This is a genomic window from Xenorhabdus khoisanae (assembly GCF_001037465.1).
Taxonomy (GTDB): Bacteria; Pseudomonadota; Gammaproteobacteria; order Enterobacterales; family Enterobacteriaceae; genus Xenorhabdus; species Xenorhabdus khoisanae.
In genome coordinates this window covers 1-57,671 of the sequence record NZ_LFCV01000018.1, presented here as the reverse complement: position 1 = coordinate 57,671, position 57,671 = coordinate 1, and the positions used below count along the sequence as shown (strand labels likewise).

Sequence of the window (57,671 nt, the reverse complement as noted above, 5' to 3'; positions counted from 1 at the left end):
TTGCTTCTGTAATGAGATGCTTGAATAGATCGCGATTAGATTGAGTGACGCGGATGGCTTCCAGTGTGATACGGTTTTCACGCAACGCAGCTTCCATATCCTGAAACGCTTTTCTGACGCCACTGTTTTCCGGCAATAAATAATCACGCAATGAACGTGTAATGGCGCTGGAAATACCACCATACAGTGATGCTTCTATCAGGCGATAAAACTTGCTGCGATCACTCGCCGAGCGCAGGCGTTTTGGGATTACCCCCAAATCAAACATCAGGGAATGGTAATCCGTAATCGAATTAAACTGTTTGAATTGAACGCCTTCCATCTCATCAAGGCGCTCTTTCAATTCATTTAATGGCAAAACTCTTGCCTGACGTTCGTTAATATTTTCAGTCAAAAGTTGGGTTGGCTGAATAGATGCAGGAACGCCCTGAATCATAAATGGCTTGATATCCACTTTACGATCACGTCCGGCAATTTGCTGTAGACGAACCCCGGTAATGATCCTTTGATGACGGGAGTTAACAACATCCAGCATGGAATAACAGACACCAGCGCGCAGTTTACCGTGCAAGCCTTTGTCACGTGAACCACTGGTTGCCCCTGCCTCAGTGGTATTGCGGAAGTGAAGTAACGTTAAATCCGGGATCAAAGCGGTTACAAATGCCGCCATCGTCGTGGATTTACCCGCTCCATTACCACCGGATAAAGTCGTCACAAGCTCGTCAAGATCAAACGTTCTGGCAAAAAAGCCGTTCCAGTTAACTAACGTCAGTGAGCGAAATTTACCGCGTTCAATCATGACTGTTCATCCTCCGCACCTTCTGCTGAATGCTCTGATGCTTCTTCATGTTCATTATCTTCCTGCGATGATTCCCTTTCTATCGGCATAGCTTCTATCGGCATAGATTCTATCGGCATAGATTCTACCGGCATAGATTCTACCGGCATAGCTTCACCATCACGGATCATCCGCAATTGAGCCTCGCGTGGGTCATCACCGCTGCGTACATCTGCACCGAAGCGGAATACTGCTTCGGTAATCGTAAATTTATTGCTGTCATTTTGCAGGAAATAAACCATTCCCAGACGGCGTAGGCGGTTTAGGGAAGTGCGTACTTTTTCCTGTAATTTCTGCTTATCCAGATCGGAACCTGTCGAACGTTGGTTCACTAATTTAATCAGCTTATTTTCATCAGCCAGTGACAGCAGCTCGTCATACAATTCTTGAGAAGTAAATATCCCCTGATTGGACAGGCGCTCCGGGCTGAGATAGAGATAACACAGGATCTTACCTACCATCATGTCCAATTCAGACAAGACAGATCGCGGGATCAACGTTGTTGAACGGGGACGCAGGTAAAAAAAACCTTCTGGTGCACGGATTAACTCGACGTTATAACGCGCATAAAACATTTCCAACTCTTCCTGAAAATCCATCAGAAAAGCATGATTATCAAGATTATCCATACTGATATGACGACCAGAACGAAGCTGGCTGTCTAATTCCGGGAAAAGTACGTTGGATAATGCCTGAACCAGTTTAACTGGCATAAATTGTTCAATATGTGTCGATGACATGTGCCTGCACCTTGGCTCCGTAATCATTAATCGCTAACCATTCCGCTGGCAACCCAGAGAAATCTGCTTCTGCAACGCCCAATCTTACTGCCTGATCCACCAGAATACGTGCCACATCAAAGTGGCGTTTACGTGGATATTGAGCAAGGTAGTCGCGCAGGATGGCTCCTAAATCCAGAGGGAGTTTTGCCTGTTGGTAGACCGCCAGCGCCTGTTCAACCATTTCAGCCAATTGTTCGTTGATTTCATTGAACTCTTCGTATTCCATTTCTGGCGGTAATTCTCCCATTACCTCTTCATTGCGCAGAGTCAGTTCTTCATCACGCATATCCAGAAAACGCTCTGCGTTGGCGATGGTCAACGTCCATGGGCTGTCAAAATAGTGTTGTATGGATTGACGGAGGCGCTGGGCAAAAATGCGGTTTTTATCCATATCAATGGCGGTTCGGATAAATTTATGAACATGGCGATCATAACCTATCCACAAGTCGATGGCCTGCTGCCCCCAACTGATAATACGATCCAGCTTGCTTTGGAGATCAAAAACCAGTCTATCAACCAGATCAGAGCCATCACTATCCATATTAGCCGCCTGAACGCGCAATAGATTCGCCTGCAATTTGTCACCCGCTGCTTCTAATGTGTCCTGAAGCTCCCGCAATGTGCCGGAAGTTTCAGACAGCAACTGTTCACAGTTGGCAATGGCGGCCTGCCAATCCTGATTAAGTAACGCGGCAATATCAGTTTTTACGCTATCCTGCTGTTCATCCATCAAGCGCTGGGACATATCAATGCTGTCAAAAATTTCAGCCACAGAATATTTGAGAGGTGCGAAGACATTGCGATGCCAATGGAATTCATCACCACCTTCTTCGGCTGCCTCAGCCGCCCGATGCAATTCGTTGGCAACGATGGATAGCTGCATGGAAAGGCGCAACGTGGAAAATTCACGCTGGCGAATATAGTAATCACTAATGCCTATCCCCAACGGGGTTAAACGATAGATAGCATTGCCATCAGCCAGTTCACTGGTAAAACGGTTAAGTAGCTTCTGACGAACCATATCGTTAATGGCATTGTTCGCCCTGACGGATACTGCCTCAGAAGTCTGCTCAAAACCTTTACATACTTCACGGAAAGCATCCACCAGCTCTCCTTCACTCATTTCACCATCGAGCCGTTCGCTGTTCAATACGGCAATGGCCAGTAAAAAAGCCAATCGTTCTGGTGGCAACGAAATTGAAAAGTCATTTTTTCTGGCCCAGGACACAAGTTCAGGAACAGTCTGGGAATATTCACTCATAATTCGCTCTTTAAGGTAGGCTTGCGTGCCATCACATGAATGTAACGCCCCAGGCTGATATAGGGCTCTTGTCTGCAATAACGTTGTTCAAGTTCAAGCAACGCCGGAAAATCCGCATTTTGTAATTGGCGGTTTTGCAGGTAATCATGAAAAACCCTTACGCCTGTTTTACCGGTTATTTCCATCTTAAGTTCAGACAACCATTGATATACCTGTTCCGGTACTAATGGATTCTGCGGAGATAGAGAACGTTTTCGACGACGCTGAATATTAGGTGTTGCCAAATGGAAATTACCCAAGATGGCATTACGCATGACCAAACCATTAGCATTATAAAACATTAATGAGAGAGCACCACCGGGCGTTATTATATCTCCCAACGTTTCTATTGCATCTTTTTGGTCAGTAATCCACTCCAATACAGCATGAAATAGAATCAGATCAACCGGCTGTTCAATATGTTGGTGAATTTCCTGTACTGGGCTTTGGATAAATTGCATTTGATGGAGAACACCCCGCTCTTCCGCGTTGTGTTTCGCGCGCTGGATCATCTCTTCGGATAAGTCACAAAGTATGACCTGATGACCTAATTCAGCCAATTGACAAGCCATATTGCCTTCACCGCCCCCTGCATCCAGGATGCGTAAAGAGCGTTGAGGTAGATGGTTCAGCAATTCGTTAATATCCTGCCAGACAACGGCCTGCCTGATTTTACCTTTGGTTGTGCCGTAAATATTACGCGAAAATTTGTCTGCAATATCATCGAAATTGCGATCCCGCATGAAAAACTGCCCCACTTATAAGCTGAGTTTAATTTATCTATTGAGTAGTTATGCTATCTACTGCTATTTTTGCTACTGTTATTTTGGCACAGTAATCATTTAATTAACTACTTTTAGCCTTAAATTCGCCCCTGCACGGCTGTAATTTAACCAAACAAAGGCCTATCAATGCTATTCCTGCTAAAAAAATATATCGGCTCGCTGCTAATGCCTTTGCCGCTGATTATTATCGCCTCTTTCATTGCGTTGCTATTACTGTGGTTCACCCGCTGGCAAAAAACGGGAAAAACTATTTTATCACTGAGTTGGCTTGCATTACTTTTATTTAGTTTACAGCCTATTGCCGACAAGCTCTTACTTCCTATTGAAGGGAAATATGTTCAACGCTATGAGCCTAAAACCACATCTGACACTATAGCTGATACTACCTCCATCGCCCCCGTAAAATATATTGTCGTTCTCGGCGGAGGCTTTACTTATAACCCTAAGTGGGCACCCAGTGCTAACCTTACCAGTAACAGCTTACCCAGAGTTACTGAAGGCATTCGGTTATATCATCTTAATCCTGGCGCTAAAATGATTTTCACAGGCGGTAAGGGCGTAAATTCAATTAGCAATGCAGAAGTTGCTGCTATGGTAGCACAATCTATGGGTATTCCTGTAGAAGACACCATAGCATTGAAAAAACCTTTGGATACAGAAGAAGAAGCTGCTGAGGTAGAAAAAGTCGTCGGGAAGCAATCTTTTATTCTTGTCACATCTGCCAACCATATGGAAAGGTCAATGAGATTCTTTGAACAACGCGGCCTACACCCCATCGCAGCCCCGGCCAACCAATTGGCTGTCACAACACCGCTCTATCCATGGGAAAAATATATCCCTTCTTCCTATTATTTCTCACACACAGAACGAGCTTGGTATGAGACATTAGGGCGTATCTGGCAAGCTATTAAACCGATTAGTAAAGACATAGACACTGAAAAGCCAGCAGAGCCTCAGCCTAAAAATAGTGAGAAAAATATCGCCAAATAGAAAAGAACAAAACTGAAAAAAGAGAATGCCGCTATACGGCATTCTCTTTTAAAGCACATTCAATTAATGCTCATGCCAATAGAGATCAGAGAGCTGCAAAAACTTTTCTAACTGTTTCCAGATCTTCTGGAGTATCCACACCTGCACCCGGCGCTTGCAATGCTTTTGCTACATGGATTTTTTCACCGTACCAAAGCACCCGTAATTGTTCGAGCATCTCAATATTTTCCAACGGACTTGGAGTCCATTGAACATAACGCCGGATAAACCCTGCCCGATACGCATAAATTCCGATATGGCGCAGGAAATTATCTCCGATAGTCTCTTTTGACTGCATAAAACGGTCACGTTCCCATGGAATGGTAGCGCGGGAAAAGTAGAGCGCATAACCTTTAGCATCCATAACAACTTTAACAGCATTGGGATTGAATGCTTCTTCTGCATCTTTAATTTGCACAGCAAGTGTTGCCATTCCAGCATCACTGCCAGCCAGATTATCAGCTACTTGCTTGATGATTTGTTCTGGAATAAGAGGTTCATCACCCTGAACATTCACAATGATTTCATCATCGGCAAATTGATATTTATCGATAACTTCAGCCAAGCGTTCTGTACCTGAATGATGGTTTTCGCTTGTCATACAGGCTTCACCGCCTGCGGCAATCACCGCATCAAAAACGTCTTGATTATCTGTTGCCACAATAACCCGGGCAGCACCAGAACGGGCTGCCCGTTCCATAACACGTACAATCATCGGCTTGCCGTGAATATCGGCCAGTGGTTTTCCGGGCAAGCGCGTTGAAGAAAAACGAGCTGGAATGATAACGGTAAACATAGGTTACTTGTTTTCCTCTGTAGGCAAAACGCGTGCTTCATGCTCTAACAACACAGGAATACCATCACGGACAGGAAATGCGAGGCGGTTAAATTTGCAAATCAGTTCAAAGTTTTCTTTATCATAACTGAGCTTGCCATGACATACCGGGCAAGCAATGATTTCGAGTAAACGGTGATCCATATATCCCCCAAATGACGGGCCTTCAATTTAATGCGGCTCAGAATACCACAAGCGATGTCTCACCGTTAACTCTGTTATTTTGTTAGATATTGTTTTGCTGTTTGTGTCGTTGCCTTGCCATGGTTTCCCGATACTCTGAATGAATGGTTCACTTTGGGATCAAGGCTCGAATCTCATTCAGTACTTTTTGCCCTTCCTCTTCTGGCAAAACAGCATTGACGGGTAAATACCACCAGTTAGGCTGAGCGAATTGGATACATTTTACCGCATCTTTTTCTGTCATCAGCAGATTTTGATCACTGTTCGTTAAAGCCAGTAACTGAGATTTTTCATAAGGTTGATGGTCAGCAAAAGCATGGGTTTCCTGTAGATTTGCACCTAATTGTTGCAAGGTCGCAAAAAAACGCGGAGGATGACCAATCCCTGCCATTGCAATTGCATTTGGAATATCAGTGACGTTTCGCATCTCTCCCGTTAACAGGTTAACGGCTAATTCCCCTTTCAGAGTCATCGGCAATTCCCCTGCCTGAGCCGTTCCACCATTAACAATAATGGTATTGACGGTATTCAAGCGCCCGGCCAGTTCCCGCATCGGCCCTGCGGGTAGCCAACAACCATTACCAAAACGACGAACACCATCAATCACCACAATCTCATAATCACGCTGTAAAGCGTAATGTTGGAGACCGTCATCCGTAACTACAATATCAATAGGGACATGAGCCAATAATGCTTCAATAGCATCAGCACGTTTTGGAGCAACTGCAACAGGCGCACCAGTACGACGACGAATCAAAACAGGCTCATCTCCCGCCTGTGCTGTAGTCACGTCATCTGTCACCAGCAGAGGATAATGTTCCGATTTCCCTCCATAGCCACGGGAAACAACACCAACTCGATAGCCTTTTTGTTGCAACTGCTCTACCAGCCAAATAACAACAGGGGTTTTGCCATTTCCCCCTGCCGTCAAGTTACCGACTACAATGACAGGTACAGGCGCTTTCCAAGAGCGACTCAACCCCATTTTATAGCTTAAACGACGTAAACCGCTTACCAGCCCATAAAGGGCTGATAAGGGTAATAGTGCAATATAAAGCCATGAACGGCCTGACCATATCTTTTCAATCATTGACCAAACTGCATCCGATGTAATTGAGCATATGCGCCTTCGTGCTCCAATAGAGCGACATGGTTGCCTCGTTCTAGGATATTACCATCTTCAATGACGATAATTTCATCAGCATTTTCAATAGTGGAAAGACGGTGAGCAATCACCAATGAGGTTCTGTTTTTCTGCAATTCATCCAATGCGGCTTGAATCGCACGTTCAGATTCAGTATCCAATGCTGAAGTTGCCTCATCCAGAATCAGAATTGGCGAATCACGCAATAAAGCACGGGCAATAGCGATACGCTGACGTTGACCACCGGAAAGCAAAACACCATTTTCACCTATCATGGTATCAAGGCCGTTATCCAGTTTTTTGATAAAGTCCATTGCGTAGGCCATTTCCGCTGCACGTTCGATCTCTTCACGGCTGAATTGTCCTTCGCTGGCGTAAGCAATGTTATTAGCGACAGTATCGTTGAACAGGTGCACATTTTGCGATACCAACGCAATTTGATTACGCAGTGAAGCCAACGTATATTCGCGCAGATCATGACCATCCAATATAATTTCCCCGTCATTCACGTCATAAAAACGGGTGAGGAGATTAGCGATTGTCGATTTACCTGATCCAGAACGACCAACCAATGCGACTGCTTTGCCTGCTGGTATCGTCATTGAAATCTTTTTCAAGGCTGGATGATCTTTGGTTGGATAGCAGAAAGTCACATCACGGAATTCGATATTGCCTTTTGCTTTTTTGATTTCCAGTTTGCCATTATCCTTTTCCTGTTCCATATCCAGAATGGCAAACAAAGTCTGGCAAGCCGCCATACCGCGTTGAAATTGTGCATTAACGTTAGTCAGTGACTTCAATGGACGCATCAAGGCAATCATGGATGAAAACACAACAGTAATTTTTCCTGCTGTCAAAGCCCCCATAATTTCAGGGAAGCTGGCCGCATACAGGATAAACGCCAATGCAAATGAAGCAATAAGCTGAATAATCGGGTCTGAAATAGAATCAGCAGAAACCATTTTCATGCCTTGCTGGCGCATATGGTTGCTGACCTTGTTAAAACGCTCCGTTTCAACTTTTTGACCACCAAATATTAAAACCTCTTTATGCCCTTTCAACATCTGTTCGGCACTGGTCGTCACCATTCCCATGCTATTCTGCATATTTTTACTGATATTACGAAAACGCACGGAAACAAGGCGAATAACACCTGCAACGATCGGCGCAATCACAATCAAAATGAGGGAAAGCTCCCAGCTGTAATAGAACATCAGGATAAACAGGCCAATAATTGATGCCCCTTCCCTAACGACTGTCACCAATGCGCCAGAAGAGGAAGAAGCAACCTGTTCTGAATCATATGTGATGCGTGAAAGTAATGTTCCCGTAGATTGCTGGTCAAAAAAGGAAACTGGCATGCCCATCATATGGTTGAACAGGCGCCGACGCATCTGCATAACCACTTTGCCAGATACCCAAGAGATGCAATAACTTGATATAAAACCAGATATGCCACGTAACAGCATCAATCCGATAACAACCAGTGGCATCCACTTCAATACGCTAATGTCTGCCTTACCAAAACCCTCATCCAACAAAGGCTTTAACAAGGAAAGCATTAATGTATCACCGGCAGCATTGATAATTAGTGCAACCGCCGCAACTGACAGCCCGACCTTAAATGGTGTGATGATCGGCCACAATCGGCGAAAGGTCTGCCAGGTAGAAAGGTCTTTATCATTCATTATTGAGTTACCAAAACCAAAAGAAATAGCGGCTCATTCTACTCATGATCACCGCGAATACCAAACCACTGATGATACCATCGTGATACTATTTGTTGTCGATAACCTTCTAATTTAATGTGATCAAAATAAAAATAGCCGGTTATTTGACCAGAAACTGCGGTGCTACTCCATTGAATACCCGCATTTTTATAACGTTGTTTTACTTTAGCGGAAGGTAATCTCCACGGGCTATAGCGTGCAACTGAAGTCAACGCATATTCAGGCATGACTTTACGTATAAATATCGCAGTAGAGGAAGTATTACTCCCATGATGGGGAACTTGTAATATTGTGGCATTCAGTTCGCCCTTCTCAAGTTCCAATAAGCGATATTCTCCCTGTTTCTCCAAATCACCTGTTAATAACAGACTGTATTTACCATCATCAATGCGAATCACGCAAGATTGATTATTTCCAACGACAGTTGCTTTTTCTGGCGGCCAGAGAACTTTAAAATTCAGCCCTTGCCATATCCACTGTTTACCACGAACACAAGGTAAATGAGATTGATTCAGCAAAGGACTTCTAATTTGAATATCAGGATAGTTGTCCCTGAGGTGCTCTACTCCTCCGGTATGATCCAAATGATCATGACTCAGGATTATTTGCTCTGGCGTTAATCGATGCCAACGCAAATAAGGCACGATAATTTTCTCTGCCATGCTACCTGTTTCCCAACGATTTCCTGTATCGAAAATAATCGCTTTCCCGCCCTTATCAATAACTACCGCCAGTCCGTGACCAATATCCAGCATGGAAAAACGCCATTGATGCTCATCAGAGCGTATTGAATAACTAGCAATAATGCCAATTGAAACTCCCAATAACCCTTTATAAGACTTCCACCAACCAAGACGCCAAATGACAACAAAAAACCAGCCGGCAAGCGTAATAACGATAGGGTAATGCCCTGTTTCAACCCATGATTGCGTTAAAATGGATAAAGGAGCCAAAGCAAAAGAAACACTGTAATCAACAAGTTGCCATAAGAACGGTTGGATAATGGGAATAAAAACACAAACTAATCCTGACATCACTAATGGCACAGATAAGAAAGAAATAATTGGAACAGCCCATAGATTAGCAACCAATGATGAAATATTAACGCCCTGAAATAATAGAAGCTGCAACGGCAACAACATTAACATCATTCCCAATTGCATATGCAATCCACGCAGCCAAACCCATTTCCAACCATAACGAATTCTTTCTGGCAAGGGCATCCAGTGAAACCAAAATAGCAGTGCCATCACTGCGGTAAACGAAAGCCAAAAGCTATCGGAAAGTATTGCTAAAGGATCAAAAAATAAAATAAGCGCGGCACTCCATAAAGCCCATTGCCATGAAAAACAAAGCCTATTTTTACATCTCAGATAAACCCACAGTGTTAGCCCCAATATTGCCCGAATAGCCGGAATACCCCATCCAGATAACCACCCATACAGCACGGCAGTTAACCAGCCCATAATTAATGGGAAGCGAAATCCAATCCATTTTGCAGGAAAGAAAAATTGTGCCATTCTTGCAAAACTCCAACCAAATAAGCTGGCCATTGCAATATGCAGCCCTGAAATTGCCATTAAATGTGCAATACCTGTCTGCTGTAATAGCAAACGAGTGGGTTTATCCAACCAAGCTCTTTCGCCGAACGAAAGCGCCAACGCGATCCCTGCATGTTTTAATGACTGAATTTCTGGCAGAAGCTCACTAATGAAGTCTTGTCGAAGGCTACAATTTCTATTGAGTAATTTCGCCTTAATAATTTTTCCATTTAACGGCTGGCGAATAGAAAGTGAATATCGCTGGTTATCATAACTACCATGATTTAATTGAGCATGAACAGGTCTGAGTTTCATTGTAACCTGCCATTTTTGGCCGGCGCATAGCTGCTCTTGTGAATTCCATAATACCGATGCGTATAAAGCGGGGAAAATATATTTTCCATCACTTTCAATCAACCGAATGCGATAACGTGCCTTTTGCTCATTCTCTTTCGTTTTATTTTCTAGAGATACGCTATCAATCATGACTGTTGCAGTGCGGACAGTTTCACTGAAATAAGTGATTTTCGCTAATATCTGGTGACCATGCCAGCAACCGAAAATAAATGCCCATAATCCTATGGTCATCACTCGAATGAACTTATAAGGCAAAAAGAAAGATAAAATTGCAATAAAAATCAGGAAATTTATGATCTTTTGTTGAGGGAGTTCAGAAAGGAATAATAAAGGAAAAATTCCCAATACAACGGCTAGCGCAACCAAATTCAAACTGATAATGGGTGTTTTTTTTCGCCAAGTACTGTATAAAAAATTAAAGATATAAAAAATTATAGGCTGCATCCATTTATGCCTCTGCGTTGATATTCCATTCACGCAAGAAAGCCTATTGCATAATCAATATCACCACCAGCCGGATGAATGTCATTATGGAATCGCTTCGCAAATTAATTTTCAGGCAGCAGAAACAACTCTCAAGGTAATGCGATTCTCTTCGCAAAAATCAGATACACAAAAAAACGGCACCCTAAGGTACCGTTAATTTAATTAAGTAATAACTGATATCTTAGCTATCGCTATAGATATTCACGCGGTCACGTAACTCTTTACCCGGTTTAAAGTGGGGAACGTATTTGCCGTCCAATTCCACTTTATCACCCGTTTTAGGGTTACGACCCACACGCGGAGCGCGGTAGTGAAGAGAAAAGCTGCCGAATCCGCGAACCTCAATACGTTCACCTGCGGCTAATGTTTCAGCCATATGATCAAGCATTTCTTTCACTGCATCTTCAACGGCTTTGGCCGGCATGTGAGATTGTTGCTCTGCAAGTCTTTCGATTAATTCAGACTTGGTCATAGTACCTCCCTAAACTACCGTATTCGGGTAATATTATCGTTTAAGAGAATATTACCCGCCGTTATTGACTTAGATTATTCGCCTTTAGCTGCTTTGAAAGCTTCAGCCATTGCGTTGTTAGCAAAGTTCGTATCTTCTTGTTTGTTCACAGAAGCGATAGCGTCTTTTTCATCAGCTTCGTCTTTCGCACGAACAGACAGGTTGATTACGCGATTCTTGCGGTCAACGCCAACATATTTAGCTTCAACTTCATCGCCAACGTTCAGAACTTGAGTTGCATCTTCAACGCGGTCACGAGAAGCTTCTGATGCACGCAGGTAACCTTCAACGCCGTCAGCTAATTCAACTGTAGCACCTTTTGCGTCAACTGCAGTTACTTTACCAGTAACAATTACACCTTTCTTGTTTACAGACAGGTAATTGTTGAATGGATCTTCTGCCAGTTGTTTGATGCCCAGAGAGATACGCTCACGCTCTGCATCAACTTGCAGAACTACAGCAGCAATTTCGTCGCCTTTCTTGTATTCACGAACTGCTTCTTCGCCTGCAACGTTCCAGGAGATGTCAGACAGGTGAACCAGACCGTCGATGCCGCCGTCCAGACCGATGAAGATACCGAAGTCAGTGATAGACTTGATCTTACCTTCAACGCGGTCGTTTTTGTTGTGAGTCTCAGCAAAATGCTGCCAAGGGTTAGATTTACACTGCTTCAGGCCCAGGGAGATACGACGACGTTCTTCATCGATATCCAGAACCATAACTTCCACAACATCACCAACGTTAACAACTTTGGATGGGTGGATGTTTTTGTTGGTCCAATCCATTTCTGAAACGTGTACCAGACCTTCAACGCCTTCTTCGATTTCAACGAAGCAGCCGTAGTCAGTCAGGTTAGTTACGCGACCAGTCAGTTTAGTACTTTCTGGATAACGTTTAGCGATTGCTACCCATGGATCTTCACCCAATTGCTTCAGACCCAGAGATACGCGAGTACGCTCACGGTCGAACTTCAGTACTTTAACTGTGATTTCATCGCCCACATTGACGATTTCGCTTGGATGTTTAACACGTTTCCAAGCCATATCAGTAATGTGCAGCAGGCCATCAACGCCGCCCAGATCAACGAATGCGCCGTAGTCAGTCAGGTTCTTAACGATACCTTTAACTTCCATGCCTTCTTGCAGATTTTCCAGCAGCTGATCGCGCTCTGCACTGTTTTCAGATTCGATAACAGCACGACGAGAAACAACTACGTTGTTGCGTTTCTGATCCAGCTTGATGACTTTGAACTCAAGCTCTTTGCCTTCAAGGTGAGCAGTGTCACGAACTGGGCGAACGTCAACCAGTGAACCTGGCAGGAACGCACGGATACCGTTCAGTTCTACAGTAAAGCCGCCTTTAACTTTGCCATTGATAACACCAGTGACAGTTTCAGCTTCTTCGTATGCTTTTTCCAGCATCAGCCATGCTTCGTGACGTTTTGCTTTTTCACGGGACAGGATAGTTTCACCGAAACCATCTTCTACCGCATCCAGAGCTACGTCGATTTCATCGCCAACTTGGATTTCCAGCTCGCCTTGAGCGTTTTTGAATTGTTCTACAGGAATTGCAGATTCAGATTTCAGACCTGCGTCAACCAATACAATGTCTTTATCGATAGCAACTACAACACCACGTACGATTGCACCTGGACGAGTTTCAATAGCCTGTAGGGATTCTTCAAAGAGTTGAGCAAAAGATTCTGTCATGTTAATGATCTTCAAGGTTTTTAATTAACGTCCATTTAGCATCCGGCCGAATGGGGTTGTTTTACATACCTCGCAACGTCTCCCTGTTACAAGGTGTTTTGGTATGCCAGCATATTTCACTACCCACACACCAGAATTCTATATACATCTTCTTGATATGCTACTGCAATAGCATATTCGCGAAAATTAATGCTTATGCTGGTATTTCCAGCGCATTTTTCGCATAAGTCAGTGCTTTATCAATCACTTCTTCGATAGACATGCTGGTCGAATCTAAGATCAATGCATCTTGTGCAGGCACTAATGGCGCAGCTGCCCGATTGCGGTCACGGAAATCTCGTTCCTGTATTTCGGACAAAAGGCGTTCAAAGTTAACACTAAAACCTTTCTCCTGCAACTGTAACATGCGTCTACGGGCGCGTTCTTCCGCACTTGCATCAAGAAATATCTTCACTGGCGCATCAGGAAACACAACCGTTCCCATGTCACGACCGTCCGCAATCAGACCAGGAGAGATGCGGAAAGCCCGTTGACGACGCAAGAGCGCTTCACGGACACGCGGAAATGTTGCTGCCTGCGAAGCCGTATTCCCGACAGTTTCAGTACGGATTTCATTGCTGACATCTTCGCCTTCCAAAATGACCCGAAGCTTGCCATTTGCAGGCACAAAACGAACATCCAGATTGGCAGCCAGAGGAACCAGGGCGTCTTCAGACTGGATATCTACCTGATGGTGGATAGCAGCCAGTGCCAGCACACGATAAATGGCACCTGAATCAAGTAATTGCCAATTTAACGCTTCTGCCAATGCCTGGCACAGTGTTCCCTTGCCAGCACCACTTGGCCCATCAACGGTTATTACAGGGGCTATCGCCGCCATCATTCTCCTCCTTTTCGCATAACATTCGCACAACAGACAGGTCATCTACCGAATGCGGGAATTGCTCAATTAACAAGCAATAAAAAGTCTGTCTTATTATACGCACTCAGCAGATGAGCGAAACACTATTCCTGTCTATGAAACACTATTCCTGTCTATTTTGTATTTTGACTGAGCTTTTCAAGTTGATTGAAATAATCAGGGAATGTTTTTGCCGTACAACCTGGATCAAGAATGGTGATTGGAATATCCGACAAGGCCACCAGCGAAAAACACATCGCAATTCGGTGATCATTATAGGTTTCAATTTCAGCATGGTTGAGTTTTTTGGGTGGAATTATGCGGATATAGTCATGCCCTTCTTCTACTTCTGCACCTATTTTGCGTAATTCAGTCGCCATTGCATTGAGTCGATCCGTTTCTTTTACCCGCCAGTTATAGATATTGCGGATAACCGTTTCTCCCTGAGCGAACAGAGCCGTTGTTGCAATAGTCATGGCGGCATCAGGAATAGCATTCATGTCCATATCAATGCCAGTTAATGTACCATGCTCGCATTCAACAAAATCATCACCCCAACGAATAATTGCGCCCATCTTCTCCAGTACATTGGCAAATTTGGTATCCCCTTGCAGGCTATTTCTGCCAATACCTGTAACACGCACCGTTCCGCCTTTAATCGCCGCCGCTGCCAGAAAATAAGATGCGGATGAAGCATCTCCTTCTACTAAATACTGCCCCGGAGACAAATATTGTTGCTGCCCTTTAATGTAAAAAGTCTGATATTGGTGATTACTTACCGTCACGCCAAAGCTTTTCATCAGCGCCAACGTAATATCAATATAAGGTTTAGAAACCAAATCACCTTGGATATGGATTTCTGTATCGTTATCTGCCAGTGGTGCAGACATTAGCAAGGCTGTCAGGAATTGACTCGAAACACTGCCGTCTACGGTAACTTTTCCTCCAGAAAATCCGCCCTTGATATGCAATGGCGGATAATTTTCCTGTTCAAGATAGACAATTTCTGCCCCACCTTGACGCAGTGCATCCACCAAGTGACCAATTGGGCGCTCTTTCATTCGTGGTTCACCGGTCAACACTACATTATTGCCGCCCAAGCATAGTGCCGCTGCCAATGGGCGCATTGCTGTACCAGCATTACCCAAAAACAGTTCTAGCCCACTTTTACCCGTAATACGCTCTCCAATACCATCGACTTCACAAATGGTGCGATCAGTGGACAGGCGATAGGAAATATCTAATGCAGTCAAAGCATTAAGCATGTGGCGAATATCGTCACTATCCAATAAATTAGTGAGCCGGGTCGTTCCCTTAGCAAAAGCAGCGAGTAGCAGAGCACGATTGGAAACACTCTTAGAGCCGGGCAGGTTAATTGTTCCACTAATACGGGAAATAGGTTGTAACGTCAGGGATTGCATAATAGAGAGGTGTCTCCGGTTTTTAACACACTATATTTTTAATTTGGTTTGTGGGATAAATCGAGAAAATTAATATCGGGAGATTCTATCCTCCCGATGAAGAAAAACATTATGCGTTATGACGTTCAAAATCAGCCATAAACTCAACCAACGCTTTTACACCTTCATAAGGCATAGCGTTATAAATGGAAGCACGAGCACCACCCGCAACTTTGTGTCCTTTCAATGCATGTAGTCCACTTGCGTACGCTTCTTCCAAAAACTTGCCATCCAGCGCCGGATTAGCCAGTTGGAATGGAACATTCATGATAGAACGGTTTTGAGGTGCAACCCGGTTGATATACAAATTACTATTATCAATGGCACGATAGAGATATTCTGCTTTTGCATGATTGCGTTTTTTGATTTCTTGCAGCCCTCCCTGCTCTTTCAGCCACTTGAATACCATGCCAGACAGATACCATGCAAATGTGGGTGGTGTGTTGTACATAGAGTTGCATTGAGCTTGCACGGTATAATCCAAAATGGATGGAGTATGTTTGTGTGCTTTACCCAATAGGTCTTCACGGATAATGACCACGGTAATTCCTGCTGGCCCAATATTTTTTTGTGCACCGGCATAAATGACGCCATAACGACTAACATCAATGGGTGCAGAAAGAATGGTTGAAGAATAATCGGCAATCACAATTTTATCATCACCAAAATCAGGTTCTTCAAAAATTGCAACGCCTTCAATCGTTTCATTAGGGCAATAATGGATATAAGCGGCATCACTGCTCAAAGCCCATTCATTCATCGGCTTCACACTGGCTATGCCATCTGTTTCTACCCTGATATCAATGACGTTTGGTGTGCAATATTTTTCTGCTTCTTTCGCTGCACATTCAGACCAATAGCCACTAACAATATAATCTGCTGTTGTTTTGTCACCCAGTAAATTCAGTGGCAATGCTGAGAATTGCCCACGAGCCCCGCCATGGCAAAAAAGCACTTTATAATTCTCAGGTATCGCTAATAAATCTCGAAGATCTTTTTCTGCTTCTGCCGCAACCGCTATGAATTCTTTGCTGCGGTGGCTAATTTCCATCACCGATGTTCCTAGACCGTGCCAGCTACAAAGCTCCTGTTCTGCACGGCGCAATACTTCTGCTGGTAACATAGCTGGACCAGCGCTGAAATTATATACCTGACTCATTAACCTCAACCTCACCCTATCAATGGATACAAATAAAATCGGACATATTGGTTTTATCACTCCCGCTCTGCTGCTGCAATGGTTATTAGAAAATTGTTGCAATTTATTGTAAAATAGGTCAATTAGCTATCTTATTAATAGTCGGAATATTAAAAATAGTTCATGTCAATTAATATGTAAAAATTGATAAATAAAATCTTTTAGTTAAAACCAAGATCAATACTTAATCATTTGAATAAAGACAACGTATTCGTTAAGTAAATAATTTTTAAAATAATATTTTTTAGTAGGTTAATAAAATAAGATTGTCTGTAGATAATATGGCATCAGAAATAGACAATATCCATTATGTCCAATTACAGAACTATCCAACTTATTGGGTTACATTAGATCATTATGCTGCATCAATAATATATAAAAACATCAATGGAGTGGTTAAAGAGCGATTTGGAAAAAGCCTATTCCAGAGGAAAAGTAAGTATTCTTAATTTTCATGATGGCGCTGAACACTTCACTCAAAAAAATACTGATGAACAGAAAAGAGAATTCAAGATTTTCAAAATAGTTGTGGGAAATAAATTTTCTAACTTAGTCAGTAGAATTAAAAATTAGAATATAAAAAGGCGCATTAAATGCGCCTTTTTATATAATTAAATCAGGAATTAATACTTACTGAACATTTCCTGAATTTTTGTCACATCAGTAGTCTGAGTCAGCGCCAATTGCAGAAGAACACGCGCTTTCTGTGGGTTCAGACGCTCAGACGCTACAAATCCATATTTGCTGTCGTTAACTTCAGCATTCTGGGTCGTGTAACCAAAAGGAATACGGCTGGAGCGAACAACAACAACACCTTCTTTAGCTGCTTTAGTCAACGTATCGAAAATAGATTTATAGATGTTACCGTTACCTACACCCGCACTAATGACGCCCTGATAACCATTTTCAACGAAAGCTTTCGCTGGCAGATCAGATGCGTTGGAGTAGTTATAAACAATGCCAACTTTTGGCAGTTCTTCCAATTTGCTAACATCAAAAGCCGCTTTGTTAGTTTTTACTGGCGCTGCGGAATAGTAGTTAACTTTGCCGTTATGAACAAAACCCTGTGCACCGGAATTTACAGCCTGAAATGCCTGAACTTCCGTTGTGCTCAATTTACCGATGTCACGACCATGAATTACGGAATCATTCATCGCCAGCAAAACGCCACGGTTTGCAGAGTTTTTATCCGCAGCAACAACAACCGCGTTGTACAAGTTCAATGGGCCATCAGCACCCAAAGCGGTGGATGGACGCATAGCACCAACCATCACGATAGGTTTTTGGCATTGAGTCGTTAAATCAAGGAAGTAAGCCGTTTCTTCCATGGTATCAGTACCATGGGTGATAACGAAACCATCGGTTTTATCACAATCAGCATTGATTTTTTTCGCCAGAGCCAACCAAACCTGATCGTTCATGTCTTGCGAACCAATACTGACAACTTGCTCGCCTTTCAAATCAGCAATATTTCTGATTGCCGGAACTGCGTTCAGCAATGAATCAACACCGACTTTACCTGCAGTATAGCTAGATTGAGTTGCAGATTCACCACCCCCGGCAATCGTGCCGCCAGTTGCCAAAACAGTAATATTTGGCAAAGCAAAAGCAGAACCGCTAACTAAAGCCAGAAAACCGGCTATTGCTGTTATTTTAGTCTTTTTCATTATTCAACCTCTTGTAAAAAAAGCTATTTTATTATGTAAACTAAGAATAAATAAACTCTAATTAACAATAATTTTTGTGAATTGATAGAGCGGATGAAAAAAACACAGTATGATATGCGGCCTTTAGCATAAATTGAAGTGAATCACGATGACGCAAACCTATATCCCAGGCAAAGATGCCGCGTTGGAAGACTCCATTAATCGTTTCCAGCATAAGCTGGAATCTCTCGGTTTTAATATTGAAGAAGCCTCGTGGCTGAATCCTGTACCAAATGTCTGGTCAGTGCATATCCGCGATCGTGACTGCCCTCTGTGCTTTACCAATGGTAAGGGAGCCAGCAAAAAAGCTGCATTGGCTTCAGCATTGGGAGAATATTTTGAGCGTCTATCGACAAACTATTTCTTTGCTGATTTTTACCTTGGCGATACTGTTGCCAAAGGCGAATTTGTTCATTATCCGAATGAAAAATGGTTCCCTCTGCCAGAAGATGATTCTCTGCCAGAAGGGATTTTAGATGAGCGCCTGCATCGTTTTTACAATCCAGATAATGCGCTCTGTGCCAGCCAATTGATTGACCTGCAATCGGGTAATGAGAAGCGTGGTATCTGTGCCCTACCATTCACGCGCCAATCAGATAACCAAGCTATTTATATTCCGATGAACATTGTCGGAAATCTGTATGTTTCAAACGGAATGTCAGCCGGAAATACCATGAACGAAGCCCGCGTTCAGGGGTTGTCTGAAGTGTTCGAACGTTATGTGAAAAACCGCATTATCGCAGAACGCATCAGCTTGCCTGAAATTCCACAAGATGTTATGAACCGCTATCCTGCCGTAGTTGAAGCAGTCAACAGATTGCAGGAAGAAGGCTTCCCGCTTTATTGCTACGATGCCTCACTCGGTGGTCAATTCCCTGTAATTTGTGTTGTATTGTTCAATCCGAATAATGGTACTTGCTTCGCATCTTTTGGTGCTCATCCTGATTTTGGCGTTGCGCTGGAACGCACTGTTACAGAGCTGCTGCAAGGGCGTAGTCTGAAAGATCTGGATGTCTTTACCCCACCAAGTTTTGATGATGAGGAAGTCTCTGAGCATACTAATCTGGAAACTCACTTTATTGATTCGAGCGGTGCAATCAGTTGGGATCTTTTCAAGCAGGATGCCGATTATGAATTCGCTGACTGGAGTTTCAGTGGCACGACAGAGGAAGAGTTTGCCACTCTGATGGGAGTCTTCAATACGCTGGATGCTGAAGTCTACATTGCAGATTATGAACATCTTGGCGTTTACGCATGCCGTATTCTGGTTCCTGGCATGTCAGATATTTATCCGGTTGAAGATTTACACATCGCCAATAACACGATGGGCACGCATCTGCGTGACACGATCCTGACGTTACCGGAAAGTCAATGGCAGCCAGAAGAATATCTTGCCTTCCTCGAACTATTGGACGATGAAGGGCTGGATGATTTCACCCGCGTTCGTGAATTATTAGGCATTGCTGCGGGTAAAGATAACGGCTGGAGCAACCTGCGTATCGGTGAATTGAAATCTATGCTGGCACTGGCTGGTAACGATCTGGAACAAGCCCTGATCTGGGTTGAATGGACACAAGATTTCAATGCCTCTGTCTTTACTGCTGAGAGAGCTAATTACTATCGCTGCCTGCAAACACTGCTGCTATTGACTCAAGAAGAAGATCGCGAACCAGCACAGTATTATCAAGCATTCGTTAAAATGTATGGGCAAGATACTGTTGATGCTGCTTCCGCTGCTATTGCTGGAGAGAACTGTTTCCACGGTTTATGGTCTGTTGATTCAGAATTAAAAGTATTACCAGCGCATCAGGCATTGTTGAATGCTTATGAAAAACTGCAAAAAGCCAAGCGTGATTTTTGGGCGAAATAATTAAACTGTTACATTAAAGTTTATTAACCATAAAAAGTAAAATTCAGGTTAAATATAATTTATTTTAAAACAACAAATAAATGACAATTTAACCTGTTATTTTACTTTCCCATCTGAAATCTCCAAAATTCTCAATATAAAATATTTTTACAAATTTTAAAAAATATTTTTTCCTTATAAATCATTATATTAAAATGATATTTTCGCATTTTGCCGGACATAGTTCACCAAACTTTCAGGCAATATGATCCATATCAAATTCAGGTCAATGTCCATTTGTTACTATCATTGCGTGCTACAATTAATTAAGGATAAAGAGAGTGTTAGGATGAAAACTGACAACCCTTTTAATTTATTTCCACCTGCTGTAATGGCACAAATCGCTGATGATAGTGGTGTATATAAAGTCAATAAACACCCCGCATTGACGTACTTATCGGCAATCATGGCAGGTGTGTTTATCTCCATTGCGTTTGTTTTTTATATTACGGCAACAACAGGGACCTCATCCATTCCTTATGGATTGGCAAAATTGACGGGTGGGATCTGCTTTTCCCTTGGTTTGATGCTGGTGGTTATATGTGGTGTTGATCTTTTCACTTCCACGGTACTGACGATCATTTCAAAAGCAACAGGACGCATTACGTGGTCACAGATGTTCAAGAACTGGATTAATGTTTATATCGGTAATCTGATTGGCGCGTTATTTTTTGTGGCCCTAATTTGGTTTTCAGGCCAGTATGCCGTTGCTCATGGCGCCTGGGGGCTGAATGTATTACAGACAGCGGATCATAAAATGCACCATACCTTTATTGAAGCAGTATGTTTGGGTATTTTAGCCAATTTGATGGTCTGCCTTGCGATTTGGATAAGCTATGCCGGACGCAGTTTGATCGATAAATTATTCGCGTTGATACTCCCGATTGGTATGTTTGTTGCCAGCGGCTTTGAACACAGTATCGCTAATATGTTTTTAATTCCGTTCGGGATCGTCATCAGAAACTTTGCGCCAGATGAATTCTGGGTGAAAGTGGGAGCAAACCCCGAACAGTTTCCTCAACTCACCATTTCGAACTTTATTACCGATAACCTGATCCCTGTAACGATAGGTAACATTATTGGTGGCGCTGTATTGGTTGGGTTGACTTATTGGTTTATTTATTTACGTGACGGCAAAAAGCATTAGCTGCGCCTCCACGCCAGATTTATTAAAATTTCCACTGTTAAAAGGTAGAAGTATCATGTCCGAGTTAAATGAAAAATTTTCTGTAGCATGGCAAGGCTTTAACGAGGGTAGCTGGCAAAATGAAGTCAACGTTCGTGACTTTATCCAGAAAAACTATACTCCGTATGAAGGTGATGAATCATTCCTTGCAGGCGCCACAAAAGAGACAGATATTTTGTGGGAAAAAGTCATGGAAGGTATCAAAATCGAAAACCGGACTCATGCACCGGTAGATTTTGATACTAACGTTGCGTCTACAATTACCTCTCATGATGCTGGTTATATTGAAAAAGATCTGGAACAAATCGTTGGGCTGCAAACTGAAGCGCCTCTGAAACGTGCCATTATTCCATTTGGCGGCATTAAAATGGTTGAAAGTTCTTGCAAAGCCTATAACCGCGAGCTGGATCCAAAACTGAAACAGATTTTCACTGAATATCGTAAAACCCACAATCAGGGGGTATTCGATGTTTATACACCTGATATCCTGAAATGCCGTAAATCTGGTGTATTGACTGGCCTGCCTGATGCTTATGGCCGTGGACGCATCATCGGTGATTATCGTCGTGTTGCGCTATACGGTATTGACTTCCTGCGTGATGAAAAATATGCCCAGTTCACTTCCCTACAGGAAAAACTGGAAAACGGCGAAGATCTGGAACCGACTATCCGCTTGCGCGAAGAAATTTCTGAACAGCACCGTGCTCTTGGTCAAATGAAAGAGATGGCGGCTAAATATGGCTATGATATTTCCAACCCAGCTACCAACGCCAAAGAAGCGGTACAATGGACTTATTTCGCCTATCTGGCAGCAGTTAAATCTCAGAACGGCGCAGCAATGTCCTTCGGTCGTGTTTCCAGCTTCTTGGATGTCTACATCGAACGCGATATTAAATCGGGTAAACTGACAGAAGAGCAAGCCCAAGAGCTGATCGATCATCTGGTCATGAAACTGCGTATGGTGCGTTTCCTGCGTACTCCAGAATATGATGAGCTGTTCTCCGGTGACCCAATCTGGGCAACTGAATCACTGGCAGGCATGGGTTTAGACGGTCGTACTCTTGTCACCAAAAACAGCTTCCGTTTCCTGAACACACTGTACACCATGGGGCCATCCCCAGAACCTAACATGACCATTTTGTGGTCTGAAAAACTGCCAATTAGCTTCAAGAAATTCGCAGCAAAAGTTTCTATCGATACTTCATCTCTGCAATATGAAAACGATGATTTAATGCGTCCTGACTTCAACAGCGATGACTATGCTATCGCATGCTGCGTCAGCCCAATGATCGTTGGTAAACAAATGCAGTTCTTCGGTGCCCGTGCAAACCTTGCAAAAACCATGTTGTATGCCATCAACGGCGGCGTGGATGAAAAACTGAAAATGCAGGTTGGCCCGAAAGAAGAGCCAATGAGAGACGCAGTGCTTGATTATGACAAAGTCATGGATCGCATGGATCACTTCATGGATTGGTTGGCAAAACAGTATGTCACTGCCCTGAATATCATCCACTATATGCACGACAAATACAGCTATGAAGCTTCATTAATGGCACTGCATGATCGTGATGTGTTCCGTACCATGGCATGCGGTATCGCGGGTCTGTCCGTGGCGGCTGATTCACTGTCTGCAATTAAGTATGCGAAAGTTTCCCCAGTCCGTGATGAAGATGGCTTGGCAACTGATTTCAACATCGAAGGTGAATACCCACAATTCGGTAACAATGACCCTCGTGTCGATGATATCGCTTGTGATCTGGTTGAACGCTTCATGAAGAAAATCCAGAAACTGCAAACATACCGCAATGCAACTCCAACACAGTCTGTACTGACCATTACTTCAAACGTCGTTTATGGCAAGAAAACAGGTAATACCCCTGATGGACGTCGTGCCGGTGCACCATTTGGTCCAGGCGCTAACCCAATGCACGGGCGTGACCAAAAAGGCGCGGTTGCTTCACTGACCTCCGTTGCTAAACTACCATTTGCCTATGCTAAAGATGGTATTTCATATACCTTCTCCATCGTACCGAATGCATTGGGCAAAGATGATGATGTACGCAAAGCAAATCTGGCGGGCTTGATGGATGGCTATTTCCATCACGAAGCAGATATCGAAGGCGGTCAACACCTGAATGTCAACGTGATGAATCGTGAGATGTTATTGGATGCAATGGAAGATCCTGAAAAATATCCTCAGTTGACTATTCGCGTATCCGGTTATGCAGTACGTTTCAATTCGCTGACTAAAGAACAGCAACGAGATGTGATTACTCGTACATTTACTCAATCAATGTAAATAACCAGAATAGCAGCATCGAAAGTGTCATTATTTTCTGATGAAATAAAATGACATACACTAAAAGGCCCCTCCACAATCGGGGCCTTTATCAGCTTGTCAGTATTTGGAGAAATCCTTTCATGTCCGTACTTGGTCGTATCCACTCTTTTGAATCTTGCGGAACCGTTGATGGCCCCGGTATCCGTTTTATCGCGTTTTTCCAAGGCTGCCTGATGCGCTGCCTCTATTGCCACAACCGCGATACTTGGGATACCCATGGCGGAAAAACCGTGACAGTTGAAGAATTAATAAAAGAAGCAACGACTTACCGTCATTTTATGAATGCTTCTGGTGGTGGAGTTACAGCTTCTGGTGGTGAAGCTATTCTTCAGGCTGAGTTTGTCCGCGATTGGTTCAGGGCTTGCCATGCAGAAGGCATTCATACCTGCCTGGACACCAATGGTTTTGTTCGCCGTTATGATCCTGTGATCGATGAATTACTGGACGATACCGATCTGGTTATGCTGGATTTAAAACAGCTTGACGATAGCATTCACCAAAAATTAGTCGGAGTTTCTAATCATCGGACTCTCGAATTTGCCCGTTATCTGGCAAAACGTAATCAAAAAGTTTGGATTCGTTATGTCGTCGTCCCCGGTTGGTCGGATGACGATCAATCGGTTCATCTGCTTGGTGAATTCACCAAGCAGATGAAAAATATTGAGAAGATTGAATTATTACCTTATCACGAACTTGGTAAACACAAATGGATTGCAATGGGTGAAGAATATAAATTAGAAGGTGTCAAGCCTCCATCAAAAGAGACAATGGATAGGGTAAAAGAAATTTTGAGTCATTATGGGCATCATGTGATCTACTAGATTTATTCCTCATCTAATCAAAAACTGGTATCAAATAATTGCTGCCAGTTTTATTCTAAATAATTATCTTAACTCCTCAAGTCTGACCTCATATTTTCTACCAATAATATTGAATAATTATTTAATTTCAGCAATATTATCACAACATTCCGTTGTCACTCCGAGGATATTATGATGAAAAACTTCATTTTTTCTTTATTTAGCGCATGTATATTATTAACTTCGTTAAATATTCAAGCTAATGAGACAGAATCAAAACCCAATAAACAGGCATACGAAAACAATGATAATACATTGATAAACCTTGATGAAAAACCCAAAAACAATAATATTAAAATGTATAGCAATGGTAAAAACAATAAAATCACATTAAAAGTTTTCACGTTAAATATTTGGCAAGAGGGTGTTATAGTAAAAGGCGGTTATGGAGGCATCATAAATGCTATCGTTTCTACTAACGCTGATCTTATAGCGCTTAGTGAAGTGAAAAATCATAATAATATTGATTTTACTAAACGCTTAGTTAAGACACTTAATGACAAAGGAATAAAATATTATTCTTACAAATCAAAAAATGATGCCAGTATCCTTTCTCGTTACCCGATAATCGCACATAGTAGCTTTGACAGGTTTACTAAAGCATTAATTAAAATAAATAACACTTATATAGATTTTTACTCCGGCCATTTAGATTATAAAAACGCTGCCTATTACCTTCCCAAAGGCTATGATGGTAATACTTGGAAAGAGTTAGCCAATGGTCCAGATACTAATATTAATGATATATTGAAAGAAAACAATCAATCCCGACGTCCAAACTCTATTAAATTATTAATAAATGATGCTCAAAATGAAATCAACAATAATCATTTGATTATATTGGCTGGTGATTTTAATGAACCTTCTTGGATGGATTGGTCTGAGGAAACGAAAAACCTTTTCGATCATAACGGAACTGTGGTTCCTTGGACGAGTAGTAAATTATTAACTGATTCAGGTTATCTTGATACTTATCGAATAAAATATCCCGATCCAGTAGCTTATCCGGGCTTTACTTGGCCAGCAAATAATTTATATGTTGATATCAAAAAGCTTATATGGGCCGCAAAAGCAGATGAACGCGAGCGGATTGATTTCATTTTTTTCCACAATAACCCACGATTAGCAGTTCAAGATGCAGTTATCATTGGCCCTTCCAGTAGTATTGTTAAAAGCAAACGTGTCCAAGAAACCTCCCAAGATAAGTTTAAACAACCTAAAGGTGTTTGGCCTACTGACCACAAAGGGGTATTAGTGACTTTTGATTTAAGATCCTAACTGTTTGATATAAATTACTTATCCAAAAACATAAAGGCTGAATAATGATAAATTCATCCCATTTATTAATTCTGACTAGTTATAGTAATATCAGGCTGTACTCAGCCTGATATTATCCAAATAAAAACCAGATTGCGCTTTCATGTTTCTTTTTTAATTACATCAATTAACTATAACTAATTAATATTTAATAAAATTCATAGAAAAACACCATTCAAATAATGGTTAAATATTAACCACAGGATATGAATAATAACGGTCTTAAACCAGAACAAATTTCTGGCATTGAGTAGAAGTTTTAATTTAAATAAATTCAATTTTTGATATTAAAGATAAGTTTATTTGCTTTACATCCATATGAATAAGTTGATTTATCTAAAATCATATTGTTATAAGCGACAAAAAAAATACTTCAATTTACTCATTAACACTGATAAAACCACCATTAATCTACTGATAAGAATGACAATTAATACTTGTTGATTAATAATTTTTATATGATAATTCTGCTGTTTTCTCTAACAATTTGTGTTAACGGAATGGAAATAGAGAAAAACTAATTCGACAATAGCCATTCAATAAGATAAATCGGAAAAAAAATGGATAATCAAGAGATTAATTTGAATTCAGGAGAAAACAACATTTCCCTGAGCAAAGAAAAAAGCACATTCATTCCTGGTGGTCGAGCAGTAGGAGCTGGAGCAGCAACAGAGTGGATCAGTGACGCATGGAATATGTTTAAAGCAAATCCAGGGCAATGGATATTGTTTGCTTTAGTTTATATAGTTATCCTCGTAATTTTGAATTTCATTCCAGTAATAAACCTTATCTCAGGTATATTTAGTTCAGTATTTGTTGCTGGTTTCATCGCAGCAGCTGAAAAACAGAGAACCACAGGTAATTTTGAAATAGACTTTCTGTTTCATGGGTTTAAGAACAAATTAGGCTCATTGATTGCCGTCAGTGTACTTTATTTAGCAATATATATGCTTGGCCTCTTTGCTGCACTGCTTGCCATAGGCGTCGGTGCTCTGGAATTGTTTTCCACCTCTCAATATAGTGATCCAGGACTGTTAATGAGTCACTCTCCTTCTCTCATATTAGCAATCCTTGTCTTCTTCATCTTCGGTATGGTTGCTCTTGCATTTGCTTGGTTTGCCCCCGCCCTCATTATCATTAATAATCTAAAATTCGGTGAAGCAGTATCAATGAGCCTAAATGCTGTAAGAAAAAATCTGCTCGGTGGTTTTCTCTTTTTCTTACTGATGGGCGTACTACTCATTGTATCCATGATCCCATTTTTCCTGGGATTGATTGTTACTATGCCTATGACACTAATAGTTTATTACACAACCTATCGTAGTATCTTTTATACTCCAGAAGAAAAAGAAACAAAATCGAGTTTAATCGTTTAAATTTTTACTGACAGATATCCATATGTAAAAGGCGCTAAAAAAATAGCGCTTTTTTTATTATCACTTAGCACATGGTGTTCCCAGATAAAAAACATTAATAATCAGGAGATTAAAAAATAATGGATAACCCCAATATTGATCAAAATTTGGAAAACACATCTAATAACGCGACTAATGGCAACAGTATATTTATTCCCAATGGCCAGACAATTAATGTAAGCGCAACCATCGGTTGGATAGGTGATGCGTGGGATTTTATAACACCTAAACTTGGTATGTGGATAATAATGGGAATTATCTATGGAATCATCCAATTAAGCATGATATTTATCCCTCTTTTTGGTTTTATTCTTCCTAATTTATTGGACCCTTTATTTGTCGCTGGCATTATAGCTATTTGTGAAAGACAAAGAACTAGCGGCAAATTTGAGTTAGGTCGTTTTTTTGATGGATTTAAATATAAATGTGGTGACCTGCTTGTCGTTGGTTTAATCGTTTGTGGAATACAAATGATAAGTTCCCTGCTTATCGCACTCATCGATGGTAACGATCTCTATCAAGCAGTTTTTGGTGATTTCTATTCATACATAAATTATGACTCAATCATAGCCTATAATGATTCAGAATTATCATTTTTATCCCTGATGATTACCCTAATTTCCCTGTTTTTATCCACTGCATGTTCTTGGTTTGCTCCTGCATTAATTATCCTTAAAAATTTCAACGTAGGAAAAGCCCTTTCAATCAGTCTTAATGCTATATCGAAAAATATTTTAGGCGTAATATTATTTTTCATTTTTATGTATCTTTTGATATTCATTTCTACAATTCCTCTATTCTTGGGGATCTTGATAACAGCACCGTTGTATATGGCAACCTCTTATTCCTCTTATTGTCGTGTTTTTTACAAAAAATCGGAATCCCTCGAACAAGCTGTAAAATAATTAAACCTGATGAGAAATAAAAAAAGCGCCGAATATTGGCGCTTTTTTATTAAAGAATACACGTTATTAACCAATGTATTCCAGTCCGTTCATATAAGGACGCAATACTTCTGGAATTTCGATACGGCCATCTGCCTGCTGATAGTTTTCCATCACCGCAACCAGTGTACGGCCTACCGCCAGACCAGAACCATTCAGTGTATGCACCAACTGGGTTTTCTTGTCATCTTTACCGCGGAAACGCGCCTGCAAACGACGAGCCTGAAAATCCCACGTATTAGAGCAAGATGAGATTTCGCGGTAAGTATTTTGCGCAGGCAGCCAAACTTCCAGATCGTAAGTTTTTCTTGCGCTCGCTCCCATATCCCCCGTACACAGCAACATCTTGCGGTAAGGCAAGTTCAGCAACTGCAATACTTTTTCGGCATGCCCTGTCAATTCTTCCAGTGCATCCATGGATTTTTCAGGATGAACAATCTGAACCAATTCAACTTTATCAAATTGGTGCATACGAATAAGACCACGGGTATCACGACCATAAGAACCCGCTTCAGAACGGAAGCAAGGTGTATGTGCTGTCATTTTCAGTGGTAATTCGCTTTCATCCAGAATTTCATCACGAACCAAATTCGTAACAGGGACTTCAGCCGTTGGGATCAACGCATAATTACTGCCAGATTCTTCTTCCAGCGGTCTGGTGTGGAACAAATCTTCGCCGAACTTAGGCAATTGCCCCGTACCATATAGGGAGTCATGGTTAACTAAGTAAGGAACATAAGTTTCCAGATAACCGTGCTGCTCAGTATGCAGATCCAGCATGAACTGTGCGATAGCACGATGCAGACGGGCAAGCTGGCCTTTCATTACGACAAAGCGTGAACCCGTTAATTTTACCGCAGCAGCAAAATCAAGACCGCCAGTCAATTCACCCAGTGATACATGATCTTTGATTTCAAAGTCATACTGACGAGGCTCACCCCAACGACTCATTTCCAGATTGTCACTGTCATCTTTTCCATCAGGAGAAGAATCATCCGGGATATTCGGCATGCTTAATGCAAGAGTACGGATCTCAGCCTGCAACGCTTCCAGTTCAGCTTTTGCTGAATCCAGTTTTTCTCCCAATTGATTCACTTCCTGGCGCAGTGGTTCAATATCTTCACCACGGGCTTTCGCTGCACCAATAGACTTCGATCGGGAATTACGTTCTGCTTGCAGGGTTTCAGTTTCAACTTGTAAAACTTTGCGGCGCTCTTCTAATTTGCGCAGCATCTCCACATCAAGGGTATAACCCCTGCGAGCCAGTTTTTCGGCGACTGCGTCTAGCTCATTACGCAGTATATTTGGATCGAGCATGCTAGTCCTGTGCTTGTTGTTATTGAGAAAATTGTTATTGAAAAAATTGTTATTGAGAAAACGTGATAAAATCTGTTGGATATAAACCTTACCGTATCAAAGAGATTAACGATAGCGTTTTATCAGGCTATTTTTATCCTGTTCCATTAACCAGTTTAACTTCTCTCCAATCTTACCTTCCAACCCTCTGCTTGTCGGGTAATAGTAGCGTATTTGCTGCATTTCTGGTGGGAAATAAACTTCACCGGCAGCATAAGCATTCGTTTCATCATGGGCATAGCGGTATGCTTCGCCAAACCCCATCTCTTTCATTAATTTAGTCGGCGCATTACGCAAATGGGCCGGTACATCATAATCAGGCTTGTCTTGCGCATCCGCCATTGCTGCCTTGAATGCTGTATAAACCGCATTACTTTTTGGGGCACACGCGAGATAAACAATTGCCTGTGCAATCGCTCGTTCTCCTTCTGCCGCCCCCACACGAGTGAAGCAATCCCATGCGGCAATGGCGACCTGCATTCCGCGGGGATCAGCATTCCCTACATCTTCAGAAGCAATCGCCAATAATCGACGGGCAACATAAAGTGGATCACCACCTGCGGTAATAATTCGGGCATACCAATAAAGCGCAGCATCAGGCGCTGAACCACGGACTGACTTATGCAAGGCAGAAATTAAATCGTAAAATCGATCACCTTTATTATCAAAGCGTGCACTCCGCTCTCCACTGACCTCTTTCAGCAATTCCGGTGCCAGAATTCTCTGCCCCTGCGAATTTGCTTCTGCCATATCTGACATCATTTCCAGTAAGTTCAGTGAACGGCGAGCATCTCCTGCAACAAGCTCTGCTATCATCTGGCGGGTATTATCCGGCAATATGATATTTTGCCCGCCAATGCCACGCTCTTTGTCGTTCATCGCCTGTATAAGTACTTGCTCAATTTCTGCCGTCGAGAGTGACTTCAATAAGTAAACACGAGCCCGTGACAACAAAGCTGAATTTAATTCGAATGAAGGGTTTTCAGTTGTAGCGCCAATAAATGTGATCGTGCCATCTTCAATATGCGGCAAGAACGCATCCTGTTGGCTTTTATTAAATCGGTGAACTTCATCAACGAATAAGATAGTTCTGCGCCCTGCATTACGATTTTGACGTGCTTTTTCTATAGATTCACGAATTTCTTTAATGCCGGAGGTCACTGCTGAAATGCGTTCAATATCGGCTTGCGCATAGTGCCCGATAATTTCAGCCAGCGTTGTTTTTCCTGTTCCTGGCGGGCCCCATAAAATCATAGAATGAAGATGACCAGCCCGAATTGCCCTTGGCAAAGGTTTCCCTTCTGCCAACAAATGTTGCTGACCAATATAATGATCTAATGTGCCTGGCCGCATTCTTGCGGCCAGTGGCTGAAATTCATTTTGTGAAAAGTCGAGTGAAAAATTGTTCACTTAAACCTCACTGGCGTTGATCATCCAGCGTGACACCTTCTGGTACGGTAAATTTGAATTTCGCCGCATCTACATTGGTGTTTTGCTGCCCTTTCAATTGATAAGCGCTTTTTTGACCGTCCTGTTCAACCGCGGTGAACTTCTGAATTGTCCCCTCTGGGGTCACGGTAATCGAAAAATGTTTTAGATTGCCATTGGTGTTAGTGGGAGTCAGTTCAAAATTATTATTGCTTTGCACAACTTTGTACCGTTTCCAATCAGCAGGGTCATTACGCGCAATTAACATAAACGGTGTATTTCCCGTTGCATCTTTTAACCAGTTCGCTGTCACCTGTTCAACAAAGGGATTATAAAACCACAAAGTATTGCCATCAGAAACCAAAACGCTTTCATCAGGTGACGTCATATGCCAGTTAAACAAATTAGGGCGTTTGATCCAAAGTTCACCTTCTCCTTTTTGGATCGTTGAACCATCATTACTCGTAACTGTTTGAGTAAAGCTGGCATGAAAACTATTTACCTTTCCCAAACGCCCTTGCAGATCCTGAGTCGCATCAGCCCATGCAGAACCCACGCTCACACCCATCATTAGACAACCAATTAACATCAGTTTTTTCATGTGCGAGATACCTTCAATTCGTCTTTATTCCCGGCCCTAATTGGCCGATACCACGTTGTATTTTACAATTGTGATTAATGTTCGTGCGGCGGAGGCGCCAAAACTTCACGATTGCCATTATGACCAGGCGAACTAACAATCTGTTGTGCTTCCATTTGTTCAACAATCCGGGCTGCCCGGTTATACCCAATACGGAATTGGCGTTGCACACCCGAAATGGAAACCCGACGTTTTTCAATCACAAATTCAACTGCCTGATCAAATAAGGGATCGAGTTCTTCATCGCTATCAAACCCTAAACCACCTTCACCGTCTTCTCCCCCTTTGATAATACTATCAATGTATTGAGGGCGACCACGGGCTTTCCAGTCATTAACCACTTCGTGAACTTCTTGATCGCGTACAAATGCACCATGAACACGCACAGGAATGGAAGAGTTTGGTGCCAGATAAAGCATATCCCCCATGCCAAGCAATGATTCTGCACCACCTTGATCAAGGATGGTACGGGAATCAATTTTACTGGACACAGTAAATGCAATGCGCGTCGGAATATTTGCCTTAATCAATCCAGTGATAATATCAACAGAGGGACGTTGTGTTGCCAATACTAAGTGGATACCTGCTGCGCGTGCTTTCTGAGCCAAACGCGCAATCAATTCTTCCACCTTTTTCCCTACCGTCATCATTAAATCGGCAAATTCATCAACCATCACAACAATGTAAGGCTCTTTTTTCAGTACAGGATGTGTAACATCCATACTATCGCCCGGTTTCCAGAATGGATCAGGGATTGGACGCCCCATATTTTCCGCTTGTTTGATTTTGTCGTTGTAACCGGCGAGATTACGTACACCCAAAGCTGACATCAGTTTGTAGCGTCTTTCCATCTCATTCACACACCAACGCAATGCATTGGCGGCATCTTTCATATCGGTGACAACTTCGGTCAACAAGTGTGGAATACCTTCATAAACCGATAACTCAAGCATTTTAGGGTCGATCATGATAAAGCGAACATCTTCTGGTTTCGCTTTATACAGGATACTGAGGATCATAGCGTTGACCCCTACCGATTTACCGGAACCAGTTGTCCCTGCAACCAAGAGGTGAGGCATTTTGCCCAAATCAGCCACAACCGGCTGCCCTGCAATATCTTTCCCAAGAACGATAGTCAATGGAGATGGATTATCACGGAATTTCTCGCAATCCAATACTTCCCGCAGGTAAACTGTTTGCCGTTTCTTATTGGGTAGTTCCAAACCAACATAAGGTCTTCCCGGAATCACTTCAACAATACGAACGGCTACCGCTGAAAGTGAACGAGCAAGGTCACGCGATAAGTTGGAAATACGGGAAGCTTTAACTCCGGGTGCCAGATCCAATTCAAATCGTGTAATAACAGGGCCGGGAGAAAACCCAACAACATCTGCTTTGACGCGATAATCATTCAAACGCGCTTCAATCAAACGAGAGGTTTGTTCAAGAGCAAACATATCAACCGGCTCTTCTTCCGCTGGCGGTTTTGCCAGAAGATCCAGAGAAGGCATCGGTGTCGTCGGTTTTGGCAATGGCTGATCATTACGTATCAAAAACGGATGGAACAGGCTATCTTGCTGCGGTTGCTGCGCAAGAGCATGTTCAGTTTTCAACTCATGAGAAGCAAGAACCGGAGCTATTTTTTTCTCCTGAACCTGATGAGTTGGGGCTTCTGTTGGCATAAATGCAGATTCAGCTGGCTGGCTCATTTGATAACGCTCATGTTGCTGCTGCTCAAATGCTATCCGCAACGCTTCTTCCTGTGCTTCTTCCTGTGCTTCTTCCTGCGCATCCTCTTCATCTATTATGCTATTTTCCGGGTTATTTTCCGTAAATGCAGCAACCTTGGGCTGTTCATATATTGATGCAGATTGTTGCGAGTCTTTGCTTTCCGCTTCAAAATCTGAACCATAGCGTTCACGTTGTTGTTCAAGGAATTGCTGACGCAGCGTGTTTTGCTGTTGCTCATCCATTTGCTGCTCATCAGCTTCCGCAATCAGTTCATTTTGCCTTTCTTTTTCTTCTTTTTGCAGATGTTCTGCCAAACGATAAGAAGGCACTTTAATGCCATACAATTCCCGGCGTGTAGGTATTCTGACCGGATTAGGACGAGGCATTTCAGGGCCAATTCCCTGTTTGACCTGCGGATTTCTCGTTACAACCGCAGAACTTGTTATATCTGCCGCCGTATTTTTCAGATTGATATTTTCATTGTGAGTCTGCGAAAGAGGGACAGATTCTGATTCTGATTCTGCATCTAATTGATAATCTGTTCGCAATTCAAATGAATAACGGACAGGTTCCTGTTCTTCTGCTGCCTTCTGTCGCAATTCATCTGGTGCAAATTCTGGCAAAGTCTCTGCTGACTGCATAACTGGTTGTGAAAAGTGCTCACTGTTAAGTGAATCTTTAGGCGTTTCTGGCGACGTTTCTGACAATGTTTTTGGCAATAACGTCTCTTTTGCTGAAATGATTTCCGCAGATTCTGCATAAATAGGTTCAGGTGAGCTATTTTCCCGAGGTTTTTCGATGTCTTCCTCAACAGAAGGCGTTGAAGCAGCCGGCGATGCTAAATCTGTATTAGCCAATTCAACGACTGTTGGAGCTGTCAGCAGTACATCATCTTCATCCACTGTTTCAGTCGTAACGGCTGTCTTAATTATGTCATTTTTATCAACGTACTCAGCTCTTTCTTGTTCACTGGCGGAACGTTCAGAAACTATTTTATCTTCCAATACATCATCGTAATATTCCGCGTCATTACGGCCACGGTTTACCACAAAACTAATTGAATTCAGAATGACTTCACCAATTTTTTCTGCAATCGTGAGCCATGACCAACCGGTAAACAATGTAAATCCAACAACCCAAATGCCAAGCAAGGCCAACGTTGCTCCAAGAACATTGAACCAAGGCAGAATTGCATTGCTAAATAAGTTACCGATGACTCCACCAGCGGCAAAATCATTTAAATCGTCAATATTGAGTGCGGCCAAGCCACATGAAGTCAATATCAGAGCCAAAGCACCAATAACGCGTAGTGCGAGTGTGAAGAAATCTACGTACTCTTGCCTATCTTTCTGACGGAAAGCATTCCAACACCCTAAAAACATTAACGATGGGACTGCATAGGCAAGAATACCAAATGCCGAGAATAATATGTCTGATAACCAGGCACCAACGCTACCACCCCAATTATGAACGGGTTCATGCCATGACGTTTGTGACCAGCTAGGATCGGATGGGTTGAAGCTGACAAGCGCTATCATTAAGTACACAGCACAAATGGCAATAACCAGCAGGACAGCTTCTAAAAGCCGACGGCCACTGCTTATTTTTTTTAACTTAACACGTTTGTCTTCTGTATATTCCTGGTTCAAGAAAGACTCTCCAGGTTTTCATGTTGATTAAACGGAACAACGCTGAGGATAGCTCAGCGTTGAAACTGTATACATAAACAGGAGTGTACCTAAGTTTTTCCTGTTTTGCATCTGTACCTCATTAAATTAGGCAAAAGCTTAACGAGTCTTAATCACCAGACGGTTACTCTGTTTCACTTCTTCCATAACAACATAAGTACGGGTATCGTTAACACCAGGAAGACGCAACAGAGTTTCGCCGAGTAATTTACGATATGCGGACATATCTGGCACACGTGTTTTCAGCAAGTAGTCAAAATCACCAGAAACTAAATGACATTCTTGGATTTCTTCCAGTTTCTGAACAGCAGTATTGAATTGTTCAAATACATCTGCCGCACCACGGTTAAGGGTAATTTCAACGAATACCAGCAATGATGCATCCAGATAATGAGGATTCAGCAAAGCTGTGTAGCCAGAGATAAAGCCCTGACGCTCCAAGCGACGTACACGCTCCAGACAAGGCGTTGGTGATAAACCAACGCGTTTGGATAACTCCACGTTAGAAATACGGCCGTCTTTTTGCAACTCGTTAAGGATATTACGATCTATACGATCAAGATCTTTTCCCGGACGCTTCTTATTATCAATCATCTTATTGCTCTCTCTTTATATTCCTACACCCATAACTTTTCCCTATCTCTTTCAAGCAACTGAGCTGGAAAAGATGTCTTCAAAGGCTAAAGCTCAATCTATAACCAAGGTTTAAGGCCTACTGCAATATCCCGAAATACGATTTTCCATCATCGTCTGACTCATACACGACTACCAAAACACCCTTTCTCAGAATATTATCTCCTAAAACATTGTGTCTTTTAGAAAGCAGCTTAACGGCAATTTTTATATTCTATGAGAAAATCACCCACACCAATTTGTCTATTCTATAGAAACAATTGATTAGCGAGGTAGATAATTATCTCTTACGCAGATGTTTTCGCAAATGCACAGCCGATTGTCAAAGTAAATGAGCAAAAATCAGAACAACCTGCCATACAAATTTTCAGTAAATCCTTTTAATAGCTCATTTCAAGCCTTAAACGTATAAATGATGTTCAATTCAGAAGGATAAATAATCTCTTCTTACATTTCACTCACATCATAGTTACTATCTATCGGTAAAATCGTTAATAACATGAATATTTTATCTGATAATTGCTTTTTTTAACTTATTATTTCTCCTACAATCCCTAAATCCGCAACATGCGATAATGGAAATGAGGTATTCATGAGCACAGCCAAACACAGTAAACTTATCATTCTTGGCTCAGGTCCTGCTGGTTATACCGCTGCTGTTTACGCAGCCCGCGCTAATTTAAGCCCTGTTCTCATTACTGGGGTCGAAAAAGGCGGCCAATTGACCACCACGACTGAGGTTGAAAACTGGCCCGGTGATCCTGAAGGGCTGACTGGCCCAGGCCTGATGGAGCGTATGTTCCAACATGCTGAAAAATTTCAAACTGAAATCATTTCTGACCATATTCAGAAAGTAGATTTCTCAAACAGGCCATTCCGTTTGTATGGAGATGATCAGGAATATACCTGTGACGCTTTGATCATCGCGACAGGTGCTTCTGCCCGTTACCTCGGATTGCCTTCCGAAGAAAATTTCAAAGGTCGTGGCGTATCTGCTTGTGCAACATGCGATGGTTTTTTCTATCGTAAACAGAAGGTTGCTGTAGTTGGTGGTGGTAATACCGCTGTTGAAGAAGCTCTGTATTTAGCAAACATTGCTTCTGAAGTTCATCTGATTCACCGCCGTGACACTTTCCGTTCAGAGAAAATCCTGATTGACCGCCTGATGGAAAAAGTCAAGAACGGCAATATCATCCTGCATACCGATCGAACTCTGGACGAAGTTCTGGGCGACAACATGGGTGTGGCAAGTATCCGCATTCGTGATACGAAAAATGACAATACCGAAGAACTGGATGTAACCGGTGTTTTCATTGCTATCGGCCATAGCCCGAATACAGGCATCTTTGACGGTCAGCTTGATCTTGAGAATGGGTACATCAAAGTGCAATCCGGATTGCATGGAAATGCTACCCAAACCTCTATTCCCGGAATTTTTGCCGCCGGAGACGTTATGGATCACGTGTATCGTCAGGCCATTACTTCAGCAGGTACTGGTTGTATGGCGGCATTGGATGCTGAACGTTTCCTTGATGGATTGGCAACCAAATAATCCATTTTTCCTTAGAAGCGCTATTTCGGTAGCGCTTTTTAACAGGTAACATAAAGCTTGTTTTGATATTCCGTATCATTACCTGCTAATCAAAAGTTTTTCTTATGGACAAAACAAGACAATCTGAACTTGTTCGATGGCTAAGACAACAGAGTGCCCCTGCCCGTCGGTGGCTTCGTCTATCCATGCTACTCGGTCTAATCAGTGGATTATTGATCATCTCTCAAGCCTGGCTCCTGGCTTCCATCCTCCAAGCCCTGATTATGGACAATGTTCCCCGCGAAAATCTCACTAACCAGTTTCTGATGCTAGCAGCCACTTTCACATTGCGGGCAATCGTCAATGCTCTTCGGGAACGTGTCGGGTTTATTTGCGGTAAAGTTGTGCGCCAACAAATCCGAAATATGGTGTTGGATAAACTGGAGCAGTTAGGGCCTGTATGGGTTAAAGGAAAGCCAGCGGGAAGCTGGGCAACGATTATCCTGGAACAAATCGAAGATATGCAGGATTTTTATTCCCGCTACCTGCCTCAGATGGTTCTTGCTACCATAATCCCCATTTTAATTCTGGTTACCCTATTTCCGATTAATTGGGCCGCAGGGTTAATCTTGCTGGTCACTGCCCCCTTAATTCCTCTGTTTATGGCGTTGGTAGGGTTAGGTGCCGCAGATGCCAACCGACGTAATTTTGTCGCCCTTAACCGATTAAGTGGTAATTTCCTCGATCGTTTACGGGGTCTGGATACGTTGCGCCTGTTCCATCGAGGGAAAGCCGAAGTTAAGCAGATCGCAGAGTCAACCGAGAATTTCCGTCACAGAACGATGGAAGTACTGCGCATGGCATTCCTGTCTTCGGCTGTATTGGAGTTTTTTGCCGCAGTTTCCATTGCCGTTGTTGCCGTCTATTTTGGTTTTTCCTATTTGGGAGAATTACACTTTGGCAGCTACGGAATGGGAGTTACGTTGTTTGCCGGCTTCCTCGCTTTAATCCTTGCCCCCGAATTTTTCCAACCACTACGTGACTTAGGCACGTTTTATCATGCAAAAGCGCAGGCAGTCGGAGCAGCAGAATCGCTTTTCACTCTGCTCAGCAGTGATGGGGAACAAGCAGCAACCAGCGGCGAAGAAACACTAACAGATAAAGACCCCGTCGCTATTGAAGCCTGCGAGCTGGAGATACTGTCCCACGATGGTCATCACCTTGCCGGCCCGTTGAATTTTACGATTAATAAACACCAGCGAATTACTTTGGTCGGAAAAAGTGGTGCAGGTAAAAGCTCATTGATCAATGTACTTCTGGGTTTTCTACCTTATCGTGGCTCCCTCAAAATCAATGGCATTGAGCTACGTGAACTCAATCTCACTGAATGGCGCGAATGTCTGAGTTGGGTTGGGCAAAATCCACATTTACCAGAACAAACTGTGCTCGATAATATTCGTCTTGGTCAATATGATGCCACACAGGAACAAATCCATGATGTGATGGAAAAAGCTTATGTCAATGAATTTGTACGCAATCTGCCAGACGGAATCAATACGGTAATTGGGGATAATGCTGCTCGTCTGTCTGTCGGGCAGGCGCAGCGTATCGCCGTAGCACGAGCGTTATTAAATTCCTGCCAATTATTGTTATTAGATGAACCCGCCGCCAGTCTTGATGCCCATAGCGAACAACGTGTGATGATGGCTTTAAATCAAGCTTCTTATCGGCAAACTACATTGCTGGTTACTCACTTACTAGAAGAAACGCTGACATATGATCAGATTTGGGTAATGGAAAATGGGTTATTGATTGAGAAAGGTGAATATCAGAGTCTAAGTCAGTCTCAAGGTGCATTTTCTCGTCTGCTGTCTCATCGTAGTGTGGAGCTCTAATCATGCGCGTATTATTCCCATTTCTCGCATTATACCGCCGCCACTGGTTTCTCATTAGCTTAGGTATGATATTGGCGATCGTGACTCTGCTCGCCAGCATTGGGCTGCTGACGCTTTCAGGTTGGTTTCTTGCCGGCACTGCCTTAGCCGGATTCGCAGGGTTATATACGTTTAACTATATGCTGCCTGCCGCGGGTGTGCGTGGTGCGGCCATTTTCCGCACTGCGGGTCGTTATGCTGAACGGCTTGTCAGTCACGATGCAACATTCCGTGTATTAGCTCATTTACGTGTTTTTGCTTTTCAGAAAATTTTGCCGCTTTCTCCGGGAGGCATTGCCCGCTTCCGTCAAGGTGAGTTGTTAAACAGACTCGTTGCCGATGTTGAAACGTTGGATCACCTCTATCTGCGGGTTATTTCCCCTGTTCTTGCCGCATTTGTTGTGATTGTAGTACTAACGTTTGGCTTAGGGTTCCTTGATATTACCCTTGCCTATACTCTCGGTGGCATTATGTTGGGGCTGCTATTGATCTTGCCTTTCTTGTTTTTCCATGCAGGGAAACCCTACGGCAGAAACATTACTCTACAACGCGCTCAATATCGTACATTACTCACCAGCGCTTTGCAGGGACAAGCTGAATTAACTGTATTTGGTGCACTTAAGCGTTTTCGTCAATCCATGACGGCGATTGAAGGCGATTGGCTAAAAAACCAACAAAAACAGGCTAATTTGACAGGGCTTTCACAAGCCATCATGATTTTTTCTACAGGCATAACTGTAACACTGATACTTTGGCTCGCCGCAGCAGGTGTTGGAGAAAATAGCCAACCGGGTGCGTTGATAGCGCTATTTACCTTCTGTTCCCTTGCTGCTTTTGAAGCGCTTGGGCCAGTCACTATAGCATTCCAGCACATGGGACAGGTTATTGCGTCTGCAACTCGTGTTTCTCAATTGATGCACCAAGAACCTGAAGTGGCTTTTCCTGATCACGGACCACAGGCAAATAGCTCTCTCAGCCTTGAGATAAAAAATATTGATTTCACCTACCCGGGCCAACCTCAGCCTGTATTAAAAGATATTTCTTTATCTCTGACATCAGGCGAGCATATTGCTTTATTAGGAAAGACCGGATGTGGTAAATCGACGCTTTTACAGTTAATAACTCGCGCATGGGACGTTAATAATGGTGAAATTCAACTCAACCAGCATCCCATTTCCGGCTATGATGAAGCAACATTTCGCTCAATGATGTCCATCGTTCCCCAACGTATACATGTGTTCAGCCACACTTTACGTGAGAATCTTTTATTAGCAAAACCCGATGCCAGCGATGATGAATTAGAAACCGTATTGCAACAAGTGGGTTTGGAGAACTTGCTAGGCAATGATAAGAAGCTAAACTGTTGGATGGGTGAAGGCGGTCGCCAACTTTCCGGCGGAGAACAGCGCCGTTTAGGTATTGCCAGGGCATTACTGCACAATGCTCCTTTGATGCTTCTGGATGAACCAACCGAAGGACTCGATTCTGATACTGAACAACAGATTTTGTCATTGTTACACCGTAGTTGCCAGCATAAGACACTGATTATCGTGACTCACCGGCTGACAGGCTTGCAGCGTATGGATCGGATCTGTGTTATGGATGGAGGACGTATTATTGAGCAAGGCAAACATGATGTGTTACTTGCCCAACAGGGACGGTATTATCAGTTTTATCAGCGTCAGAGCTATCCTACGCAGGAGTGATTCATTTTATGTCGATAGCTCAACTCGATAATTCATATGAATTTCCCCATCCAACCAATGCGATGACTGAACCTAATGGTTTGCTGGCATTTGGAGGAGATCTTAGTGCAGAACGCTTAAGAGTGGCGTATCATGAAGGCATTTTCCCGTGGTATTCGCCCAATGAGCCACCTTTGTGGTGGTCTCCCAACCCCCGGGCAGTATTAATTCCCGGGGAATTGCATACGGGCCGAACACTTCTTCGGTTTATTCGCAAACATACTTACCAAATTACGGTAAACTATGCTTTCGATGAAGTGATATATCATTGTGCACAACGACAAGAAGGCACTTGGATAGGGCCGGATGTTCTGCGAGGTTATCAAGCATTGCATCATGAAGGTTTGGCTCATTCAATTGAAGTTTGGCATGATCGCCAACTTGTAGGTGGTTTATACGGTGTTTGTATAGGGACACTATTTTGTGGTGAATCTATGTTTAGCAGAATGGAGAATGCATCTAAGTGTGCGTTTGTCGCATTCTATCACCACTTTCTACATCATGGTGGCCGATTGTTTGACTGTCAGGTGTTAAATCACCATACAGAATCATTGGGCGCCAAAAATATTCCAAGGGAAGAATTTCTTCAGCATCTTTATCAATTGAGAGCACAGCCATTACAATCGGGCTGCTGGTCTAAACAAGAGCTGGATTTATAATCATCGCTTAGGGGTTTATGCTGTTCACGGCGGGAATGTCATTATCATCATATATGAAATGATGGTTTAAAATACGACATTCCTTTACATAATGATGGTTTTTCGGCATTATCGTGCCGATTAAAAACTATGGTTGTTACTTAGAGGATTAGATGGCCAAAGAAGACACTAATTTTGAAATGCAAGGTACTGTATTAGAAACACTGCCGAATACTGTGTTTCGTGTTGAATTAGACAACGGGCATGTTGTTACTGCCCACATTTCAGGAAAAATGCGTAAGAACTATATCCGCATCCTGACTGGAGACAAGGTCACAGTCGAGCTAACTACATATGACCCTGAAAAAGGCCGTATTACTTTCCGTAGTCGCTGATTAAGATACCTTTTAACACCACAGGGGATAGTATTTTCAGCATCCACCTGTGGTGTGGCTTTCGGTTTTTATCACCAGCCTTTATCACTAACTTACGGTAATCACTAACTTACGGTAATCACTAACTTACAATACAGCATCTTCTGATTTCTTATTATTCGATTTATTCGACCTTTTGGCATCCTTAAAATCATATATTAATACTTGTTTAGCCTTATCAAGCTTAATACTGACCGAGCCTCCATGCACCAAAGAACCAAATAATAATTCATTCGCCAATGGTTTTTTGAGGTTGTCCTGAATCACTCGAGCCATAGGGCGTGCTCCCATAGCTTTATCGTAACCTTTGTTACATAGCCACTGACGGGCGTCTGCACTGATTTCCAGAGAAACACCTTTTTCATCCAGTTGGGCTTGTAATTCGACGATAAATTTATCAACGACTTGTTGAATAACCTCAGAAGAGAGTGCATCAAACCAAATGATGCCATCAAGACGATTGCGGAATTCAGGTGTGAAAATCCGTTTAATCTCTTCCATTCCATCTGTGCTGTTATCTTGTTCAGTGAAACCAATGGATTTACGCTGTGTCTCACGTACCCCAGCATTAGTTGTCATCACCAAAATAACATTGCGAAAATCAGCTTTGCGGCCATTATTGTCGGTCAATGTCCCATTATCCATAACCTGTAACAATAAGTTAAAGACATCGGGATGGGCTTTTTCAATCTCATCCAGAAGTAATACAGAATGAGGATGTTTGATAATAGCATCGGTTAATAATCCTCCCTGATCATACCCCACATAACCCGGTGGTGCGCCAATTAAACGGCTAACAGTATGACGCTCCATATATTCCGACATATCAAACCGCAGTAATTTGACATTCAATACCTTAGCAAGCTGGACTGTCACTTCCGTTTTACCAACACCCGTCGGCCCCGCAAATAGGAAAGACCCGACTGGTTTATACTCCTGCCCCAAGCCAGCACGACTCATTTTAATGGCTTCCGTCAAAGCCCCAATGGCGCGATCCTGGCCGAAGACCAACATTTTCAACCGATCATCCATTGTTCTCAGCACATCCTTATCACTCGCCGACACCGTTTTTTCCGGGATACGGGCTATGCGAGCAACAACGGATTCAATATCTGAAACATTGATCGTTTTCTTACGACGGCTGGACGGAACTAACCTTGTTCTGGCACCTGCTTCATCAATCACATCAATGGCCTTGTCCGGCAAATGGCGATCAGTAATATATTTCACTGATAGCTCAACTGCTGCACGAATCGCTTTCGCCGTATAACGGACATCGTGGTGTGCCTCATACTTAGCCCGCAATCCATTGATAATTTGTACCGTTTCCTCTGGCGAGGGTTCAGCAATATCAATCTTCTGAAACCGACGAGCCAAAGCCCGATCCTTTTCGAAGATATTGCTGAATTCATGGTAAGTTGTCGAACCAATGACCCGAATACGTCCACTGGACAATAAAGGCTTAATAAGGTTGGCTGCATCCACTTGCCCACCTGAAGCAGCGCCTGCACCAATGATAGTATGGATTTCATCAATAAAGAGAATGCTTTTTCTATCTTGCTCTAAGGTTTTTAACAAGGATTTGAAGCGCTTCTCAAAATCACCACGGTACTTTGTACCCGCCAGCAGTGAACCAATATCCAGAGAATAGATAGTACAGCCCTGCATAACTTCGGGGACATTATTTTGTACAATACGCCATGCAAGCCCTTCTGCAATAGCAGTCTTGCCAACGCCAGATTCCCCAACAAACAGGGGATTATTCTTGCGACGGCGGCACAGTACCTGAACAGTTCTCTCCAATTCATTCTGACGCCCGACAAGGGGATCAATTTGACCTTTTTGCGCCAATTGGTTCAGATTAGTTGTAAAATTCTCCAACCGATCTTCACTGACTACCTGCTCTTCCTGAACCGGATTGATACTGTGGTGAGAATCGTTATCCGGCTCATCTTTGCGCGTTCCATGAGAAATAAAATTCACGACATCCAAACGACTGACGTCATGCTTACGCAATAAATAAGCGGCCTGAGATTCCTGCTCACTAAAAATAGCAACTAAGACATTAGCCCCGGAAACATCTGAACGCCCCGAGGATTGAACGTGGAACACAGCGCGTTGTAAAACACGCTGAAAACTTAATGTGGGTTGTGTATCTCTGTCATCATTTTCGGATAACAAAGGAGTAGTTTGAGCAATAAAATTCTCCAATTCCTGGCGTAACAGCGACAAATCGACTTTACAAGCCTCCAGTGCTTCCCGCGCTGATGTGTTACTTAATAGCGCCAGCAACAGGTGCTCTACAGTCATAAATTCATGCCTGTTATCCCTTGCTTTGGCAAAAGCAATGTTGAGACTAAGCTCCAGTTCTTGATTGAGCATAAGCACCTCCTCCTAAAATCAGTAAGCCAGATCAGACTTTTTCCAGCGTGCAAAGTAACGGATGCTCGTGCTCCTTAGCATACATGTTCACTTGCGCAGCTTTAGTTTCTGCGACCTCTGCCGTATAAATTCCGCAAACTGCTTTCCCTTTATAATGGACATCCAGCATTAGTTGCGTTGCTTTTTCAACATCATAAGAAAAGAACTTTCGCAATACGTCAACCACAAACTCCATAGGGGTATAGTCATCATTGTTAAGAATGACCTTATACATTGATGGCGGCTGTAGCTTTTGTTTTGCATCATCCTCAATAAATTCTTCAACTTTCAAACCGTTATAAAACTCAGTCATTATTCTTCCGCTGGGCATTAACTTTCCGCTGGATTTTAGTATGAACTAATTCATTCTACTGCTATATATTTTATCACTTCATACCGCACTCTGCTTCCACCCCCCTTTGATTACCGAATAAGGATTTCACCTAAAAATCGGATACCGTTATCTATATCAAACTTTAGCCATCTGAGACAGCTTGACGTTACTTATATGCTTGACGGCGTAATGAATTTCACTACAGTATATTTTATGAACACCGCATTCTGTCTGGGCGTCTGTTCATATCCTGAAATTTTTAGTGACTCCTAAACCCGAAATCGTAATACGAGGGATAGAGAAGTATGGAAACAGGTACTGTTAAATGGTTCAATAATGCAAAGGGCTTTGGATTTATTTGCCCAACCAGCGGGGGTGATGACATATTTGCTCACTATTCAACCATTCAGATGGATGGTTATAGGACGCTGAAAGCTGGGCAAAAAGTGAATTTTAGTGTTCATCAAGGCCCCAAAGGTAACCACGCCAGCCTTATTGTACCTTTGGAAGAAGGCTCAAAATCAAAAAAAGAGTGATCCAATAAATTCGTAATTCCACGCCACAGATAAACAGTGGGCTATTTGTGGCGTGCTATTTACACTCTGACTACTTACTTCTTTGTAAATTACTCCCTTGCAAGCGCTTCTATAGGATCAAGATGAGCAGCATTGCGTGCCGGCAGGAAACCAAAAATTATCCCAATTACTGTTGAACAACCAAAAGCGACGATAAATGCAGCAGGGTTATAAACGAAGTTCCATTTCGGTAACATCCACTGTGCAGTCAAAGATAAGCTATATGACAGGGTAATTCCCAGTATACCGCCCATTAGACAAACCAAGACAGATTCAATAAGAAATTGCTGCATAATATCGCTGGTTCTGGCACCGACTGCCATGCGGATACCAATCTCTCGGGTACGCTCTGTGACTGATACCAGCATGATATTCATCACGCCAATTCCACCAACCACCAAAGATATTACTGCCACTAGCGTCAAAAACATTTGTAAAGTTCGCGTTGTTTTATCAATTGCTTCAATTGTTCTGTTTACATTGTAGGTAGAAACATCTTTTTTACCATGATGAAATGCCAATAACTGCTTAAGTTTTTCTTCCGCTTTATTGGCAGAGTAGCCATCCTTCACTCTGACATCAATTGAATCCAAGTAGCTTTTGTTTATCAGACGACCATTCATCGTACTGTAAGGCAACCAAATTTGTAATATGTTACCGCTATAAAACTCTTGCCCATCACCAATTACACCAATCACCGTCAAGGGTATATTTTCTAAAATGAGCTCTTCACCTATCACATTATTTTGGTAAGGAAATAACTTTTTGCGAGTATAGTTGTCAATAATAGCCACTTGAGCCTGATGCTGAAGCATTTCTGAAGTAAAAGGCATACCTTGGACAAACTTCATGGCATATACCTGAAAAAAATCACCTCCTACACCCAATACTGATGCATTCACATCAATATTGCCTCGGCGCAAACGCCCATTTACTCTGAATTCAGGAGAAACTGCCTGAACATAATGTTGAGATTTTATTATTGGAATATCGGTGAGTTTCAGTGCCTGACTATCCAAGTCACTATCATCATCACCAAAATCGCCTCCCGGATAAATCTTGATGGAATTAGTTGCAATGGATTTAATATGTGATAGCACCATTGATTTTGCCGCATCACCAATCACCAAGATCGTTACAACAGAAGCAATACCAATGATAATGCCAAGCATAGTCAGTAAAGTACGCAATTTATTGACGATCATGGCACGCCATGCCATCAATAATGCTTCATTAAAACGCCCCCAAATTTGTTGCACTGAAGAGTTTTTTACGCTCACAGAAGAAGAAAAAGGAGACGATGTTTGTGTTCGGCATTCAGAAGGACGTGAATCACTCATGATACGCCCATCTTTAATTTCAATCACTCTTTGAGCCTGTGCTGCAATATTTGGATCATGAGTAACAATAATAACCGTATGACCTTGTCGACAAAGCTGCTTCAAGATATCCATCATTTCCTGACCAGAAACACTATCCAGTGCTCCTGTCGGTTCATCAGCAAGAATGACTTGCCCACCATTCATAAGTGCTCTGGCAATGCTGACTCGCTGTTGCTGTCCCCCTGAAAGCTGATTTGCCCGATAACTGATACGATTTCCCAATCCAAGACTTTTAAGTAGCTCAATAGCCCGCTCACGACGTTGCATTTTGGGAACACCTGAATAAATCGCCGGAATTTCTACATTCTGTTCTGCTGTTAAATGAGCCATCAGATGATAACGTTGGAAAATGAACCCAAAGTATTCCCTGCGTAATTCGGCCAACTGATTACTATCCAAACCGGCAGTATCTCTCCCGGCAACCCAATATTCTCCACTGCTGGGTTTATCCAGACAGCCTAGTATATTCATCAAAGTTGACTTACCTGAACCGGAAGCACCGATAATCGCTACCATTTCTCCGGCGTGAACGGATAAAGAAATATTATCCAAAACATTAACTTGTTCTTCTCCAGCAAGGTAACTGCGGCTAACACCTTTTAGTTCCAGTAATGTATTCATTATGATCCCTCTACATTACTATCACTACGACTACTTATAACACGGTCGTTTTCCTTCAAACCAGAAATAACCTGAACATTGATATTATTAAAGGCACCTGTCGTAATTTCGCGTTTTTCTTCTTTTCCATTATGCAAAACACTAACTTCATATTGGGTAGAAGATATTTGCTTCCCTAAATCTGAAATTGGGATCATCAATACATTATGTAGAGTCTGAAGCTCTATTTTCACTTGAGCAGTCATTTGCAAACGCAGAATATGTTCAGGATTCGGAACCTTAAAACGGGCATAGTAGAAAACAGGGCCAGATTTATATGTAGTTTCACCATTAGGTGCGCCTGCCGTTCCCTTAGGTGTTGGCAAGATATCTTCTAAGACACCGTGAAACTGTTTTCCGGGTGCTCCCAGAATAGTAAATGATGCTTTTTGTCCGGGTTTCAGATTTATGACATCTGCTTCTGATACTTCTGTATTAACAATCATCGTATCGAGGTTTGCGATTGTCAGGATAGTTGGAGCTTGTTGTGCGGCTATCACAGTTTGTCCCTGAAATGTTTTAATATCCGCCACAATTCCTTCTATGGGGGCAAGAATGTTGGTGTATTGCAAATTTGTTTCAGCAGTATCAAGTTTGGCCTTATTTTGCTGAATTTGTGCATTAAGGTTATCAACTCTGGCCGCTTTAGACTGCACATCTGCTTTACTGACATCTAATTCCTGAGCAGATATTGCATTTAATTTAAGCAATTTTTTCTGTCTGCTTATTTTAAGCTGAGCCAGTTTCAGCTCTGCTTGTGCACCACGGAGATCGGCCTGCAATGATTTTGCAGTTTCTTGCGCTTCTACCACAGCATTTTTTGCTGTCTGCGGATCAATCGTCGCCAGCAATTGACCTTTTTTAATCTTTTCTCCCAATTTCACATACAATTCTTTCAATTGACCACTAACCTGAGAACCTACATCAACTTTACTCACTGCATCCAATTTACCTATAGCCAAAACATTTCTTTCAAAGTTACCCTTTATGACTGCATTAGTTTGATATGTGACAGGCTTCGGCAGGAAGAAGAAATAGCTCCATACAGATGTAATGGTAATGAGGATAAGCACTGTTGCGATCCAACGAGACTTAACAGAAAAAAAATTCATCAACAAAGATCCACCATTAGAAAATAAAATTTCGTTACGCCAATGTACTGTAAATGACATCAACGAATCCTATCAACCGGAAATTTCTACACGTTCCAGAGACATATACTTCCCCCTTTTACCCATCAGATTTACTTGCTTTTATTTATAATAATCACTCTATTAGAGATTAAAAAATGCGTTGAGTTTCAGTATGCTTCCCCTTATCCTATTTGTTATTTTAGTGTAAATATTTTGTCTCTATACGCTTATTAGCCCTTATGGCTGGTTTTACTTATTAGAACTAGAGAAAAAAACGCCTCTTACCGGATAAGGATGTGAATTATGTATTCAGGATTGTTAATTATTCTTTTGCCTTTAATTCTGGGCTACCTTATTCATCTGAATAATAAATCGATGCTCACTCTGGTACACAAGCTACTCAATGTCATGGTTTATACCATTCTTGTTCTGATGGGCATCAGCCTCGCCATGTTGGAGAATCTGGGCAGCAATTTGCTTTCTATCTTGCTGTATGCAACCACGTTTTTCCTATGCACCTTTATCATTAATATGCTAGCGCTTTTCCTATTGGATAAACGAGATCCGTGGATTATTAATACACATAAACAGGAAAAACCACCGTCCCGATTACATATGGCGCTAGATTCCGTCAAATTATGTGGCGCATTAATATTAGGGTTTCTTATTGGCTTAACAGGCTGGTCATGGTTCCAGTTTTCCAACCGTGCCAGTGAAGTTGCATTGGTTTTTCTACTATTTCTGGTTGGTATTCAACTGCGCAATAACGGCATGAGCTTAAGGCAAACGCTGTTGAATCGCCGTGGTACGATTATCGCCATAGTCGTTGCCATCAGTTCTCTGCTAGGCGGTGTGCTGGCTGCATTTTTGCTGGGATTACCCGCCAAGACCGGTCTTGCCATTGCATCTGGATATGGTTGGTACTCCCTTTCAGGAATTTTAATTTCCGACGCTTATGGGCCGGTACTTGGCAGTACAGCATTCTTCAATGACTTAGCTCGTGAACTGGCTTCCATTATGCTCATCCCCATACTAATAAATCGCTATCGTTCAACCGCATTAGGTTTAACAGGAGCTGCTTCAATCGACTTTACCTTACCTATCTTACAACGCTGTGGTGGTGTAAGTATCGTTCCAGCAGCCATTGTTCATGGTTTTATATTGAGTTTAATGACTCCGTTGTTCATTGCATTTTTTACTCAATAAAGAACAACCTTGATTTAGCCCATAAACTGACTAAAAAAACCTTTTTGGTATAAAAATTAATCCAATTCGTAAAATAAAGAGCGAAAAACAATCCGGAAAAATGTCTATTACTTGCTTAGTTAAGTCACTAACTTAATGAAAACAACAATTTTATGCAGACATTATTGCATAGTTATGCTTATAGGATTAATATCTCAACAAACAACTAACTATTCATATTTTTCGCATGAGCATTCAATTAAAAAACATAAATTGTTTCTATGGTAAACATCAGGCTCTGTTCGATATCAATTTTGAATGTACATCAGGAGAAACTGTCGTATTACTGGGGCCAAGCGGTGCTGGCAAGAGTTCATTGCTACGTGTTCTGAATCTACTGGAGATGCCTCGCTCTGGACAACTCAATGTGGCAACTCATCAGTTTGATTTTAAACAGCAACCCAATCACAAAGAAATACTGGCATTACGACAAAAGGTTGGCATGGTCTTTCAACAATACAACCTGTGGCCACATTTAAGTGTAATGGATAATTTGATTGAAGCACCTTGTCGAGTCCTGAAATTGTCTAAACAACAAGCTCGGGAAAAGGCAGCAAAACTTCTCTCTCGTCTCCGCTTAGATGAATTCGCCAACCGTTTTCCGCTGCATCTTTCTGGCGGGCAACAACAGCGCGTCGCCATTGCGAGGGCGTTAATGATGGAGCCGCAAATTCTGTTGTTTGATGAACCCACTGCTGCACTTGATCCGGAAATAACCTCTCAGGTTATTGATATTATTAAAGAACTGGCAGAAACCGGTATCACGCAAATTATCGTGACCCACGAAGTGGAAGTGGCTCGTAAAACAGCAAGTCAGGTTGTATATATGGAACAAGGCCACATTATCGAAAAAGGTGACGCAACTCATTTTATGCGGCCTCAAACAGAAGCCTTTGCTCATTATTTATCACACTGATATACCATACAGGATCTGTTATACCCAATAGGTTTCAAGTTCAAGTTGCCTCCCAGTGAATAAAGCACAACTTGAAGGGCTGAGGATATATATCGATAATCGGTTATAAAACAAACATCAATAGCAATTATCAACCACAACATTTATGAACAACAGGATATGGCTATGAAAAAATTATTGTTTGCAGTTTTGTTGAGTGCAATGACCTTATCGGCAACCGCAGCAGAAAAAACGACTCTCCGTTTTGCAACAGAAGCCACTTACCCGCCATTTGAATTTATTGATGCAAATAATAAGATTCAGGGATTTGATGTCGATTTAGCAAATGCTATATGTGCAAAGCTTCAGGCTGAGTGCACATTCACTAACCAATCTTTCGATAGTCTCATTCCCAGCCTGAAATTTCGCCGTTTTGATGCACTGATGGCAGGTATCGATATTACTCCCGATCGCCAAAAACAAGTTGATTTCACCCATACCTACTATGATAACTCAGCCATTTTCATTGCCATCAAAGGAAAATTCACTCACATCAGCGATCTCAAAGGCAAACAAGTCGGGATACAGAACGGAACCACACACCAAAAGTATTTGATGGAACAACATAAAGAGATCAAAACTGTGCCTTATGATAGCTATCAGAATGCAATCCTTGATCTGAAAAATGGCCGTATTGATGCTGTATTTGGTGATACAGCAGTCGTTAATGAGTGGCTGAAAAAGAATCAGGAATTAGGGACGGTTGGTGGTAAAGTAACGGATAAAAACTACTTTGGTACCGGTTTAGGGATTGCAGTTCGCAAAGGCAATACTGAGTTACTGAACAAACTGAACAAAGCACTGGCTGAAGTTAAACAAGATGGTTCTTATGACACCATCTATAAAAAATGGTTTGAACAATAAGCTGGCTCCCAATGAATGAACTACAATCTTTAATCAATGCCGCCGGAATTACCGTCGGCCTTGCTATTTCCTCACTTATCATTGGCTTGGTGCTGGCAATGCTTTTTGCCGCGTGGGAATCCATACGCTGGAAACCTGTCGCTTTGTTAGGCTCCTGCTGGGTTACATTGATCCGGGGGCTGCCTGAAATTTTAGTCGTTCTCTTCATCTATTTCGGAAGTTCACAACTTCTAATCATGTTGTCAGAAGGTTTTGAAGTTAATCTGGTTTTCTGGCAGTTCAACATACAGATGGAAATTGATAACTTTGATGTCAGCCCTTTCCTTTGTGGCGTCATCGCCCTTTCACTATTGTATTCCGCGTATGCTTCACAAACGCTGCGGGGAGCATTGAAAGCCATCCCAATAGGTCAGTGGGAAGCAGGCCAGGCATTGGGATTAAGTCAAACCCGCATATTTTTTCGTTTGATTATGCCGCAGATGTGGCGTCATGCCCTACCCGGACTCGGTAATCAATGGCTGGTTCTGTTGAAAGATACTGCTCTGGTTTCCCTAATCAGCGTTAATGATTTAATGTTACAAACAAAAAGCATCGCAACTCGAACACAGGAGCCATTTACATGGTATGTGATCGCCGCGGCTATCTATCTGGCAATTACATTGGTGAGCCAGTTTATTCTTAAACAGCTTGAAATGCGTTCCACTCATTTTGAACGGAGTATTTCGTGATGTTTGAGTATATCAAGGATATTTTACCGGGCCTGCAAACCAGTCTTAGTCTGACTTTCACAGCATTACTGACTGCATTTATGCTGTCGGTTGTCTTGACTATGATTCTGACCATGAAACTGCCCGTACTCACCCAATTGGTAAAAGGCTATATCACGCTATTTACCGGAACGCCTCTTCTCGTTCAGTTTTTTCTGATTTATTACGGGCCGGGACAATTTCCATCAATAAAAGAATATCCGTGGTTATGGCAACTTATGTCAGAACCGTGGCTATGTGCAATGGTTACGCTGGCATTGAATAGTGCCGCCTACTCAACCCAATTGTTTTATGGTGCAGTTAAGGCCATTCCAGCAGGGCAGTGGCAATCTTGTCAGGCTCTTGGTATGTCCAAAGTACATTCTATGCGCATTCTGCTACCTTATGCTTTTAAGCGGGCGCTTTCTTCCTATTCCAATGAAGTCGTGCTGATTTTCAAGAGCACTTCGCTTGCCAGCACAATCACTTTATTGGATATCATGGGGCATAGTCAGCTTCAATTCGGGCGCAGTTATGATGTCACGGTATTCGTTGCCGCTGGTATCATTTACCTTTGTATCAACGGTCTTTTAACACTACTCATGCGTATGATCGAACAGCGGGCATTATCATTTGAACAACGCAATTAATCACCATTGCTATTTAATTAACCGATATATGTTTTGCTTACTCCCGTGATAAATCGAAGTTATCACAGGAGTAAGCACGTAAAGTCAGCAGATTACTTTATATCAAGAACTAAATATCAAGAACTAACAATGCCAATGTTTCATAATGTTCAGTGTGAGGAAACATATCAAATAACTGAACTTTTTCTATTCGATATTGTTTGAGCATAGCAATATCTTTTGCCATCGTCTGAGCATTACAGCTTGAATAGAGAACAAATTTGGGAGCCATCCGACCAAGATATTCACAAAGTTCTTTGCCAATACCTCTGCGAGGAGGGTTTACCAGCACTAAATCAGGTATTTGTGCTTTATCAAGCGCAAAATGAGTAGAATCCAGCGCCTGAAATACTACTTGTTCCAACCCGAGGCTTTTGGCTGAACTTTTAGCACAATCAATAGCTTCAGCACTGATTTCTATCCCCGTCAGCTTGGTTTCTTTATCTGCACAGTGCAAACCAAAACCACCTGCACCACAAAACAGATCCCACATACTGCTGATATTTAATTCCCTGACCCAACGCCCTGCCGTTGCATACAGATCAGAGGCAATCTCTGGATTCGTCTGGAAAAAACTACGCGGACGAATATACAACGGGATACCGTTAAAAGTTTCCTCCAACATCTTGGATTCAGTGAAAATAATCTCTTTTTCACCTTCCAAAATTGCCATGTGAACCGATTGGATATTAGCGGAAACCACTGTCACTTGTGGCAAGTGTTTCTTCAACCATGGTAATGCACGCTCTAACTGAACCAGTTTTGTTTCTGAACGCAAAACAAAGCGCAGCATCATTTCACCATTGGCACGGCTTTCCGTCAGAAGAATATATTTCAATTCTCCTTTCTTACGTTCAACGTTATAGGGAACTAAGCCAGCTTTAGCGATAAATATTTTTATTGCATCAAATACTGGCTGAAAATATTGCGGGTACAACGGGCAATCACAAAGATCGACTGTTCTACCATCACGATGCAACATACCAAGCAATGGACGCTCAACACTACCACTCACTACCATCTTGGCTTTATTACGAAACTCACTGGTCTGGCTGGTCACTGGCGGTAGCCAGTGTATTACTGATGTTTCCTGTAAAAGTTGGTTTAAATGTTGTTGTTTATCAGATAATTGCTGTGAATAGGACTTATCGAGCCACTGGCAGGAGTGACAATGCCCCGCGGTGTACTGCACACATTGCATTGTAAAAAACCGTATCAAAAAATATTAGTGCAAAGTAAATGTTGATGTATTCGTCGAAGCCAATGATTCTTCATCTTCTACTTCTATTTCAACTTCTACTTCCATCTCACTTTCCATATCATGATTGACATAGAGAAGATTATTGCTGTGAATTTCGAAAATCACATTAGCAATTTGCTCTTCGCCTTGCTGCATAAAATTGGAAAACTGCGTGAAAGTCATACCTACTGCGATAGGAAATGCCTGACAAACAATCAACTTAGGTAAGTTTTCATCCTGAACATCAAGAAATGCCTTAACTGTCAGGGAACTGGCATTAATCTGACTCAAATTGGCAACCAATGGAATGATCGCAGTTGGCCTAACTTCTGCCAGAGCAGAAAACAATACGACATCACCCAACAGATCGATCTTGGCATCAAACAAACCATCGATATTCTGCATATGAGGCAAATGCAGGACTGAGTTTGAATCATTCTCAAAATAAGAAATTTTGAGCCGTTCAAGCCACGTGCGCAGTGTTGACAAATCGGGAATAACCATAGAATCCATCGAATTAACCTCATATGACCAAGAAGTTACACATGCTACTTTGGGAAACACCCTACTGAGTAGCAGCATGACCAATAATTAACCTATTTTATTTTTCGTCATCAGAAAAAGACTGAGGACGTTTATCTGCTTTCTTATGATCAATTCCCAGAAAGGAAAGATTATAGACCGCACGCCAGATAATATGGATAGCTGCTGGTATCAAGCAACCGATACCCAATAAGATCATAGCAATGTGCGCTTCTGTCGTCATTAATAAAGGTGATAGAATTATGCTATCAGTGATCGACAAATACGCCAAAACTAATAACCCGATACCCAATACTTCCAATAAAATAACCAAATTGGGCATATCAGCCAATGATCGCATCTCTTTTGATGGATTTATTTTCATTTTTGACCTGCTTTCCCAGCCTTAAAAATAGATTTTCTGTCACTTATCGTCAGGCTATCATACCTCAAGCCCGCCAATTGGCAGGACTAATTACAACAAAAGGCAATTCCTGCTTTTTTTTGTGGGCACTTACAGGCATAGTAACTCTAGATGACAATCTATAAAGTTCACAATCATTACCACTAAGGAGTTGTTTGTATGTATACTGTCATTTTTGGCCGCCCGGGTTGCCCATACTGCGTTCGTGCTCAAGAACTCGCTGAAAAATTAAAAGCAGAGCGTGACGATTTTGATTATCGCTATGTTGATATCTGGGCTGAAAACATCACCAAAGACGACTTATCAAAAACAGTGGGTAAACCTGTTGAAACTGTTCCTCAAATTTTCATTGATGAGAAGCATATCGGTGGCTGCACTGACTTTGAAGCTTACGCTAAAGAAAATCTAGAGCTATACAAAGAACAAAAAAATAACTAGCCAGAAAGTAAAGCGTTAAAAAAGCCGCTATCCAGCCGAAAACGTTTACCTTACTGGATAGCGGTAACCTTAGCTATACCCCCTTCAAAAAAAATTCACCCCTCAGAAAAAATTTTTCGTTTTTTTTCTCAATGATGAGAACTTTCACTCCAAGGCGCAGTCTTAATTATTGCCACTGCTTTTCTTTGATGTCCCCATATTGAGGAGCCCGATAGTCACCCACTTTGGTTAAAGACTATCGGGTTTTTTTGTTGTTCCTGTGTTAATTACAAGAGAGAGATTACTTTTCGTTACTATCACCGCTATATTATTTACTCATATGGTTTCAACAATAGTTAAATAAAGTGATGAATCAAAGTAATCCTATTTATGGTTTTTTATTATAAAATTACTATTTTAACTTTAAGTTGCTAAAATCAAATCATCATGTTACGTAAATATCACGTTTGTGAGGCTTACTTTGCTAGAACAACTTAACCACAAATTGTTTCTTTTTATCAATGCAACACCCGATTCATCACCCACAATGATTTGGCTTGCAGTCTTTATCGCAAAATATTTAGTATTTATTTATCCCATCACATTGGCCATTTGTTGGCTTTGGGGCAAAGAAGAAGCCATCACACATCAACGTACCGTCGTTAGTAAATCCTGTATCGCTTTTGCCTTTGGAATGGCAGCATCCTATATCCTTGGAATACTTGTTCCACACGCCAGGCCGTTCGTTGAAGGTTTTGGCTATAATTTCCTTTATCATGCCCCTACGGAATCTTTTCCGAGTAACCATGGCATAGCAGTATTTACTTTCGCATTAGCATTCATCTTATGGCATCGAATTTGGTCAGGTGTATGCCTAATAGTTATTGCCTGCGCCATTGCCTGGTCTCGTGTCTATGTTGGTGTTCACTGGCCGATTGATATGATTGGAGCATTTTTAGTGAGCCTATTAGGATGTGCTTTCTCTCAGGTATTTTGGGGCCTATATGGTGAGCGTTTACAAAGTAAACTTACCCGCCTTTACCAGTTCTGTTGTGCATTTTTGATCCGAAAAGGATTGGTAAAAAATTAACCAACATCTCAATTTATATCCAATTAGATTGCAAATTGCAGTTCTGCAATTTGCAAAATGAAAGGTAAAGATGTATCGCTGGAAATTCATACTAGGCATGAGCTTCCAGTGAACATTTACATTTTAAATCCTAAGCCTTTAATGTAATTAAGTTTACCTTAAACCCAGTAACCTTGCTAAATTTAAGGTTTTATTTCATTCAACTTATTTCGTAACATTTATGTTACTCTATGTAAACAGACAAAATATCCAAATAAAATCCTTCGTTATATTTAACAATACATAACCATGAAATGATTATCATTTCTTCATAAACATAGACTTAATGATTGATATTTACACACAACGATCAACTAAAGATACTGACTCCATTAACACATAATCAATAAAAACAAAATATTAAGAAAAAGGAAAACACCATATTGAATCAAGAAATAAAATTCTATTTTTGATTAAAAATCAATATATTACATAATTATCCGTGTTAAATTAAAAAGACAAAAATAAAAAATTAACATTAATTATATTTATTTAAATATTCATTAACTAACAATGAAAAAACTTATTAATATATGAATATTATTAAATAATAATATAGGTCAATATGAGAATTTAAAACAAAAATAATGATATCATCCTTGTTAAATCCTTCATTCTCTTTTCTTTAATATTTGATCAACATTTCAGCAAAGATCTATAACATCTTTCCTTTTTTATATAAATCTTGCAATTGCGAGAGTGATCACGGT

48 protein-coding genes (1 of these 48 running past the window's edge) are annotated in these 57,671 nt (G+C 41.9%); 21 read left to right on the top strand and 27 right to left on the bottom strand.

Features of this window, described 5'->3' with window-relative positions; translation table 11 throughout:
- The 4 genes in view from mukB to cmoM are tightly spaced (each overlapping or abutting the next) and all read right to left on the bottom strand, a layout consistent with a single transcriptional unit that may run on beyond the window.
- On the bottom strand, nt 1–799 hold the 5' portion of the coding sequence (gene mukB / locus AB204_RS03375) for a chromosome partition protein MukB (RefSeq protein WP_047961972.1). It extends 3,695 nt beyond the left edge of the window; the window shows 799 of its 4,494 coding nt (coding positions 1–799); it begins with the start codon at nt 797–799; its stop codon lies beyond the left edge, outside the window.
- A complete protein-coding gene (gene mukE / locus AB204_RS03370) occupies nt 796–1,578 on the bottom strand; it encodes a chromosome partition protein MukE (protein WP_047961971.1) in 783 nt (260 codons plus the stop codon). The genes mukB and mukE overlap by 4 nt, the downstream gene beginning before the upstream one ends.
- A complete protein-coding gene (gene mukF, locus AB204_RS03365) occupies nt 1,559–2,881 on the bottom strand; it encodes a chromosome partition protein MukF (RefSeq protein ID WP_047961970.1) in 1,323 nt (440 codons plus the stop codon). The genes mukE and mukF overlap by 20 nt, the downstream gene beginning before the upstream one ends.
- A complete protein-coding gene (gene cmoM, locus AB204_RS03360) occupies nt 2,878–3,663 on the bottom strand; it encodes a tRNA uridine 5-oxyacetic acid(34) methyltransferase CmoM (protein WP_047961969.1) in 786 nt (261 codons plus the stop codon). The genes mukF and cmoM overlap by 4 nt, the downstream gene beginning before the upstream one ends.
- A 168-nt stretch (nt 3,664–3,831) precedes the next feature.
- On the opposite strand from cmoM, the gene elyC reads away from it, so the two are divergent.
- On the top strand, nt 3,832–4,695 hold the full coding sequence (gene elyC, locus AB204_RS03355) for an envelope biogenesis factor ElyC (protein WP_047961968.1): 864 nt from the start codon (nt 3,832–3,834) through the stop codon (nt 4,693–4,695).
- Between the two features lie 85 nt (nt 4,696–4,780).
- Here elyC and kdsB read toward each other — a convergent pair whose 3' ends face one another.
- From kdsB to ansB, 11 genes are all read right to left on the bottom strand, one after another.
- Nucleotides 4,781–5,530 carry a 3-deoxy-manno-octulosonate cytidylyltransferase gene (kdsB, locus tag AB204_RS03350; protein WP_047961967.1) on the bottom strand — a complete coding sequence of 250 codons (750 nt, stop codon included), beginning with the start codon at nt 5,528–5,530 and terminating at the stop codon, nt 4,781–4,783.
- Between the two features lie 3 nt (nt 5,531–5,533).
- Nucleotides 5,534–5,713, bottom strand: coding sequence for a Trm112 family protein (locus AB204_RS03345; RefSeq protein WP_047961966.1), 180 nt, complete (start codon nt 5,711–5,713; stop codon nt 5,534–5,536).
- 148 nt (nt 5,714–5,861) lie between these two features.
- Nucleotides 5,862–6,842 carry a tetraacyldisaccharide 4'-kinase gene (lpxK, locus tag AB204_RS03340; protein ID WP_047961965.1) on the bottom strand — a complete coding sequence of 327 codons (981 nt, stop codon included), beginning with the start codon at nt 6,840–6,842 and terminating at the stop codon, nt 5,862–5,864.
- The gene (gene msbA, locus AB204_RS03335) at nt 6,839–8,587 is read right to left on the bottom strand and encodes a lipid A ABC transporter ATP-binding protein/permease MsbA (protein ID WP_047961964.1); all 1,749 of its coding nucleotides are present in this window, start codon (nt 8,585–8,587) and stop codon (nt 6,839–6,841) included. Before msbA ends, lpxK begins: the two co-directional genes overlap by 4 nt.
- A 35-nt stretch (nt 8,588–8,622) precedes the next feature.
- On the bottom strand, nt 8,623–10,968 hold the full coding sequence (locus AB204_RS03330) for a ComEC family protein (protein ID WP_047961963.1): 2,346 nt from the start codon (nt 10,966–10,968) through the stop codon (nt 8,623–8,625).
- Nucleotides 10,969–11,191: 223 nt separating this feature from the next.
- A complete protein-coding gene (ihfB, locus tag AB204_RS03325) occupies nt 11,192–11,482 on the bottom strand; it encodes an integration host factor subunit beta (RefSeq protein WP_045969974.1) in 291 nt (96 codons plus the stop codon).
- Between the two features lie 74 nt (nt 11,483–11,556).
- On the bottom strand, nt 11,557–13,230 hold the full coding sequence (gene rpsA / locus AB204_RS03320; RefSeq protein ID WP_047961962.1) for a 30S ribosomal protein S1: 1,674 nt from the start codon (nt 13,228–13,230) through the stop codon (nt 11,557–11,559).
- Between the two features lie 193 nt (nt 13,231–13,423).
- Nucleotides 13,424–14,110, bottom strand: a complete 687-nt coding sequence (cmk, locus tag AB204_RS03315; RefSeq protein WP_047961961.1) for a (d)CMP kinase — start codon at nt 14,108–14,110, stop codon at nt 13,424–13,426.
- A gap of 155 nt (nt 14,111–14,265) precedes the next feature.
- A complete protein-coding gene (gene aroA, locus AB204_RS03310; RefSeq protein ID WP_047961960.1) occupies nt 14,266–15,552 on the bottom strand; it encodes a 3-phosphoshikimate 1-carboxyvinyltransferase in 1,287 nt (428 codons plus the stop codon).
- A 109-nt stretch (nt 15,553–15,661) separates the two neighbouring features.
- Nucleotides 15,662–16,750, bottom strand: coding sequence for a 3-phosphoserine/phosphohydroxythreonine transaminase (gene serC, locus AB204_RS03305; protein ID WP_047961959.1), 1,089 nt, complete (start codon nt 16,748–16,750; stop codon nt 15,662–15,664).
- Between the two features lie 662 nt (nt 16,751–17,412).
- Nucleotides 17,413–18,456, bottom strand: coding sequence for an L-asparaginase 2 (gene ansB, locus AB204_RS03295; protein WP_047961957.1), 1,044 nt, complete (start codon nt 18,454–18,456; stop codon nt 17,413–17,415).
- Between the two features lie 148 nt (nt 18,457–18,604).
- Here ansB and ycaO point away from each other — a divergent pair, with 148 nt between their 5' ends.
- The 7 genes from ycaO (at nt 18,605) to AB204_RS03260 (ending at nt 28,428) form a co-directional block, all read left to right on the top strand.
- The gene (gene ycaO, locus AB204_RS03290; RefSeq protein WP_047961956.1) at nt 18,605–20,365 is read left to right on the top strand and encodes a 30S ribosomal protein S12 methylthiotransferase accessory factor YcaO; all 1,761 of its coding nucleotides are present in this window, start codon (nt 18,605–18,607) and stop codon (nt 20,363–20,365) included.
- Between the two features lie 328 nt (nt 20,366–20,693).
- Nucleotides 20,694–21,551, top strand: coding sequence for a formate transporter FocA (gene focA, locus AB204_RS03285; protein ID WP_047961955.1), 858 nt, complete (start codon nt 20,694–20,696; stop codon nt 21,549–21,551).
- 55 nt (nt 21,552–21,606) lie between these two features.
- Entirely contained in the window at nt 21,607–23,889 is a 2,283-nt protein-coding gene (gene pflB, locus AB204_RS03280) for a formate C-acetyltransferase (protein WP_047961954.1), read from the top strand.
- Between the two features lie 122 nt (nt 23,890–24,011).
- Nucleotides 24,012–24,752 carry a pyruvate formate lyase 1-activating protein gene (pflA, locus tag AB204_RS03275; RefSeq protein ID WP_047961953.1) on the top strand — a complete coding sequence of 247 codons (741 nt, stop codon included), beginning with the start codon at nt 24,012–24,014 and terminating at the stop codon, nt 24,750–24,752.
- A 171-nt stretch (nt 24,753–24,923) separates the two neighbouring features.
- A complete protein-coding gene (locus AB204_RS03270) occupies nt 24,924–26,069 on the top strand; it encodes an endonuclease/exonuclease/phosphatase family protein (RefSeq protein ID WP_152671488.1) in 1,146 nt (381 codons plus the stop codon).
- Nucleotides 26,070–26,668: 599 nt separating this feature from the next.
- The gene (locus tag AB204_RS03265) at nt 26,669–27,484 is read left to right on the top strand and encodes a BPSS1780 family membrane protein (RefSeq protein WP_047961952.1); all 816 of its coding nucleotides are present in this window, start codon (nt 26,669–26,671) and stop codon (nt 27,482–27,484) included.
- 119 nt (nt 27,485–27,603) lie between these two features.
- Nucleotides 27,604–28,428 (top strand): BPSS1780 family membrane protein, encoded by an 825-nt coding sequence (locus AB204_RS03260; protein WP_047961951.1) that lies wholly within the window; start codon nt 27,604–27,606, stop codon nt 28,426–28,428.
- A gap of 66 nt (nt 28,429–28,494) precedes the next feature.
- Here the strand turns inward: AB204_RS03260 and serS are convergent, their stop codons facing one another.
- The 5 genes from serS to lrp form a co-directional block, all read right to left on the bottom strand.
- Nucleotides 28,495–29,784, bottom strand: a complete 1,290-nt coding sequence (serS, locus tag AB204_RS03255; protein ID WP_047961950.1) for a serine--tRNA ligase — start codon at nt 29,782–29,784, stop codon at nt 28,495–28,497.
- Nucleotides 29,785–29,889: 105 nt separating this feature from the next.
- Entirely contained in the window at nt 29,890–31,233 is a 1,344-nt protein-coding gene (locus AB204_RS03250) for a replication-associated recombination protein A (protein ID WP_047961949.1), read from the bottom strand.
- Between the two features lie 7 nt (nt 31,234–31,240).
- Complete coding sequence (lolA, locus tag AB204_RS03245; protein ID WP_047961948.1) at nt 31,241–31,852, bottom strand: outer membrane lipoprotein chaperone LolA; 612 nt, start codon at nt 31,850–31,852, stop codon at nt 31,241–31,243.
- A gap of 74 nt (nt 31,853–31,926) precedes the next feature.
- Complete coding sequence (locus AB204_RS03240) at nt 31,927–35,271, bottom strand: DNA translocase FtsK (RefSeq protein ID WP_047961947.1); 3,345 nt, start codon at nt 35,269–35,271, stop codon at nt 31,927–31,929.
- 138 nt (nt 35,272–35,409) lie between these two features.
- Nucleotides 35,410–35,904, bottom strand: a complete 495-nt coding sequence (lrp, locus tag AB204_RS03235) for a leucine-responsive transcriptional regulator Lrp (protein WP_004256338.1) — start codon at nt 35,902–35,904, stop codon at nt 35,410–35,412.
- A 631-nt stretch (nt 35,905–36,535) separates the two neighbouring features.
- On the opposite strand from lrp, the gene trxB reads away from it, so the two are divergent.
- From trxB to infA, 5 genes are all read left to right on the top strand, one after another.
- Nucleotides 36,536–37,495, top strand: coding sequence for a thioredoxin-disulfide reductase (trxB, locus tag AB204_RS03230; protein ID WP_047961946.1), 960 nt, complete (start codon nt 36,536–36,538; stop codon nt 37,493–37,495).
- Between the two features lie 104 nt (nt 37,496–37,599).
- Nucleotides 37,600–39,369: a heme ABC transporter permease/ATP-binding protein CydD gene (cydD, locus tag AB204_RS03225; RefSeq protein ID WP_047961945.1), complete on the top strand. Its 1,770-nt coding sequence runs from the start codon at nt 37,600–37,602 to the stop codon at nt 39,367–39,369.
- A 2-nt stretch (nt 39,370–39,371) separates the two neighbouring features.
- Nucleotides 39,372–41,114 carry a heme ABC transporter ATP-binding protein/permease CydC gene (gene cydC / locus AB204_RS03220; RefSeq protein WP_047961944.1) on the top strand — a complete coding sequence of 581 codons (1,743 nt, stop codon included), beginning with the start codon at nt 39,372–39,374 and terminating at the stop codon, nt 41,112–41,114.
- Between the two features lie 8 nt (nt 41,115–41,122).
- A complete protein-coding gene (aat, locus tag AB204_RS03215) occupies nt 41,123–41,812 on the top strand; it encodes a leucyl/phenylalanyl-tRNA--protein transferase (protein ID WP_047961943.1) in 690 nt (229 codons plus the stop codon).
- Nucleotides 41,813–41,964: 152 nt separating this feature from the next.
- Complete coding sequence (gene infA / locus AB204_RS03210) at nt 41,965–42,186, top strand: translation initiation factor IF-1 (protein ID WP_045969938.1); 222 nt, start codon at nt 41,965–41,967, stop codon at nt 42,184–42,186.
- Between the two features lie 126 nt (nt 42,187–42,312).
- On the opposite strand, the gene clpA is transcribed toward infA, so the two are convergent.
- Both clpA and clpS read right to left on the bottom strand, forming a co-directional pair.
- On the bottom strand, nt 42,313–44,607 hold the full coding sequence (gene clpA, locus AB204_RS03205) for an ATP-dependent Clp protease ATP-binding subunit ClpA (RefSeq protein ID WP_047961942.1): 2,295 nt from the start codon (nt 44,605–44,607) through the stop codon (nt 42,313–42,315).
- Nucleotides 44,608–44,638: 31 nt separating this feature from the next.
- Nucleotides 44,639–44,959 carry an ATP-dependent Clp protease adapter ClpS gene (gene clpS / locus AB204_RS03200; RefSeq protein WP_047961976.1) on the bottom strand — a complete coding sequence of 107 codons (321 nt, stop codon included), beginning with the start codon at nt 44,957–44,959 and terminating at the stop codon, nt 44,639–44,641.
- Between the two features lie 326 nt (nt 44,960–45,285).
- On the opposite strand from clpS, the gene cspD reads away from it, so the two are divergent.
- A complete protein-coding gene (gene cspD / locus AB204_RS03195) occupies nt 45,286–45,516 on the top strand; it encodes a cold shock-like protein CspD (RefSeq protein ID WP_047961941.1) in 231 nt (76 codons plus the stop codon).
- Between the two features lie 89 nt (nt 45,517–45,605).
- Here cspD and macB read toward each other — a convergent pair whose 3' ends face one another.
- Nucleotides 45,606–47,558: a macrolide ABC transporter ATP-binding protein/permease MacB gene (macB, locus tag AB204_RS03190; protein WP_047961940.1), complete on the bottom strand. Its 1,953-nt coding sequence runs from the start codon at nt 47,556–47,558 to the stop codon at nt 45,606–45,608.
- Complete coding sequence (macA, locus tag AB204_RS03185; protein WP_047961975.1) at nt 47,558–48,709, bottom strand: macrolide transporter subunit MacA; 1,152 nt, start codon at nt 48,707–48,709, stop codon at nt 47,558–47,560. Before macA ends, macB begins: the two co-directional genes overlap by 1 nt.
- 324 nt (nt 48,710–49,033) lie before the next feature.
- Here macA and AB204_RS03180 point away from each other — a divergent pair, with 324 nt between their 5' ends.
- The 5 genes from AB204_RS03180 (at nt 49,034) to artM (ending at nt 53,190) form a co-directional block, all read left to right on the top strand.
- Nucleotides 49,034–49,936 carry a LysO family transporter gene (locus AB204_RS03180; protein ID WP_047961939.1) on the top strand — a complete coding sequence of 301 codons (903 nt, stop codon included), beginning with the start codon at nt 49,034–49,036 and terminating at the stop codon, nt 49,934–49,936.
- Nucleotides 49,937–50,162: 226 nt separating this feature from the next.
- On the top strand, nt 50,163–50,891 hold the full coding sequence (artP, locus tag AB204_RS03175; protein ID WP_047961938.1) for an arginine ABC transporter ATP-binding protein ArtP: 729 nt from the start codon (nt 50,163–50,165) through the stop codon (nt 50,889–50,891).
- 165 nt (nt 50,892–51,056) lie between these two features.
- Nucleotides 51,057–51,794: an arginine ABC transporter substrate-binding protein gene (gene artJ / locus AB204_RS03170; protein WP_047961937.1), complete on the top strand. Its 738-nt coding sequence runs from the start codon at nt 51,057–51,059 to the stop codon at nt 51,792–51,794.
- Nucleotides 51,795–51,805: 11 nt separating this feature from the next.
- On the top strand, nt 51,806–52,522 hold the full coding sequence (gene artQ / locus AB204_RS03165) for an arginine ABC transporter permease ArtQ (protein ID WP_047961936.1): 717 nt from the start codon (nt 51,806–51,808) through the stop codon (nt 52,520–52,522).
- Complete coding sequence (gene artM / locus AB204_RS03160; RefSeq protein ID WP_047961935.1) at nt 52,522–53,190, top strand: arginine ABC transporter permease ArtM; 669 nt, start codon at nt 52,522–52,524, stop codon at nt 53,188–53,190. Before artQ ends, artM begins: the two co-directional genes overlap by 1 nt.
- A 109-nt stretch (nt 53,191–53,299) precedes the next feature.
- On the opposite strand, the gene rlmC is transcribed toward artM, so the two are convergent.
- The 3 genes from rlmC to AB204_RS03145 all read right to left on the bottom strand — a co-directional run bounded on the left by rlmC (nt 53,300) and on the right by AB204_RS03145 (nt 55,376).
- Nucleotides 53,300–54,430, bottom strand: a complete 1,131-nt coding sequence (rlmC, locus tag AB204_RS03155) for a 23S rRNA (uracil(747)-C(5))-methyltransferase RlmC (RefSeq protein WP_047961934.1) — start codon at nt 54,428–54,430, stop codon at nt 53,300–53,302.
- Between the two features lie 24 nt (nt 54,431–54,454).
- Complete coding sequence (locus tag AB204_RS03150) at nt 54,455–54,982, bottom strand: type III secretion system chaperone family protein (RefSeq protein ID WP_047961933.1); 528 nt, start codon at nt 54,980–54,982, stop codon at nt 54,455–54,457.
- An 88-nt stretch (nt 54,983–55,070) separates the two neighbouring features.
- The gene (locus AB204_RS03145; protein WP_047961932.1) at nt 55,071–55,376 is read right to left on the bottom strand and encodes a YbjC family protein; all 306 of its coding nucleotides are present in this window, start codon (nt 55,374–55,376) and stop codon (nt 55,071–55,073) included.
- A 198-nt stretch (nt 55,377–55,574) separates the two neighbouring features.
- Between AB204_RS03145 and AB204_RS03140 the strand changes: the two genes are divergently transcribed.
- Both AB204_RS03140 and ybjG read left to right on the top strand, forming a co-directional pair.
- Nucleotides 55,575–55,853 (top strand): GrxA family glutaredoxin, encoded by a 279-nt coding sequence (locus AB204_RS03140; RefSeq protein WP_047961931.1) that lies wholly within the window; start codon nt 55,575–55,577, stop codon nt 55,851–55,853.
- A 460-nt stretch (nt 55,854–56,313) separates the two neighbouring features.
- Nucleotides 56,314–56,922, top strand: coding sequence for an undecaprenyl-diphosphate phosphatase (gene ybjG, locus AB204_RS03135; protein ID WP_047961930.1), 609 nt, complete (start codon nt 56,314–56,316; stop codon nt 56,920–56,922).
- The last annotated feature ends 749 nt before the right edge of the window (nt 56,923–57,671 follow it).

What these genes read in the sequence shown, in the direction of transcription:
- serC (WP_047961959.1), bottom strand. Translation starts at nt 16,750, where the DNA reads ATGAGTCAGGTATATAATTTCAGCGCTGGTCCAGCTATGTTACCAGCA.
- ihfB (WP_045969974.1), bottom strand. Translation starts at nt 11,482, where the DNA reads ATGACCAAGTCTGAATTAATCGAAAGACTTGCAGAGCAACAATCTCAC.
- lpxK (WP_047961965.1), bottom strand. Translation starts at nt 6,842, where the DNA reads ATGATTGAAAAGATATGGTCAGGCCGTTCATGGCTTTATATTGCACTA.
- artQ (WP_047961936.1), top strand. Translation starts at nt 51,806, where the DNA reads ATGAATGAACTACAATCTTTAATCAATGCCGCCGGAATTACCGTCGGC.
- macA (WP_047961975.1), bottom strand. Translation starts at nt 48,709, where the DNA reads ATGAATTTTTTTTCTGTTAAGTCTCGTTGGATCGCAACAGTGCTTATC.
- cspD (WP_047961941.1), top strand. Translation starts at nt 45,286, where the DNA reads ATGGAAACAGGTACTGTTAAATGGTTCAATAATGCAAAGGGCTTTGGA.
- mukE (WP_047961971.1), bottom strand. Translation starts at nt 1,578, where the DNA reads ATGTCATCGACACATATTGAACAATTTATGCCAGTTAAACTGGTTCAG.
- AB204_RS03265 (WP_047961952.1), top strand. Translation starts at nt 26,669, where the DNA reads ATGGATAATCAAGAGATTAATTTGAATTCAGGAGAAAACAACATTTCC.
- infA (WP_045969938.1), top strand. Translation starts at nt 41,965, where the DNA reads ATGGCCAAAGAAGACACTAATTTTGAAATGCAAGGTACTGTATTAGAA.
- ansB (WP_047961957.1), bottom strand. Translation starts at nt 18,456, where the DNA reads ATGAAAAAGACTAAAATAACAGCAATAGCCGGTTTTCTGGCTTTAGTT.
- aroA (WP_047961960.1), bottom strand. Translation starts at nt 15,552, where the DNA reads ATGCAATCCCTGACGTTACAACCTATTTCCCGTATTAGTGGAACAATT.
- artP (WP_047961938.1), top strand. Translation starts at nt 50,163, where the DNA reads ATGAGCATTCAATTAAAAAACATAAATTGTTTCTATGGTAAACATCAG.
- aat (WP_047961943.1), top strand. Translation starts at nt 41,123, where the DNA reads ATGTCGATAGCTCAACTCGATAATTCATATGAATTTCCCCATCCAACC.
- rpsA (WP_047961962.1), bottom strand. Translation starts at nt 13,230, where the DNA reads ATGACAGAATCTTTTGCTCAACTCTTTGAAGAATCCCTACAGGCTATT.
- mukF (WP_047961970.1), bottom strand. Translation starts at nt 2,881, where the DNA reads ATGAGTGAATATTCCCAGACTGTTCCTGAACTTGTGTCCTGGGCCAGA.
- serS (WP_047961950.1), bottom strand. Translation starts at nt 29,784, where the DNA reads ATGCTCGATCCAAATATACTGCGTAATGAGCTAGACGCAGTCGCCGAA.
- clpS (WP_047961976.1), bottom strand. Translation starts at nt 44,959, where the DNA reads ATGACTGAGTTTTATAACGGTTTGAAAGTTGAAGAATTTATTGAGGAT.
- AB204_RS03330 (WP_047961963.1), bottom strand. Translation starts at nt 10,968, where the DNA reads ATGCAGCCTATAATTTTTTATATCTTTAATTTTTTATACAGTACTTGG.
- lolA (WP_047961948.1), bottom strand. Translation starts at nt 31,852, where the DNA reads ATGAAAAAACTGATGTTAATTGGTTGTCTAATGATGGGTGTGAGCGTG.
- AB204_RS03180 (WP_047961939.1), top strand. Translation starts at nt 49,034, where the DNA reads ATGTATTCAGGATTGTTAATTATTCTTTTGCCTTTAATTCTGGGCTAC.
- cydC (WP_047961944.1), top strand. Translation starts at nt 39,372, where the DNA reads ATGCGCGTATTATTCCCATTTCTCGCATTATACCGCCGCCACTGGTTT.
- ycaO (WP_047961956.1), top strand. Translation starts at nt 18,605, where the DNA reads ATGACGCAAACCTATATCCCAGGCAAAGATGCCGCGTTGGAAGACTCC.
- focA (WP_047961955.1), top strand. Translation starts at nt 20,694, where the DNA reads ATGAAAACTGACAACCCTTTTAATTTATTTCCACCTGCTGTAATGGCA.
- AB204_RS03150 (WP_047961933.1), bottom strand. Translation starts at nt 54,982, where the DNA reads ATGGATTCTATGGTTATTCCCGATTTGTCAACACTGCGCACGTGGCTT.
- lrp (WP_004256338.1), bottom strand. Translation starts at nt 35,904, where the DNA reads ATGATTGATAATAAGAAGCGTCCGGGAAAAGATCTTGATCGTATAGAT.
- AB204_RS03270 (WP_152671488.1), top strand. Translation starts at nt 24,924, where the DNA reads ATGATGAAAAACTTCATTTTTTCTTTATTTAGCGCATGTATATTATTA.
- cydD (WP_047961945.1), top strand. Translation starts at nt 37,600, where the DNA reads ATGGACAAAACAAGACAATCTGAACTTGTTCGATGGCTAAGACAACAG.
- AB204_RS03345 (WP_047961966.1), bottom strand. Translation starts at nt 5,713, where the DNA reads ATGGATCACCGTTTACTCGAAATCATTGCTTGCCCGGTATGTCATGGC.
- elyC (WP_047961968.1), top strand. Translation starts at nt 3,832, where the DNA reads ATGCTATTCCTGCTAAAAAAATATATCGGCTCGCTGCTAATGCCTTTG.
- AB204_RS03140 (WP_047961931.1), top strand. Translation starts at nt 55,575, where the DNA reads ATGTATACTGTCATTTTTGGCCGCCCGGGTTGCCCATACTGCGTTCGT.
- rlmC (WP_047961934.1), bottom strand. Translation starts at nt 54,430, where the DNA reads ATGCAATGTGTGCAGTACACCGCGGGGCATTGTCACTCCTGCCAGTGG.
- artJ (WP_047961937.1), top strand. Translation starts at nt 51,057, where the DNA reads ATGAAAAAATTATTGTTTGCAGTTTTGTTGAGTGCAATGACCTTATCG.
- trxB (WP_047961946.1), top strand. Translation starts at nt 36,536, where the DNA reads ATGAGCACAGCCAAACACAGTAAACTTATCATTCTTGGCTCAGGTCCT.
- pflA (WP_047961953.1), top strand. Translation starts at nt 24,012, where the DNA reads ATGTCCGTACTTGGTCGTATCCACTCTTTTGAATCTTGCGGAACCGTT.
- macB (WP_047961940.1), bottom strand. Translation starts at nt 47,558, where the DNA reads ATGAATACATTACTGGAACTAAAAGGTGTTAGCCGCAGTTACCTTGCT.
- pflB (WP_047961954.1), top strand. Translation starts at nt 21,607, where the DNA reads ATGTCCGAGTTAAATGAAAAATTTTCTGTAGCATGGCAAGGCTTTAAC.
- clpA (WP_047961942.1), bottom strand. Translation starts at nt 44,607, where the DNA reads ATGCTCAATCAAGAACTGGAGCTTAGTCTCAACATTGCTTTTGCCAAA.
- AB204_RS03145 (WP_047961932.1), bottom strand. Translation starts at nt 55,376, where the DNA reads ATGAAAATAAATCCATCAAAAGAGATGCGATCATTGGCTGATATGCCC.
- cmoM (WP_047961969.1), bottom strand. Translation starts at nt 3,663, where the DNA reads ATGCGGGATCGCAATTTCGATGATATTGCAGACAAATTTTCGCGTAAT.
- kdsB (WP_047961967.1), bottom strand. Translation starts at nt 5,530, where the DNA reads ATGTTTACCGTTATCATTCCAGCTCGTTTTTCTTCAACGCGCTTGCCC.
- cmk (WP_047961961.1), bottom strand. Translation starts at nt 14,110, where the DNA reads ATGGCGGCGATAGCCCCTGTAATAACCGTTGATGGGCCAAGTGGTGCT.
- artM (WP_047961935.1), top strand. Translation starts at nt 52,522, where the DNA reads ATGTTTGAGTATATCAAGGATATTTTACCGGGCCTGCAAACCAGTCTT.
- AB204_RS03260 (WP_047961951.1), top strand. Translation starts at nt 27,604, where the DNA reads ATGGATAACCCCAATATTGATCAAAATTTGGAAAACACATCTAATAAC.